The following is a 56,024-nucleotide window of genomic DNA, read 5'->3' as shown; positions in this document are numbered from 1 at the left end:
TGTGGCCGTCCGAACGGAACTTCAGCGTCCCTGACGACTTGCCATCCCGCGCCGGGCGTGTGGTTAATGGTCGTCACTGAGATGTGAGGTATCGCTGACCTCTGGGGGACAGAAGCAGATGCAGAACGGCCAGTCACCACCCGAGCGCCCGGACCAGGGTCCGTCCACGGCACCGGTTCCGCCCACGGCCGCACCCGCCTCGCCGCCACCGGCGGCCACGCCCGCGGCACCGCCCGCCGCCGCACCGCACGCCGCTCCGCCCATGCCGGACGTCCCGGCGCCGCCGACGCATCCGACGCCGTCCAGAGTCGACCTCCGGGTCAGCAAACGGATCCTGTGGATCGGGGCGGCGGTGTACCCGCTGCACAACATCGCCCGCGTCTACACCTTCGTCATGCGCCCCAAGCGCAAGGAGGCGGTGCTGCGGTTCCTGCGGTACACCGCCGGGACGCTGATCGTCGGGTTCATCGTGATGCTGCCGGGGCTGCTGGCCGCCATCAACACGGGAGGGGGCCCCAACGGCAATTCCGGAGCCGCCGGCTATGTCGTGTTCGTCTGGATCGTCGCCGCCCTCGCCGAGGTCTACTTCCTGATCGAGATGATCGGGGTGCTGACCTCCGCGCCGCTGCACGTCATGGCGGTCGAGACCTCGGGCGCGTCGACCGCGCTGGTCACCAGCCAGGACCCGCAGTACCTGGACCAGGTCGTCGGCCAGATCTCGTACGCCATCGACCACCCGGACGCGGAGTTCAGGGTCACGGTGGAGAGCCTCACCATCTCGCCGAAGAACTACTACTTCGGCGACAACGTCAACATGTACGGCGGCAGCGGAAACGTGGGGATCGGCGCATGAGCGGCAGCAACTACTACTACGGCGACAACGTGAACATGTACGGCGGCCAGGGGAACCAGGGCATCGTCAAGAACCAGGCGGGCGCCGGAGCCGGGCAGCAGGACCCCGCGCTGGTCGCCGCCCTCGCCGAACTGCACCGGCTCGTCGCGGAGTTGCGCGCGCAGGTGCCGACGCCCAGCGCCCAGCTCCTGGACGAGTCCCTGCCCGCCCTCAGCCCCGACGCCGCGGTGCCGGCGCAGGAGCGGCACCGGGCGCTGATGGCGATCGCCGGGATCGCCGCGACCGTGGGGGCCGTCGGGCAGCCGGTGGCGGAGGCGGTACGGGCGGTGGTGGGCATGATCACCGGCTAGCTACGACGGCAGCGGCCTCCTGTGTCCCTTCATGTTCGGGCCCAGCTCTGGGAGGAGGTCCCGGACTGGCAGGTCGCCTCGGCCACGCCGCCTCCGAAGGCGAGGTCGAGGCAGCCGCCGTCGTAGACCGTGCGCAGGGAGTCGCCGGAGCCGGTCGTCCAGCGGAGGTTGCTGCCGCCCTGCGAGCAGTCGCCGACGAAGACGGCCTGGCCGTTGCCGTTGGCGCTCAGGCAGGCGCCGCTCGAGGCGTTGACGACCTTGACGGTGCCGCCGGCGGCGCTGCGGAAGGTCCAGTGGGCCGACGCCTCCGAGCAGGCGCCGAGGCCCGTGGAGCCGTAGACCTGGATCAGGCACTTGCCGTTCTCGCCGTTCCTCAGCCGGAAGGTACCGGAACCGGCGCCCCCTCCGGTCGAGCCACCGGTACTGGTGGAGCCGGACCCTCCGGAGGCGCCCCCGGTGGAACCGGAACCCCCGGTGGTGCCGGCTCCACCGCCCGAGCTGCTCCCACCACTGCCGGTACCGTTGGCGGTATCGGTACCGGTTCCGCCGCCGGAGCCGTCCTGCCGACCGCCCTCCGTGCCCCCCTTCCCGCGCTGCCGCTTCTCACCCGCCGGTGAGGCGGAGCCCTTGCCCGGCGTCGGCGTCCCGGACGGGCTCCCGGAGGAGGCGCCGGGCGCCGGGTCGGCCGACGCGGAGACGGAAGTGCTGGGTGTGCCGACAGCGCCGTCCCGGTGGGTGTCGGTGGCATACGGAGCCAGCTGGAAGGCGAGGGTCGCGACCCCGGCCCCGACCACGATCGGCACGACGGCCACGAGCACGCGCCGCCGCCGCCACTCCCGCTGCGACCGACGTCCGGCGGCCCCCGCGGGCCGCACAACGACCTCAGCCTCCGGCCCACCGCCCTGGGCTGCGGGCCTGCCGGTCTCGGCCCCCGGCCCGGCGCCCTCGGGCTTCGGCCCGTCCACTCCCCGGTCAGCGTCCGCGTCCCCGTCCGCGTCCCCATCCCCGTTCACCTCCGGCACGCGCGCCGCGAACTCGGCGCGGGTGGAGAGGAGTTCGGTGAGGTCGGTGGGCCACAGGGGGGTGCCGGACGGCAGGTGGGCCGCGGTCAGCGCGAGCAGCTCGTCGGCGGTGGGGCGGCCCTCGGGATCCTTGTCGAGGCAGGAGGCGATGACGGACGCCAACTGCGCGTCCACGGCGCGCAGTTCATCCAGGTCCGGCTGCTCGTGCACGATCCGGTACAGCACCGCGTGCCCGGACTCGTCGCCGAACGGCGGCCGCCCGCACCCCGCGTACGCCACCACGGACCCGAGGGCGAAGACGTCCACCGCACCGGTCAGCCGCCGTGCGCCGGAGGCCTGTTCGGGAGACATGTAGGCCGGGGTGCCGACCACCATGCCGGTCCGGGTCAGCTGGCTCTGCTCGGCGGCCCGGGCGACGCCGAAGTCGATGAGGGTGACCCCGTCGAGGGTCAGCATGACGTTGGACGGCTTGATGTCCCGGTGCACCATGTCCAGCCCGTGCACCGCGGCCAGCCCCGCCGCCGCCTCCCTCAGCAGCAGCCACACCGAGTCGGCCGGCAGTGGCCCGCCGTGCGCCTCGACGGCCTCGCGCAGGGTCAGCCCGGGGACGTACGCGGTGGCGAACCACGGTGGCCGCGCGTCCCGGTCCCCGGCGAGCAGCGGCGCGGTGGCCCCGGCCGGCAGCCGGCGGAGGTTGTCCAGCTCGTGCCCGAAGCGGCGGACGAAGTCCTTGTCCTCGCCGGCGACCGACGGCAGGACCTGCTTGACGGCGGCGTAGCGTCCCTCGTACACACCGAGGTAGACCCGCCCCATGCCGCCGGCCCCGAGCCGGCCGACGAGCGGAATCGGCCCGATCCTCCGCGGATCACCGGCCTGAAGCGGCTCGACTCCGCAGTGTTCCCCGTTCAACTCTCTCCCCCCTGTTTCAGCGTGCGTAGGACCCGAGGCCCACCAGGCAGTACACATACTCGTTCACGGTCGCCCCGTTGATCGTGTAGCGCGAGGAGAAGGCGTACTGGGTACGGGAGTTGTCGTTGCAGCGGCTCATGTCCGAGGTCAGCGGAATCGTCTCGATCACCTTGTAGTGCGCGTCGGACGCGGAGCAGGAGACCTCCTCCACACCGCTGACGGACTGCGCGGTGGTGGAGTCCGGCAGGGTGCCGTTGAGGCAGGTGCCCGATGTGTAGGGGCTCGGGTCCGGGCTCGGGGAGTCGTTGTACGGGTCGCCGGTGCCGTACGGATCGCTGCTGTACGGCTCGCCGGTGTCCGGAGTACTGCTGTACGGATCGCCGGTGTACGGCTCGTCGGTCGCGGTCGGGTACGACGGAGCGGACGGCGAGTACGACGACCCCGCCGCGTCGTCGGACGAACCGCTGCTGCCGCCGCCGTGGTTGGTCAGCACCAGGAGTAACACGACGGCCGCGATGACACCGAGGACGCCCAGGCAGGCGAGGCCCTGCTTCTTCTCCGCCTTCTTCTCCGCCGAGGCCGAGGCCGTGACGCGGATCCGCAGGCGCACCTCCTGCCCGTCGGCGGTGTGCAGCCGTACGACGTCCCCGTCGCGGACCGGCGGTATGCGGACGGGCGGTACGCGCACGCCCGCGCCCGGCGGCAGTCTGAGGACCGTGCCGGAGGCGGCCTGCTGGGGGGTGAGGGAGACGGGGATCTCGGGGATGTCCTGGTTCTCGGGTGACGACACCAGCCGCTCCTGGATGTGAGGATGAGGCAACCAGTGTGGGCCAACAGCCCCCAGAACTAAAATATCTTTCTAGAAAAGTACTTCAGAATGAGCCCCAAGCAGCAGCGTGGCGAGGCCACCGTCGAACAGCTCCTGGACGCCGCACTGCGGGTCTACGCCGAGTCGGGTGAGCAGGGAGTGACGGTCGCGGCGGTCACCAGGGCGAGCGGGGTCAGCCTCGGCAGCCTCTACCACCACTTCGGCAGTATCGACGGCCTGATGAACGCCCTGCTCACGCGATGGCTCGGCCGGCTGCTCGGCGAGCTGCTCGCGGCGCTGGAGCACACCCGTACCGCCCACACCGGTATCCGTGCCCTGGTCCGGGCCTACCTGAACTTCGTCCAGGAGCACCGGGACGCCGCGCTGCTCCTGCACTCCTCCTACGCCGACCGGCAGGGCATGGCCGACGGCAAGCGCCTCCGGGACACCCAGGAGGCCCGCCTGTCCCCGCTGGCTCAGTGGGCGGCGCGGTATGTGGCCGCCGGTGACCTCGCCCCCCTTCCGGCGCCCCTGCTGGAGTCGCTGATCCTGGGGCCGGTCACCGCGGTCGCCCGCCGCTGGCTGTCCGGCGTGGACGACGTGGACCTCGACCAGGCGGCGGTGCTCCTGCCGGAGCGGATCTGGCGGGCGGTGGCGGCGCAGGGGTGAGCGCCGCCCCCTCGGGGCGCCGTTGCCCCGTGCCCCCCCGCACAGCACAGTGGAGCCATGGACCGAATTCCCACCATCGACCTGCGGCCCTGGCTCGCCGGTGGCGAGGAGGCCCGCGCCGCCCTCGCCCGTACCGTCGACCAGGCGCTGCAGACCGCCGGGTTCCTGCTGGTCACCGGGCACGGGGTGGGCCCGGGGCTGCGGGCGGGGATCCGGCGGGCGGCGCGGGAGTTCTTCCTGCTGCCCGCCGAGGTCAAGCGGCGGTACGAGGCGAAGGTCGGCGGCCGGGGCTGGCTCGGGCCCGGCGCCGAGGCCAACGGGTATGCGGAGGGCACCGAGACACCGCCGGACCTGAAGGAGTCGCTGACTTTCGCGACGGACGAGCCGTTCGAGGACCCGGTCGTCAACGCCGAGTGGTACGCGCCCAACGTCTGGCCGGCCGAGGTGCCGCAGCTCCGGACGCTGTGCAGGACGTACCTCGCACGCATGGCCGTACTGGAGAAGGAGCTGCTGTCGCTGCTCGGCTACGCGCTGGGGCTCGAACGCGACTTCTTCTCCCGGCACATGGAGCACCCGACGTACGGCTTCAACATCAACTGGTATCCGGGGACGGACGTCGTCGGCGCGCCGCTGCCCGGGCAGTTCCGGATCGGGCCGCACACCGACTTCGGCACCGTGACCGTCCTCGACCGGCAGGCCGGGAAGGGCGGGCTGCAGGTGCACACCGACGCCGGCGGCTGGCAGGACGCGCCGTACGACCCGGCCGCGTTCACCATCAACATCGGTGATCTGCTGGCCCGTTGGACCGGTGACCGGTGGCGGTCCGGACGGCACCGGGTGCTGCCGCCGCCCGTCGACGCGCCCGCCGAGGAGCTGATGTCGCTCGTGTACTTCGGCGAGTGCACCCCGGGCACCCGCGTGGAGTCCGTGCCGGCGCCGGTGGGCCGGGTGGCGTACCCGCCGGTCGACTCGCATGTGTACCTGCGCGAGAAGCTGGACTCGATCACCGTCGGCTGAACCGGACCGCCCCCGTCAATCCCGTGTTCGAGCCGCCACCCGTTCCGCTGAAACGAACCCGACGGGCATGTCCCGTCCGCGTCCCATGGCATTGGCCCTTGAAGGGGGCCCGCGACCAGGGCCCCCTTTCTGCGATGGGAGACGCGTGCGAATCACTGACATCCAGCGCTGCGAGGTCCGGCCGGGACGGCTCGTCGAGTGGACGCTGAGCCCGGCGACGGTGGCGGCGGCGACGGCGCTCCCGGAGGACTCCCGGCCCCCGGCCTACATCCAGGAGTCGCACATCAGGACCGCCCGGTGCGTGCGGGAGGACGGGCTGTTCGTGCCGACCTGGCTCGGCACCGCCTTCGACCTGCCGGGCCCGGTCGACCTCGATGCGCTCCAGGAGGCGCTGCGGGCCTGGACGGTACGGCACGAGACGCTGCGCAGCGGCTTCCGCTGGGTGGGCCCCGCGGGAGACGAACTGCGCCGGTTCACCCTGGATGCCGCCGACGTGTCCCTGCAGCGGGCGGAGGCCGGCGACTTCCCCGACGCGGAGGAGCTGGTCCGGCACCTCCAGGACCGTTTCGACACCGTCGCGGACGCGCTGCGCTGGCCCAACCTGATCTACACGGCGGTCGTACGGGACGACGGCGCCAGCGTGTACATGGCCTTCGACCACAGCAACGTCGACGCCTACTCCCTGACCCGGATCGCCGCCGAGGTGCACGAGCTGTACACGGCGGGCCTGGCCGACGCCGGCCCCGACTCCCTTGACCCGGCGGCCAGTTACGTCGACTTCTGCGAGCTGGAACGGGCCGACGCGGACGGCATCGACGCCCGGCACGCGATCGTCGGCCGCTGGCGCGAGTTCATCCGGCGCTGCGACGGCGTGCTGCCCGGCTTCCCGGTCGACCTCGGCCTGGAGCCGGGCGGCCCGCTGCCGCGGCAGCAGTTGCTGTGCGAGCCGCTGGCGGACGCGGCCGAGGCGGCGGCGTTCGAGGCGTACTGCAGGCCGTACGGCGGCAGCCTGGTCGGTCTGCTGGCCGCGACCGGGCTGATCCTGCACGAGCTGGGCGGGCAGCCGGTGTACCGGACGGTGGTGCCGTTCCACACCCGGGTGAAGTCGCGCTGGAGCGACTCGGTGGGCTGGTACGTGGGCGGCGCCCCGATCGAGGTCCCGGTGGACCGTACGACGGGCTTCCCGGGCACCCTGCGGGCGGTGCGCGCGGAGCTGCAGGCCAACCGCTCGCTGGCCCGGATGCCGCTGGCCCGGGTGCTGAGCCTGCTCGGCGCGGACTTCCGGCCGACCTCGCCGGACCTGTACTCGATCGTCTCCTACGTCGACACCCGGACCGTCGTCGGCGCCGAGCGCTGGACGGAGCAGCGGGCGCACGCGCTGCTGCGGGTGTCGTACGGCGACCAGGTGTGCGTGTGGGTGAACCGGCTGCACGAGGGGCTGTGGCTGGCGAGCCGGTATCCGGACACGGACGTGGCGGCGAAGAACCTGCGGCTCTACGTCGAGCGGCTGCGCGACCACATCGCCTCGGTGGCCCACGGCAGCCTGCCCGCGGTGTCCTGAGCGCCTGCCGCCCGGGCCCTAGGGGGCCCTAGGTGAACTGCCCGGGAAGGGGCTCCGCGGCCTCGGCAGGCTCCGAGGGTTCGGCGGGCTCCGCGGCCTCGGCAGGCTCCGAGGGTTCGGCGGGCTCCGCGGCCTCGGCAGGCTCCGCGGGTTCGGCGGGCTCCGCGGCCTCGGCGGGATCGACAGGCTCCGAGGGCTCGGAGGGTCCCGGGGACTCCAGTGCCTCGATCAGGCGTTCGAATCTGTTGCGCCAGTCGGACTCCGACGCCGCCTCGCCCCGGAACTCGTGGGTGAAGCGCAGCACGCTCCCGCTCTCCCCGCCGCGTTCCAGATGGAACCGGATCCGGCCGCCGTCCCCGACGGTGTACTCCGCGACCCGGTCCACGTCCCAGGCGGTGACCCGGCCGGAGCCCAGGTCACGCAGGGCGACCGCGCCGTCGAGGCGGGGCTGCAGAACGTCGACGGCGGTGCACCACGCCCCGAGTCCCTCGGGGGTGGCCACCGCCGGCCAGACGTCTTCCATGGGCCTCGGGAGCCGCACCAGGAAGTGGAGTATGTGCGTGTTCCCGTGGGTCTGACTGGTGCCCTGTGCGATGGAACCGCTCATGACACCAGTGTGGGCGCCCCTCGGCTCACACGCCCGCGTAGGAGTGCTTGCCGCTGACGAAGATGTTGACGCCGTAGTAGTTGAACAGCCAGCAGCCGAAGGCGATCATCGCCAGGTAGGCGGCCTTGCGGCCCTTCCAGCCGGCCGTCGCGCGCGCGTGCAGGTAGCAGGCGTAGGCGACCCAGGTGATGAAGGACCAGGTCTCCTTCGGGTCCCAGTTCCAGTAGCGGCCCCAGGCGTCGCCGGCCCAGATGGCGCCCGCGATGATCGTGAACGTCCACAGCGGGAACACCGCCGCGTTGACCCGGTAGGCGAACTTGTCCAGCGAGGCCGAGGCGGGCAGCCGCTCCAGGACCGAGGTGGCGAAGGCGCCGGGCTTGCCGCCGGTCTGCAGCTTGTTCTCGTAGGAGTCCTTGAACAGGTACAGGATCGTGGCGACCGCGCCGACGTAGAACACCGCGCCGCAGAAGATCGCGGTGGAGACGTGGATGTACAGCCAGTACGAGTGCAGCGCGGGCACGAGCTGGTCGCTCGCCGTGTACAGGACGGTGACCGCGAGGCCCAGGTCCAGCAGGACCGTGGTGATCAGGAACAGGCCGAGCCAGCGCACGTTCTTCTTCAGCGCCAGCAGCGTGAGGTACACGCCGACCGCCACCGTGGAGAAGGTGATGTTGAACTCGTACATGTTGCCCCACGGCGCCCGCTGCACGGAGGCCGCGCGGGCGACGACACCGGCCAGCTCCACCAGGAAGGCGAGCACGGTGAGCGAGATCGCGATCCGGCCGTAGAGGTCGCCCTGCGCGTCCCCGCCGTGCGCGCCGGGCCCGTCCGGCACGTCGCGGGCGCCGGAGGCCGAGCGGACGACGACCTTGGGCCGCTCCAGCACGGCGGTGCCCCCGGCCTGCTTCACGGTGACGGCGGGAGCGGCCTTCGCGGAGGTGTCCGCCGTCAGCGCTGCCGCTGTACGGGCCACCTTGCTGCGGCTGCCGAGGAGCCATTCGAAGATGTACGCGAAGAAGGCCAGGGTGTAGACGGCCATCGACGAGTAGATCAGCGTGTTGCTGATGCTCGCGAGGTGTTCGTTGGTCGTGGCGGCCAGATCGGTTGCGGCGGCGAGAGTCACTGCTCAGCCCCTTCGGCAGGTACGACTGGGATGTCGGGGGATTCTGAAGGGTCGTCGTCGGGGTCGGGTGCCCCCGGCGCCTGGTCGTAGAGGATTCCGGCGAGGTCGCCCAGTTCCTCGGGCACCTTGGCGGACTCGCTGCGGCCGAGCCCGGCCATCTCGACGACCGTCACGCCGTCGGCTCCGCGCACCGCGCGTACCCAGACCCGGCGGCGCTGGATGAACAGGGAGGCGGCCAGGCCGAAGATCGCGGCGAGGGCACCGCCGAGCGCCCAGCCGCTGCCGGGCTCCTGGACGATCTCGAAGCCGGCCCACTGCTTGATGTCCTTGTCGAAGGTGACGGACCCGGCGCCGTTCGGCAGCGTGAGCGTGTCGCCCGGCTGCAGGAGCTTCTTCAGCAACTGGCCCTTGCTGTCCTTGAACGCCTTCATGTGCGTCTTGTCCAGCTGGTACACGCTCTGCGGAATGCCCGAGTCGACGCCGAGGTCGCCGTGGTAGGCGTTCAGCGCGAGCAGCGGGTTCACCAGCGCGGGGAACTGGGAGAGCATCGTGCCGCTCTTGGGGTCGAAGGTCGGCACGAAGAAGGCCTGGAAGCCGAGCTGTTCGTTCTGGCCCTGGGCGTTCCGGTAGCCGTCCATCACCTTGATCACGCCGTTGGAGGTGACGTTTCCGTCGAGCGGCAGCAGCGGTACGGCGTCGTGGTAGACGACGTTGCCCTTGCCGTCGCGGACCGTGATGACCGGCGCGTAGCCGTGGCTGACGAGGTAGACCTTGGCGTCGCCGATGTGCAACGGCTGGTTGACCTTGATGGTGGTCGACTTCTGCGTGCCGAACGCACCCTCGGTGTAGTCGATCTTCGCTTCGTAGGTGCGCGGCGTGCCCCTGTTGGGGCCGGTGACCTCGTAGGTGCCGGTGAACTTCTTCAGGTCGAAGCTGAACGGCACCAGGTCGTCGTTCTGGAACAGGCTGCCGGACTTGAAGTCGTCGTACTGCGACAGCGCGTTGGAGAAGCCGTCGCCCTCGACCACCAGCTTGGTGCCGTCCGACTTGTACAGCTGGCCGGAGGCGAAGGCGATCAGCAGCACGATCAGGGCGATGTGGAAGACCAGGTTGCCCAGTTCGCGCAGATAGCCCTTCTCGGCGGCGACGGCGTCACCGGCGACATGGGCGCGGAAGCGGCGCTTCTTCAGCAGGGCGAGCGCGGCCTCGCGGACCTGCTCGGGCTCGGCGGTCGTACGCCACGTCGTGTACGCGGGCAGCCGGGTCAGCCGCTTGGGGGCGCCCGGCGGGCGGCCGCGCAGCTGGCCGACGAACTGCCAGGTGCGCGGGACGATGCAGCCGATGAGGGAGACGAACAGCAGGATGTAGATCGCGGAGAACCACACCGAGCTGTAGACGTGGAACAGGCCGAGCTTGTCGTAGATCGGCGCGAGCGTCTTGTGGGCCTTGCGGAAGTCGTCGACCTTGTTGAGGTCGGCGCCGGTCTGCGGGATGAGCGAGCCGGGGATCGCGCCGAGCGAGAGCAGCAGGAGCAGCAGCAGCGCGACCCGCATCGAGGTCAGCTGCCGCCAGAACCAGCGGGCCCAGCCGATGACGCCGAGGCCGGGCGGGGCGGAGAACTCCTCCGCCGGGGCGGTGGACAGCTGGGAGCCGGCCGCGCCGAGGTCCTCCTGGTCCCCGCCCGTCTGGTCCCGGCTCTTGTCGGTTTCGGTTGTGCTCATCGATCAGATCCCCACAGTGAAGCCGTCGGACCAGGTCTGCATCTGCTGCACCAGACTGTCCCAGGCGCCGGTCAGCAGCAGCACACCGGTCACGATCATCATCGTGCCGCCGACGCGCATCACCCAGACATAGTGGCGTTTGACCCAGCCGAACGCGCCGAGGGCCTTGCGGAAGGCGACCGCGGTGAGCACGAAGGGGACGCCGAGGCCGAGGCAGTAGGCCACGGTCAGTATCGCGCCCCGGCCGGCGCTCGCCTGCTGGGAGGACAGGGCGATGACGGAGGCGAGGGTCGGACCGATGCAGGGGGTCCAGCCGACTCCGAACAGGGCGCCGAGGAGGGGCGCGCCGACCAGGCCCGCGCTCGGCCGCTTGTGGAAGCGGAACTCACGCTGGGTCAGCCAGGGCATCAGCCCCATGAAGAAGACGCCCAGCAGGATCATGAGGACGCCGAGCACCTTGGACAGGGTGTCCTTGTACTCCTGGAGTGTGGAGCCGAAGAAGCCGAACAGCGCACCGCCGGAGACGAACACGGCGGTGAAGCCGAGGACGAACAGGAAGGCGCCGGTGGCCATCCGCCCGCGCCTGGCCTCGGCCAGATCGGTGCCGGCGACCCCGGTGACATAGGAGAGGTAGCCGGGGACCAGCGGCAGCACGCAGGGCGAGAAGAAGGAGACGAGCCCGCCGAGCAGCGCGACCGGCAGCGCGATCAGCAGGGCGCCGCTGCGCACCGTCTCGTTCTGGCCCGTCAGGGCCAGTGTCACGACCGCGCTCACGTCACTTCTCCGCCATGACCGGCTTGAGCATCTTCAGCAGGGTCGTGTCGTCGAGCGCCTCCAGGGCCCGTGCGGCGACCTTGCCGTGCTTGTCGATGACGAGCGTGGAGGGGATCAGCTGCGGGTTGAGGGTGCCCTTCTCGAAGCGGAGCATCAGCCTGCCGGTCGGGTCGTACAGGCTGGGGTAGGAGATCCCGTGCTCCTTCTCGAAGTTCACCGCGGGCGTGGTGCTGGTGTCGCGGGTGTTGATCCCGACGAACTGCACGCCCTTGCCCTCGTACTGCCTCGAGACCTTGGCGAAGTACTGCGCCTCTTCCCGGCACGGGCTGCACCACGAGCCCCAGACGTTGATGACGACGACCTGGCCCTTGTAGTCGGCGACGTCCAGGGTTTTGCCGTCGATGGTCCTGCCGGACAGGTCCGGGGCCGCGGCGCGCTTGCCCGACGGCACGGTGTCGATGCCGTTGTTGCCGGTGACGAAGTTGGTGTTGCCACCGCCGCCGGAGGTGCCGCCCTTGCCGCACGCGGACAGGGTCAGGGCCAGGGCGGCGGCCACGGCGCTGAGCAGGACGGCGCGGCTACGGGTACTCATGTGAAAAGTTTCGCATGTCCCCTCCGGCGCTCTGTGGCACCCCCCTGCCGGGCGGAAAACCGCATTTCAGGGCGTATTTACACGGGACATTTCCGACAGGGGGCAGGCGCGCCGCTAGGCGAGGAAGGTCTTCCAGCCGCCGGCCGGCGCCTGCCCCGGCGCGAGTGTGCGCAGCTTGGCGAGAACCTCGGGCTTCTGCACGTCGATCCAGTCGCAGAACTGCCGGAAGGAGACCAGCCGGACGTCGGCACCCTTCTCCTTCGCCTGCGCGATGTGCTTGAAGGCCTGCTCGACGGCGTCCATGTAGATGCCGCCGTTCCAGTGCTCGAAGTGGTTGCCGATGAAGAACGGCGCCCGGTTCGAGAAGTATGCCCGCCTGAAGCCGGCGATGTACGCCCCGGCCGCCTGCTCGCGCCAGGCCGGGTAGTTGTAGGCCGGCGCCTTGGTCGAGTTCTGCGACTGGTTGAACATCATGTTGTAGTCCATCGAGAGGACCTGGAACTTCCGGCCGGGGAAGGGGATCTCCTGCAGTGGGAAGTCCCACAGGCCGTGCTTCTTCACCGGCCACATCTGCAGACCGCCGGGCGAGGAGGCGTCGTAACGCCAGCCCAGTTCGCGGGCGGTGGGCAGCAGGTTCTCCTGGTTGAGCAGACAGGGCGTACGGCCGCCGACGAGTTCCTTGTCGTAGTCGAACGGCAGGGCCGGCATGTCGGTGAGGCCGGTGTTGGTCTTCCAGTTCTTGACGAAGGACTTGGCCTGCTTGATCTCGCTGTGCCACTGCTCGGGCGTCCACCACTTGACCGAGGTGTGGGCGTCACCACAGAAGTGGCCGTTGAAGTGGGTGCCGATCTCGTGGCCTTCGAGCCAGGCCCGGCGGACGTTGGTGAGCGTCGCCTTGATGTGCTCGTCGTTGAGGTAGCCGATGTCGGAGGCGCCGATCTTGTTGTTCGGCGGCACGTACAGGCGCTTCTTCGACTCGGGCAGCAGGTACAGGCCCGACAGGAAGAAGGTCATGCTCGCGCCGTGTTCCTTGGCGAGGTCCAGGAAGCGCGGGAACAGCCCGTTGCCGACCTCGCCGGCGCCGTCCCAGGAGAAGACCACGAACTGCGGCGGGGTCTGGCCGGGCTGCAGCGGTTCCGGCGCGTCCGGCTGGTGCGGCTGCTTGCCGGTGAAGGACGTGGAGCCGTCGCCGATGAGCCGGCCCTGCGGCGCGCCGCTCGCGTCGCCGCCCTTGCCGCCGCCGGAACCGTCCGAGGCCCCGGCGCCGTCCGATGACGTGTGGCTCCCGCATCCGGCGAGGGTGGCGGCGGCCGCGGCACCCGCGCCGAGGCCGAGTATGCCCCGACGGGAGAAGGTCCGGGAGACGGTGCGCATGGAGTTTCCCCGATCATCGCGCCTGTTGGTGGTCACCCACTGAGAGGCCACGACGATCGGGGGGGTTCCGATAATTCTTATGTTTTTCGCAATAGTTGCGGCAAAGGCACCCTAAGTAACGTCAAACGGACCGTCAGAGAAAGGCAATCAGGCGTCCTCAGGCCCCGAAGGCCTTCCCCTGGGCGGCGCCCTTGCCCTTCTGCGGCTTGGCACCGGCCCGCAGATGGGCCGGGACGAGATCGATGGCGGGCTCGCTGTAACCGACCGACACGATCTTGTCGCCGAGATAGGTGAACGTCGTCAGGGAGGCCAGCGTGCACTGCCGCTTGCGCGGATCGTGCCACAACCGGCGCCGCTCGACATAGGACCGCACGATCCAGATCGGCAGCTGATGGCTGACCAGCACCGCCTCGTGCCCGCGCGCCTGGTCCTTGGCCGCGTTCAGCGCGCCCATCATCCGCACGACCTGGTCGACGTACGGCTCCCCCCAGGACGGGCGGAACGGATTGACCAGGTGCTTCCAGTTCCCGGGCCGCGCCAGCGCGCCGTCGCCGACGCCGAAGGTCTTGCCCTGGAAGACGTTGTCGGCCTCGATCAGCCGCTCGTCGGTGTCCAGGTCGAGACCGTGCGCCTTGGCGATCGGGCCGGCCGTCTCCTGCGCCCGCTCCAGCGGCGAGGCGCAGACGTACGTCACGTCACGCGGGGCGAGGTGCTCGGCGACCCGGTCGGCCATCCGCCGGCCCAGCTCGGACAGGTGGTAGCCGGGCAGCCGCCCGTAGAGGATCCCGGTCGGGTTGTCGACCTCACCGTGCCGCATGAGATGGACGACGGTGACGTCCTTGTCCCTGCTGCCGGCGCTGCTGCTGATGCTGTTGCTCACGCGGTGGCCTCCGCAGCCGCCCGGGCCGCCGCCGGAAGGGCGTCGGCGATCTTCTGGAGGGCCCGCTCGTCATGGGCCGTGGACACGAACCAGGACTCGAAGGACGACGGCGGCAGGTAGACGCCGTTCGCCAGCAGCGAGTGGAAGAACGCGGTGAAGCGGAACGCCTCCTGCCGCTTGGCGTCCTCGTAGGTGCGCACCTGCCGGTCGGTGAAGAACACCGAGAACATGTTGGAGGCGGTCTGCACCCGGTGCGCGACACCCTCCTTGCTCAGCGCCTCACTGACCAGGCCCTGGATCTGCGCGGACACTGCGTTGACCGTGTCGTACGCGGCATCGTCCAGCAGCCGCAGCTGGGCGAGCCCGGCGGCGGTGGCGACGGGGTTACCGGAGAGGGTGCCGGCCTGGTACACGGGGCCCGCGGGCGCGAGGTGGGCCATGACGTCGGCCCGCCCGCCGAAGGCGGCGGCGGGGAACCCGCCCCCCATGACCTTCCCGAAGGTCATGAGATCGGGCCTGACCCCGTCCACGCCGTACCACCCGGCGCGGCTGGTGCGGAACCCGGTCATCACCTCGTCGGAGATGTAGAGGGCGCCGTTCTTGTGGCAGGCGTCCCGCAGCCCCTGGTTGAACCCGGGGTCCGGCGGCACGACGCCCATGTTGCCGGGCGAGGCCTCGGTGATCACACAGGCGATCTCGCCGGGGTACCGGTGGAAGGCCTCCTGCACGGCTTCGAGATCGTTGTACGGCAGCACGATCGTGTCGCCGGCCTGCGCACCGGTGACACCGGGGGTGTCGGGCAGCGCGAACGTGGCGACGCCGCTGCCGGCCGCGGCGAGCAGCGCATCCACGTGCCCGTGATAGCACCCGGCGAACTTGATCACCTTCGACCGCCCGGTGAACCCACGGGCGAGCCGGATGGCGGACATGGTCGCCTCGGTCCCGCTGCTGACGAGCCGGACCTGCTCCACGGGCTCGACCCGGGCGACGATCTCCTCGGCGAGCGCGACCTCGCCCTCACCGGGCGTGCCGAAGGACGTACCGCGGGCGACGGCCTCCTGGACGGCGGCGATGACCTCGGGGTGCGCGTGCCCGAGGATCATGGGCCCCCAGGAGCAGACGAGGTCGACGTACTCCCGCCCATCGGCGTCCGTCAGATAGGGGCCGCGGCCGGACACCATGAAACGGGGCGTGCCGCCGACGGCACGGAAGGCGCGCACCGGGGAGTTCACACCGCCGGGCGTGACGGCGGAGGCGCGGTCGAAGAGCGCCTGGGAGACGGGCGCGTCGTAGGGATAGGGCGTTTCGCTCAGGGCACTCATGGTGTGCGACTTCTCCGGCTTCTCGGACTCCGGGCTGCTTGGGTGACCCCCTCAGGGTAGGCCGCGGGCCGGGCGCGGGGCGGCCGACCTCCCATCCGCAGCACCGCGCGCGTCCCATCTGCGAGACTGAGACCTGATACACACAGCTCTTACGCACGTAATGATCAGAGGCCGGAAAAGAACCCGTGGACTGTTGTTCCACCGCACGTTTCGGCGGGCGGCCGTGGGGGAGGTCACTGACACGATGATCGGGTTGCGCGGCGGGGGCCACGCGTCCTAGAAAAGCAGTCGGGTGGAGATATGCATCGCGGTGGCGGACTGGGCGAGGGGACTGATGACCTGGGTCCTCGACGTGCCCGGCGGGGAAGGCACCGGCGCGAGGCGGAGGAATCGACCGAGGCACGGCAGAGCGACGCACGTCAGACACAGGGTGTACCGGGTGAGCCCGAGCGGTACGACCGGCGGACCGACCGGCAGCTGGAGAGCCAGCTGGACCGGCCGGGCGACCGTCGGCTCGACCACCGGGCCGACCGCCTGAGGGCGGGGAGCAGAAATGGTGGTCGGGTGGGGGTGACATACAAATACTTCGGCGCGCCGGACGGCGCGACCGCGGCCCGCGTCCCCATCTCGATGCGCCCCGAGGAACTCGGCGGCGACGAGCTGGGCATGAACGGCATGTTCACCAAGATCAAGCCGGAGACCATGGCCGCCATGGTGCTGACCGGCATCGAGGGCGTCCCCCTGCACAAGGTCCCGCCCCTGGAACTGGTCGTCCTCCACCCCGACTACGCCGTCGTCAAGCTCCCCATGACCGTCGTCGACCCCCTGCGCGGCATCGGCGAGGAAGCGGTCGGCGCGGCGGCCTTCATCTGGTCCACGGTCCCCGACCGGGGCGGCCCGCGGGACGCGTTCAACGTGTACCAGTTGCTGCACGAGTGGCAGGACTTCAGCCATCGACTGCATGAGGCGGGGCATCAGCCGTACTGCCTGGTGTGGCCCTGATCGGCTCTGAGCTGGGGTTTCTTGCGGGTTGGGCGGGGTCTTCGGACCTCGCCCTTTTGGGTGCCGGGGAGGGCCGTCAGGCGGCCAGGGCACATTGAGGGCACATTGGTTTTGCTGGGGGTGCTGATGTGCCCTGGGCTGCGGGTGGGTCGCCGTCGTTTTCCGCCTCGGCTTCCGTTTCCGTGAAGGCGTCGTCGATCGCCTTGCGGGTGCGGGTCTCGCTGGACGGCAGCAAGTGCGTGTACGTCCGGAGCGTGAAGCCCGGGTCCGAGTGGCCGAGGTACTCGGAGAGCGCCTTTATGCTCTCACCCGCGTCCAGGAGCACGGAGGCGTAGGCGTGCCGGAGGGCGTGCATCCCGTCTTCGGGGGCCGCCTGGAGGTACCTCGCACCGCGCTCGCGGGGAGGGATCACGCCAGCGGCAGCCAGAGCGCGCTTCCAGTCGCCCATGTTGAAGACGCTGCGGTTGTAGGCCCGCCCCTTCTGGTCGACGAAGAGGAGACGGAAGGTCTTCGGCTCGCCGTCCGGCTTGGCCCACGGCAGGGTGACCTCGACCGGCGGGAACTCCTTCGTGTGGGCCTTGAGGGCGGCAGCAAGCTGGGCCGGTAGAGGCACAGATCGGATCTTGTTCCCCTTGGGCAGGGCGAAGACGGGCTTCGTGCCGACGAGCCGTACCTGGCGGTTGACGTGGATCCAGCCGGTCTTGAAGTCGATGTCCTCGACGGCAAAGCCGAAGACCTCGCCCTGACGCAGGCCGCAGCCAAAGGCGAGCTTGCCGCCGGCCTGGAAGCGCTTGGGCAGGCCGGCGAGGACTGCCCGGACGCGCTCCAGCGGCCAAGGGATGATCTTCTTCTTGGTCGCGGTCGGCAGCTTGACCGACTTCGCCTTGCAGGGGTTCTTCGGCAGGAGCCCATCCTCCACGGCCGCGCCGAGGATGCTGGAGAGGATGTCGAAGATGCCCTCGATCGTCGACACCTCCAGGCGGGCGTCCTGGAGGGTGCGGATCCAGCCCTGGATGACCGAGGGCTGGTTGAGGGAACGAAGCTCGCGTCGCCCGAGGTGCTCGACGATGTGGTTGCGGACCGTTGCCTCGTAGCGGAGGGCTGTCGTCGGACCGACGGAGTTCGCGTCCAACCACTTCTGTGCGTAGGCGCCGAGCGTCTGCTTCGTCTCGGCTGGCACGACGTAGGAACCGCGCCGGATCTCGACGTCGACCTCGGCGGCCCGGTTGTCCGCCTCAGCCTTGGTGTCGAAGTTCTCCTTGCGCTGGCGGCCGTCCAGATCGCGGTAGCGGACCTGCCACCGCTTGCCGACGCCATGATCGGCGGTGGGGACCATCTGCCGCGTACGGCTCTTGTGTTCACCGCACTCGGCCTCGGTGGGCTTGGGGTGGGACTTGTGCCAGCGGTCGTACACGTCAGCCAAGAAGGACCCCCTGAATGCGCTCCCAGGTCCGGAGCGGAGAGGTCTCCAGAGGCAGCAGGACTGCGTGCGAGACGCCGAGGGCGGCGGCGATCGCGACGAGGTCGTCGACGTCACAGCGGCGGTGGGCGCGCTCGGTGCGGCTGAGGGCTGTGTTACACATCGGGCGGCCCAGCGCGGTGCATCGGGCAGCCAGCTGGTGCTGGGTCAGGCCGCGCGCGATGCGTATTCGCTCTATGGCGCGGGCGGCGTGGAGGCCGGCGGGGCCTATTTCAACGGGTCGAGTTGCCATGACAGGTAGCTGTAACTTGCAGCCGACCTTTATGGCAAGAGTTGGCTCTAAAACTCTACAGAAGTCGTTGCAGGGTGACCGTGGGGCGGCGTGGCGTTTATCTCGCCCATTCACGAGGCACGGACGAGTAATTCCGGGAGTCGCCGTGCTAACTTGCCGTCACGCGTGAACTTTGGGCGTTTTGAGCCGGTAACCGATGATGTGCTCACCGCTTGCTTCAGCTCACCTGATCACCTGCCCAGACAGGCTCCGGCCTGCACCAACCGACGAGACGGGCCCGGTCGGTGCCCCCCGGGCGATCAGGGATGAGGAGGTAGTCGCCAACTTTTTGGTCAACGGCCGATCCACCTCTACGGTTATTACCCCTCCCAGCCACGCCGAGGGAATTAGTGGAGAGTTTTAGAACCAACGCTGGACTTCTTCGCTGGCGGTGTGGCTGTGTTGTCCAGGCACGCTGTCCAAGACCGAAAAAAAGCCCTGTGCCGAATACCTCTCTCCGCAGCGCGAACGCCCCTTCCTCCGCCGACGCTGCCCGGCGCGGCCCGTTGGCCACCCCGGCGGAAGTCGCTGCCTATCTCGGGGTGCCGGTGAAAACGCTCTACCAGTGGAAGTACCGGGGCCTCGGCCCCAACGTGCACAAGGTCGGCCGCCACCTCCGCTACCGCTGGTCCGAGGTGGACGCCTGGGTGAACGCCCAGTCCGCGTACGACCTCACGGCCTGAAGCCGCCCTGCCGGGACAGCGAAGCGGCTCTCCGCGAGCCACCGCCGAGAGCCACGGAGTCCCCGCCCCCATCGCCCTTGAACGATCGAATCGGTGGGCCGGGCCTTGCCCGTCCGGCCCACCGGGAAGGAACGCCTATGGACGAATCTACGTCCCCCGACTCCTCCGCCGCATCCTCGATACCCACCTGGCCGCCCGTCGCCGCCCTGGGCCAGGACGCCACCGCGAAAGCCTCGACCTCGGAGGACGACGAGCCAGGGCAGCCCGGAGAAGGCGCACAGCTACTGGACGAGCTGCAGGAAGCCATCGCGCGGTACGTGATCCTGCCCAGCAGTGAGGCGCTGACCGCCGTCACGCTGTGGGTGGCGGCCACGCACATCCAGCCCGCCCTCCAGCACGCACCTCGCCTCGCCGTGGTCGGGCCTGCGAAGCGGTGCGGTAAGTCCCGCCTGCTGGACGTGCTCACCGAGACTGTGCGCGAGCCGCTGATCACGGTCAACACCAGCCCGGCGGTGGTCTTCCGCGCCATCGGTGCGGACCCGCCCACCCTGCTGGTGGACGAGGCCGACACCATCTTCGGCAGCATCAAGGCCGCCGAAAAGAACGAGGAGCTGCGTGGCCTCCTCAACGCCGGCCACCAGCGCAACCGGCCCGCCCTGCGGATCTCCGGGCCGGAGCACAAGCCGCAGGCGTTCCCCACCTTCGCCATGGCCGCGCTCGCCGGCATCGGGGACCTGCCGGACACGGTCATGGACCGGGCCGTGGTGATCCGAATGCAGCGGCGCAAACCAGGTGAGCGGGTGGAACAGTTCCGCTCCCGCCGCGACATACCCGCCCTGCACGCCCTACGTGACCGGCTGACTGCCTGGCTGCGCCCGCTGATGGACACCGCAGCCGACCTGGTGCCGCCGATGCCGGTGCAGGACCGTGCGGCCGACACCTGGGAACCGCTGGTGGTCGTCGCCGAACTGGCAGGCGACTCCTGGCCGGAGCGAGCACGCGAAGCGTGCGTGGCCATGTGTGCCGCCGAGGTCGGCCAGGACGACGAGTCCAACGTGAAGACACGCCTGCTGAAGGACATCCGCCGCGTCTTCGCGTGCTACGGCGATCCTGACACCGTGCGCACGCGGGACCTGCTGGAAGAGCTACTCAAGGACCAGGAGGCGCCGTGGGCGGAGTACCGCAACACCGGTCTGACCCCGCGCTACCTGGGGATCCTGCTGAAGGACTTCGGTATCCAGGCAGCCGTCCTCCGCTTCGAAGGCGGACGGCAGGCCCGGGGATTCACCCACGCACAGTTCACCGATGCCTGGGCCCGCTACTGCCCCGAGGAGCGGCCACCCGACGGCGGTGAGACCACACGTCACGGGTCGGCCGTACACCCGTAAACACCCGTCGCACACGTCGCACCGCAGGTCATCCCCGTGACGGGTCCGGCAACTGTGACGGGTCCTCCCGTATCACGCCAGGCTCCCGTACCTGCCCTGACCAGGCATGCGACGGGTGCGACGAGTCCGCCGCCCTCCCCACTGGCAACCCCGCACCGCGCCTAGGCACCCGTCTCCCCCTGGAGTACCACGCTTGCCCTCACGCACCGCCCAAGCCCCCGTGCCGCCAGTGACCGTAGCGATCCGCCTCGGGGTCGCCCTGGTCGGCACGATTGGCTTCGCCCTCTCCTACGACGCCCTGCGGCAGATGGCCGTCGCCATCCACATCCGCGGAGTCCTCACCTACGCCTTCCCCCTCGTGATCGACGGGTTCATCGCCATCGGCGTCGCCGCCCTGCTCATCCTCCGTACCGCGCCCTGGCGTTCTCGCCTGTACGTCTGGGCACTGGTCGGTCTCGCCACCGTCACGAGCATCTGGGCGAACGCTCTGCACGCCGTCCGCCTCAACCAGCAGGCACACACCGCCGGGCTCCATCTGGACGATGTCACCGTCGGCGCCCTGTCCGCGATAGCTCCGCTCGCCCTGGCCGGCGCGGTCCACCTCGACCTCGTCATCCGCCGCCACCCCACGAGTCTGCGCGAAGAGGCCGCCGCCACACCGGGCCACAACTCCTCTGGCCACAGCCACAACGGCACGCACAGCGCCATGCGGCCTGCCCGTTCGCAAGACGATGACTTCCTGCCGAAGGAGGCACAGAGCTCGCGTGACGTGGCCGAGCGCCCAGACCTGGCGGAGGCAGCCGCCAACGTGCCGCGGGCCCCGAAGCCGCTCTCCAAAGACGAGGGCCACGAACGGGATGTCACCTTCGACGAACTCCTCGCCATCGCCCGCACCGCACCGCTGGGACGCGGGGACCGTGCCTCACGCCGCAACATCGAGGCGGCCATCCGAGCCGCTGAGTACCGCATCGGCAAGGACCGTCTCACTCAGCTCAAGGACCGAGTACAGGCCGAACTCGACCGGGCTGCCCGCCAGCGACAGGCCGAGCCCGACACGGCCCCCGTCGGCACGCGCTGAGGGCCGCCGCCCCACCCCGATCGACCCCCTCCGCTCGTTCCCGCACAGCCCGGAGCGGGGACGAGCGGCCCACTAGGCGACACGGCCTCGCTCCCCAACACCGCACGGAGAACCCCTCAATGCACGACCAGCACCCCGAACTCGCCACCGACCGGACGCAGATGATGACCATCGCCACCAGCGCAGCAAGGTATGGCGTTGGACCGTCCAAGGGCCGGTCCAACGCAGGCACCTCCGCCCCGGGGGTGGCGGAGGACCTCGGGCACCAGGGGGTGCCCGAGGAGGTAACGCCCGGCGACGCAGCCGAACAGTCGCCCGCCGCCCCCGCCGACGAAGTCACCCTGCGTCGCATCGCTCGCCGCCGTACCCGCGAGAGCGTCCAGCGCAAGCAACGTGTCGATGTCCGCTACAGCAGCGATGAGAAGGCCCGGATCCTTACCCGTGCCCGCAAGATGGGCATCGCCGGCGCCCACCTCGTCGGCGCCGTGATCACGGCCTACCTCGACGGTGATCTCGCCGTGGGCCTGGCCGGGCAGCGCACCCAGCTCGATGACTGCCTCGACAAGCTCGACGCCCTACGGGCCGAAGTCGCGCGCATCGGCAACAACGTCAACCAGATCGCGCACCGCCTCAACGCCGGAGGCGATCCACACCCTGTGGACGCCACCGTCCTCGCCCAGACCGAACGCACCCTGGTCGCCGTCCGCGGCGCCATCAGCGACATCGCGCAGACCATGAACCACGCCGTCTCCGTGAAGGCGGCCTGGTGATCGCCAAGATCGGCAGCGGCAAGAGCACCGCCGGCCTGATCCGGTATCTGTTCGACACGAAGAAGGCCAAGGACCACACCGACCCGCACCTGGTCGCTTCCTGGGACGGCTTCGCTCCCGATCCCGGCCGCGCCGACGGCTTCGACGCCACAAAGAAGCGGCTCGTGGCCGACCTCGACCTGCGGGTTAAGCAAGCCCGCCGACTGGGCCGGGCGCCCGAGCGGCACGTGTGGCACTGCTCGGTACGTGCCGCCCCCGGCGACCGGCACCTCACCGACGCCGAGTGGGCGGACATCGCGCGCCGCGTTGTGGCGGCCACTGGCATCGCGCCACAAGGCGATCCGGACGGGTGCCGGTGGGTCGCCGTCCGCCACGCCGACGACCACATCCACATCGCCGCCACCAAGGTCCGTGGCGACCTGCGCACCGCCCGCCACTGGAACGACTACCTGACCGCCGACAAGGAACTCGCCGCCATCGAGAAGGAATACGGCCTCAAGCAGGTCGTGCGCGGCGACCGCACCGCCGCCAAGCGCCCCACCCGCGCCGAGACGGAGAAGGCCCGCCGCGTCGGCAAGACCCAGACCTCCCGCGAACGCCTGCGCACCACCGTCCGCCAGCTAGTGTCCATCGCCACCAGCCCGGAGGAGTTCCTCCTTCTGCTCGACGGCGTCGAGGGCGTCCTTGTGGACGTGCAGCACTTTCCCTCCGGTGACGCGCGCGGGTACAAGGTCGCCGTGGAAGGCGACACCAACGCCGCCGGCGAGCCGATCTGGTTCTCCGGCGCCAAACTCGCCCCCGACCTGTCCTTCCCCAAGATCCGCGAACTCCTCACCGCCATCGATGCCCCGCCCGCAGCGGAGCCGGGCAGCCGACGCAGGCCCAACCCGTGGCACCAGGCCACGGCAGCAGCCGAGCGCATCCTCCACCACCTCGACCACGGCGACGACGAAGCCGCCCAGGCCCACATCGCTGCGCTCGGCGAAGCCATCGACGTCCTGCCGCTGCTCGCCCCCAGCCACCTGCGGCCACATCTGCAGCAGGCCGCCGTCGCCTTCGAGCGCGCCACCCGCTCCCGCATCCGCGCCCAGCAGGACCAGGCCCGCGCCCTGCGGGGTGCCGTCCGAGCCCTGCGCACCGCGCCGGTCACCAGCGACGGCTCCGGGCTGGCGATGTTCCTCGACATCGCCGTCCTCATCGTCATCGCCACAGCTCGCTGGCACCAAGCCCGCCGGCACAACCAGCAGGTCGCCGCCGCCCACCAGACCCTGGCCCATCTCCAGACCGCCTACCGACAGGCTGCTGCCGGGCCGCTGGCCGCCCTGGCTCAGCGCCAACCACCGGCACGCGCCATGGAACGGCACGCCCAGTGGATCCTCGTGATCCTGCCAGACCACGCCCAACAGGTCCTCGACGACCCTGCCTGGCCCGCCCTGGCCGCAGTCCTCACCGAAGCCGAGAACGCCGGCCACGACCCCGAGCAACTCCTCCAGCACGCCGCACGTCAGCGCACCCTCGACGACGCCCGCTCCACCGCCAGGACCCTCACCTGGCGCGTCCAACGCCTCGCCGCCCGGCAGGCTCCCAGCGTCCGAGCACGGGCTGCCCAAGCCCGCACCAGGGTTGCAGCCCGACCGGCACAGCCTGGCCAGACTCCATCGAGCCCGTCACAGCCTGGCCTGGCGGCACCTGCTCGACACCGGTGATGCCGTCAGCGGGCGCGGAGGTACCTGTCGCGTCCACCCTTCAGGTTTCCCACACCGAGGGAACAGCGTCACCGCACCGTGTTGACCAGAGGCTCCAGCAAGTCCAGTGCTTCCTCCCAGCGGAAGCGGTCCGCCGCGCCGCCGGCCCTCGGCCGGTGCGGTTCGCAGGAACCGATCAGGACACCCATCCCCCGTAGCCGGTCCAGGCTCTGCTGGTAGGCGGGGTGGGCGGCCTGGGCGGAGTTCAGGTAGGGCAGTGCCACGGTCGGGATGGCCATGCCGTACGCCTCGCACAGGATGCCCAGGGCGAGGGTGTCGGAGATCCCGGCGGCCCACTTGTTGATCGTGTTGAAGGTGGCGGGAGCCACGGCGATCGCGTCCGCCGGGGGCAGTGGGCGCGGGTCTCCCGGTGAACGCCAGGCGGAGCGGATCGGGTAGCCGGTCTGTGCCTCGATCGCCGTAGCGTCGATGAAGCCAAATCCCTGCGGTGTGGCGATGACGCCGACATCCCAGTTCGCCTCCTGGGCGGCCGTGATCAGCTTGCCGACGTCACGGGCCACGCCTGCCGCGCACACGACGACGTACAGGAAGGGCTTCTTGTCCGGGGCAGTCGGTTCGGTCACGCGGGGACTCCCAGTTGGCGGCTGAAGTGGTGCAGTTCCGGCAGGGTACGTCGGCGGTCGCGGGCGGCCATATCGGCGACCAGGTTGCGGACGTCGGGGCGGCGGATGTCCTGGGCGGCGCAGGTCTCGGCGATCCTCAGGGCTTGGTAGCCGTCGGCCAGGCGTCCCTGCTGGCTGTAGGCGCGAGCCGCTTCGACCCATAGTGCGGCCCGGCGTTCGGGGACCGGGATGTGCCGGCGCATGAGGGGCCTGGCCGCCTGAAGGGCGAGGCCGGCGTCGCCGAAGGCCACCAGGGCGCTCAGCTCGTGCAGGGCGACGTTGGTCGGGCTGAAGGTGGCCCAGGCGTCGGGCCGGTCGAGAGTGACGTACCGCGAGACTTCTTTCGCCTCGGTGAGGAATTCCTTCGTGGCCGCGCGATCACCACGACTGCTGGCCGCGGTCACACCGCGCAGGAGCAGCAGTCCCACGGCGGCGAGGTACTTCGGTGAACGCCGGTCGTAGGAGCCGGTGAGCTGGTCGGCGGTGTGCCGGACCAAGGTGACGGCCTCCGTGGCGTGCTTCTCACGGACCAGCACGTGGGCCTGGACACGGACGCTGGAGGCGAGGACGACTGGGTCGCCTGAGCGTTCGGCTTCTGCCATCGCCCGGCCGACGGCGAGCCATGCGTTGCCCTGGTCGTGCTGCTTGAGCAGCAGGCTCGTCGTCGTCTGGTACGCCGTGGCCAGGAGCCGGGACACCGTGTCCCCGTCCGTCGCATCACCGACCGCCAGTCGCAGGTCGGCAATCAGGCTCGGGAGGGTGCGCTCCAACTCCGTGTATTGGCAGGTGTGGAAGAGCCTCAGTGCTGATCCGACGCGTTCGTACAGGACGGCCGTGCCCTGGGGGCCACCGGTGCCCGCGGGGCCGGGACCGGGCAGGAGGGCCTGGACGAGGGCGGTGTGCAAGGCCGAAGAGCCGGCCGGGGCCGCGAGCGCTGCGATACTCGCGGCGAGGAAGGTGCGGCGGTGCATGTCGTCAGCTTCTCGATCGGCGGCGGAGACGTCCTGAGACGGGGCGAGGCCCAACTCATGAGGCGGGATGTTCAGTTCCTGCGCGATGGCGCGTAATACGCGGATGTCCTCCGTGCCGCGACCGCTCTCCAGACGGCTCACCTTGGACTGGTGATACCCAAGCGCTGCGGCCACGCCGTGCTGTGAACGCCGCTGTAACACCCGTGCCCGACGGATCCGGTCTCCGATCCGTCTCGCTTCCCCATGCGCGTCGGCCATCTGCCACGGCTCCTTCCGCCGTCGCTGATCCTGCCTGCTCAATCGAGCATAGATCAGCCGTAGTTGGCCGTGATGCAGCCCCTGCATAAGTCATGCATCGCCCGCGTCAGGGCTCACCACTCGCGGCGACGGACTGGTTGCTTGGTGTGGCCCCACCTACACCGGGAGGCCGCTCATGGAAGCGCACCAGCTCGCTCTTTCCCTACCCGCGATGCCCGCCGCAGCAAGCCAGGCCCGGCACCAGGCCGTGGACGCGATAGCGGGCTGGGGCTCGGGACTGGGCGCCGAGGTGGTGCACACAGCCGAACTGCTGGTCAGCGAGCTCGTCACCAACGCGGTCCAGTACGCCGGCACCGGATCCGTCTCGCTCGCGGTCTGTCTCGACGAGGCCGTCCTGCGGATCGAGGTCTGCGACACGAGCCCGGTCCTACCCCAGCCAGCTCTGCCCGACGCGGACAGCGAGGGCGGCCGGGGTCTGTTCCTCGTCGCCGCTCTCGCCGACCGGTACCACGCCGAACCGACGAAGAACGGCAAGCGCTGCTGGGCCGAAATCGACCTGACCAGCAAACCCAGCCAGGAAGTCGCCTGTTTCCCGCCCCTCCAGAGGAGTTGATGATGACGACCACCCACGCCCCCGGCGTGGCCGCCGAGGTGATCGCCGTACGCCCCGGGCCGCCGCTCGCCGGCACCGTGAGCGTCGACGGCTCCAAGAACGCCGCTCTGCCGCTCCTGGCCGCCGCGGCGGCCCTCGGTCGCCCGGGCCGATTGAGCAACGTCCCGGACAGCACGGACGTCCAGATCATGCTCACTCTGCTGCACCAGGCGGGTTGGCATGTCACGCAGCCCGTCGGCGAACCAACCACTTACGTGATCCTGCCGACGGAGGCATCTCAACGACTGCCCGATCTGGCGCAGGCAGCCCACATCCGCGCCTCGTACTACCTCGTCCCCGCCCTGCTCGCGCGTTACGGCCAGGCGCGGCTGCCTTGGCCGGGTGGCTGCCGGATCGGTGCGCGCGGGATGGAGCTGCACTTCAAGGTGTACGAGGCGTTCGGCGACCGGAGCCGGCAGGACAGCTCCGGGTACGGCATCGAAGCCCTCAGCTCTCACACGGGCACCGTCTCCATCGCACTGCCCTTCCGCTCTCGCGGTGCGACCGTGGCCGCGACACTGCGCGCCCTCACAACCGGCCGGCCCTTACGGCTGGGCCAACCCAACCTCTCGCCCGAAGTCCTGAGCGTGCTCGACGCCCTGAGTTCGGTGGGCTGGGAGACGCGCGCCAACGAGCATGTACTGACTCTCTCGCCGCCCTCCTCGCCGCCGACTGCCCCCGCTGCCTGGACCGTGCCCGGAGACAAGATCGAGGCAGCCACGCTGGCCTGCGCGATCGCCGCGACGCGCGGTACTGCCCGTATCGACGGCGTGCAGGGCAAGGACGTAGGCCCGTTCGTGGCTGCCCTTCATCAGCTCGGCATCCCCGCAGACGCGGAGCCGGGTGGCCTTACTGTCCGCGCGTATGAGACACCCCCCACTGGTCGTCCCCTGCGGGCCATCGCCTCTCTGAGCCCTGCGGGCCTCGACGCCGACTTCGAACCACCGCTCATGGCACTCGCCCTCGGACTGCCCGGCACGCATCTGTTCGCCGACGCCATCAATCCCGGCCGCCACGGCAACCTGCTGCCGCAGCTGACCCGCCTAGGCGCCCGGATCGAGGAGATCTCCCCCACCGAATGCCGCCTGACCGGGCCCCAGCAGCTGACGGGCGCGGGCGTCGAAGCCACCGACATCCGCACCGGGTCCGCCCTCATGGTCGTCGGCCTCACGGCCCGAGGCGTCACCACCATCGGCGGCCTCGACCAGCTGCGCCGCGGCCACGCCGACCTGTCCGGCAAGCTGCGCACCCTGGGCGCCGACATCTGCGAGGTCACCCCATGACCACCGACGGCCGGAACCTCCGCCGGGTCATTGCCACGACCGACGTCCACTCCGCCTTCGACAACGCCGCGCCCTTCCTGACACACCTCCACGCGCTGCGCCCGACCTCGCTCATCGTGGACTGCGGCGACTTCTTCGAAGGCAGTGGGTACTACCGCCTCGGTCGCGGCACGATCGAGCGCGAGATCCTGCTCGGGCTGTACGACGTGCTGGCCCCTGGCAACCACGGCTGGCCCCACCACTTCGAACCCGACCTCCACCTGCACACTGTCTGTGCCAACGCCGTCGATGCCAACACCGGCGACGCACTCTTCCGCCGCTTGTACATCGCGGACATCACTGGACGTCGCATCGGCGTAACCGCTGTGATCGGCCGACAAGCCTTCCACTCGATCCCGGTCGCCCAGCGAGCCGGCCACTGCGTCACTGATCCCGTCCAGGCCCTACGCGAGCTGATGCTCGCTCACCACCACGAGGTGGACAGCTGGGTCCTGCTCAGCCACTCCGGCTTCGACGAGGACCGGAAACTCGCGGCAGCCTGTCCGTTCCTCGATGTGGTCTTCGCCGGGCACTGCCACAGCGATCAGTACGGGCCGGTCCGGGTCGACGACACCCTGGTCGTCAAGGGTCGGGAACTCGCCGGCGGCTATGCCATCGCCACGCCCGTGGGCACGGGATGGGGTGCGGGCACCACGTCCTTCCCGGATCGGGCCCCGAGCGTCGTTCCCACGGAGCTTGCGGGCCTGCACTCACGCATCGAGGACGTCAAGCAGCAGCTGGCCGGCGTCCTCGGCCCGATCAGACCGGCCTACCGCCACCAGTCCCTCGACCGGCGCAGCCTGCTCGTGGACCTCACCGCCCGCCTGCGTACGGCACTCGGGGCAGACACGGTCATCCTCAACGAGACGGCACTACGCGCCGTACCACTCGGCGACACCCTCACCCAGGGCCACCTGCTCTCCATCGAACCGTTCGCCAACCAGCTGGTGCACGCCCACGTACCTGAGCAGGCACGCAGCGACCTCCCCGGCTGGCTGTCACATCTGACCACCCAGACCGGCCCGCTCGTCACCGCCCCCGATCCCTTGCCGGATGCCGTCACCACCGTGCTGACCACCGACTACCTCGCCGACAACTACCTCGGCGAGCGCACGCACGAGGCCGGCCTGCGTCTGGACCAGGCTGTCCAGCACGTCCTCACCGCCCCCGACACCGCGGAAGGAGGCAGTTAATGATCCTCACTGGCCCGGAGATCACCGCAGCCGCTCACGACGGCCGCCTCCGCATCACCCCCTTCGCCGCCGACCAGGTCAACCCCAACAGCTACAACGTGCGTCTGGGCCCCACCTTGATCACGTACACGAGCACGGTCCTGGACGCCCACCGGCCCAACCCCACCCGCGAAACCACCATCGGCCCGGACGGGCACGTCCTCCAGCCAGGCGAGCTCTACCTCGGCCACACCCTCGAAGAGGTCGGCTCCGACACCTTCGTCCCGCTGCTGTTCGGCCGCTCCTCCGTCGGCCGCCTCGGCCTGTTCGTCGAGATCACCGCCCCCATCGGCGACATCGGCTTCCACGGCCAGTGGACACTCATGCTCACCCCGATCCGACCGCTGCGCGTGTACGCCAGCATGAAAATCGGGCAGATCATGTTCTTCCTCTCCACCGGCGCCATCGACCTCTACCGCGGCAAGTACCAGGCCGCCACAGGCCCGCAGCCCTCCGTCTACTGGCGAGACCTCACCCGACTCCGGGCGGTGGCCTCGTGATCCTCACCGGCCCCGCCATCGCCGCCGCCGTCCAGGCCGGCGAGATCACCATCGACCCGTACGAGCCCAGCCGCGTCTCCCCCAACGCCTACGACTGGCGCCTCGGCAACACCATCCGCGTCTGCGACGGCGACCTCGACGCCGCAATGCCCACCACCTTCACCGAGCAGTCCATCCCCGACGCCGGCCTGGTGCTGCGCCCTGGCCTGCTCTACCTCGGCATCACCCTGGAACGGACCGGTTCGGAGACGTACGCGCAGCTGCTGAACGGCGACCGCACCATCGGCTCCCTGGGCATCTGGGTCCACGTGTCGGCTCCGCTCGGACACCAGGGCCATGCGATCCGCTGGACGCTGGAGATCCGCGCCACCCAACCGGTGCGCGTGTATCCGGGCATGACCTTCGGCAAGCTCGTCTTCCTCACCACCTTCGGCGCCCCGGCCAGCTACCAGCAGCAGCCGGCCAAGTACGCGTCCACGGAAGGCATCGACATCTCGCGCCTCTACGAGGAGATCGACGGAGGAATGCGGTGAACGCCAGCTCGGCCACCGGCCCGATGGCCGCCACCTTCCTGGATCTCCCCGCCGGAAGCCCCGGCGGCAGCGTCGAACTCTTCCTCGACCTCTACACCGGCGAGCAACCCCTCATCCCGGCCCACGCCTTCATGCTCGCACCACCTGGTCACGCTCCCCGTCCACCCGCCGGCCTCAACCTGCTCCCCGCAGCAGGCAAATGCCTGGAAGGAGCAGCCTTCAGCCGCTACGTCACCACCCTGCGCAGAGCGCTTACAGCCACGCTCGATCCCACACAGATCGACGTCCTCCACTTGCAGCACCTCGCATTCGGCGCCACTCCTGCCCTCATCCGGGCTCTGCCCTCGCATCCCCGGATCGCCCTCGTCCACGGCACGGACCTGCTCTTCGCCGAGACCCACCGAGACCAGCTCCAGGTGCTACGCGAAACAGCCAGGGCCGCCGACGCCATCGTGGTCCCGACCACCGCAATGGCCGACCGCCTCCTCAAGCTCGCCCCGCAGATCGAACGCCGCAAGATCACCCACATCCCCTGGGGCATCCCCGACCACCTGCTTACCGCCCCGCCCGCCCGGCCGGCACGCACCTCCGCCAGCCACCTGCGGCTCCTGTACGCAGGACGCCTGACCAACGAAAAGGGTGCCGAGGCCCTGATCAAGAGCCTGGCTCCCGTGCCCGGTATCGAGCTGAGCGTCGCAGCGCCCAAAGCCCAGTTCCACGTACTGGCCCCACTGCTGCAGCGAGCCGGCGTACGGGTCCGCTACCTCGGCTGGCTCCGCCGCCCACAGCTATGGAAAGCCTTCACCGAACACGACGTATTAGTCGTGCCGTCCACCACCCTGGAAGCCATGGGACTCGTCGCATTGGAAGCCCAAGCGTGCGGGCTCCCCGTCCTCTACCAGCCCGTCCCCGGCCTCAATCAAGCCCTCGCCGCTTCCGGCATGGCCACCGACTTCACCCACTCCGCCGCACTCGCGCGCGACCTCGACCGGCTGAGAAGGACACCCGGGCTGATGACTGCCCTCCGGCAGGCGGGCTATGCCAACGCGGCACGCTATCCCCTCTCGGCGACCGCACGATCCCTGACCGACCTCGGCCGACAGCTCACCTGAACCGACCGCCAGACGACCCGACACGTCACTACCCGAACCGCTCCACGAACGTCACTACGCTGACCGGCGGGACACCCCGGCGAAGAGGGAGACCATGACGTACGACCGCGACCGCATCGAAGCCCTCCTCGACGAGGGAGTCCGCGACAAGGTGTACCCGGGCGCCGTGTGGGCCCTCGGCGACGCCACCGGCACCCTCGCCCGGGGCACCACCGGGGTCCTCGACCCCGACGAGCCGGGGGTGCCGATGCGCACCGACACCGTCTTCGACGCCGCCAGCCTCACCAAGATCCTGGCCGTCTGGTCCTCCATCGGAGCCCTGTGGGAGGACGGCACCCTCGACCTCGACCAGCCGCTCGGCAGCTTCTGGCAGGAGGTCACCGGGCACCCGCTCGGATCCGTCACCGCCCGGCAGCTGCTGACGCACACCGCCGGCGTCCCGCTGCGGGCGCAGCTGAAGAACCTCTACGGCACCGACCCCTACGAGATTCGCCGAGGCGTCCTCCAAGAACAACTTCATCGGACACCCGGAGAAGCCGTCGAGTACACCGACCGGGCCGCCCTCATCCTGGGCTATCTCGCCGAACACCTCTCCGGCCAGCCCTTGGACCAACTGGCCACCACCCGCACCTGGCTCCCACTGAGCATGACCTCCACCCGCTTCGGCCCCTTGCCCGCCAGCCTCGCGACGCGCTGCGCGCCCACCGAACTAGACCAGGACACCGACACCCACCTCAAGGGAGTCGCCCACGACTTCTCGGCCCGCCTCTTGTGCGGCGTCTGCGGCATCGCCGGCGCCTTCACCGTCCTCGACGACCTCGCCGTCTTCCTCCAGTACATGCTCGCCCCCGCAGCGTCACAGCTCCGGGCTGGTTTCGGCATCGAGTGGATCAACGGGTCCCTGGCCATCGAGACGGGGCAGCTCCAGCCCGCTCGCGGCCTGTTCTGGCACCCCGCTCCCGGCACCACCATCGAGGAGGACGTCTGGGTCCACTACGGCTTCACCGGCACGGGCATGTGGATCTCACCCACCAAGGACCGCTGGGCGGTGCTCCTGACCAACAAGCTCTACTACACCCGCGACCGCGCACCGCTGACCGATGTCCGCAACAACTTCCGAGAGCTCGCCTTCAAGTAGAGGAGCCGATCGAGAGGTACGGCCGAGATGCCCACCGATCCGGTCGGGGAAGGGACCCCCGTGGCTCAGCCGACAGCCGATGACCAGCCAAAAGCGCTCATGCCCACCCTGGACTCCATGACCCTGCTGGTCGCCGCCGTCATCGTCCATGACAAGGCCACCAGCCGCGTGGTCCTCCTCCAGCGCAGCGACCAGGCCAAATTCGGCAGGGGCAAGTGGGATCTCCCGGTCGGCAAGAGCGAGCCCGGCGAGCCGATCACCGCGACGGCCGTCCGCGAGCTGTACGAGGAGACCGGTATGACCGTCAAGCCGGAAGCGCTCAAGGTCGCCCACGTCATCCACGGCGCCTGGGGCGTGGAAGCCCCCAACGGCTTCCTCACGGTCGTCTTCGTCGCCCATGAATGGTCCGGCGAGCCGGAGAACCGCGAACCGCGCAAGCACGCCCAAGTCCGCTGGGTCGACACCGGTGCCATCCCCGAAGAGTTCGTGGAGACCACCGCCAGCGCCCTTCATCGCTACCTGGCCGGCGGGCCTCAGGTGTCGCTGGACGGTTGGAACTGACCGAGCGCCTCTTCTGGGATAGCGTCTCGCCCCCACGGTGAGATGAGTGACCGCGTTCAGCGTTCGCCGACCTCGCCGCTTTCCTCCGCTACATGCTCGCCCCTGCCACGTCCCCCTTCGCGGGACGGTTTCGGTAACAGGTGGGTCATCTGCTCCATGAGCGCTGGCTTTCACGTAGGGACCGATCCTCCTGGCGTGCGACGTTTCGCTCGAATGGGTTCGGAGACCCGGTGAGTGGAGGTCGTGTCGCGTGTGGGTTCGGAAGTGAGCTGGCATTCAATTCGTCCGCCCGCTCTGCCGCCCGGCTTCGATCGCGGGCGGCAGTGTTGTGCTGTGTCCAGGGGAACTGCGCGGCGGCCAGTGTTGTGTCCAGAGCGGCGCGCATCCGGGCACCTGTCGCGACAGGGCAGGGGCGAGGTGGTGCCCCCTTACCCTGCCGGCCCTCGGCTGTGAGGTGCACACGTACCAGCAGCCGCAGCATCACCACCGTTCTGACGTGGGAGAACGGCCTTTCAAGTGACGCGGCCCCTACCGTGCCGCGCCCTTCGACCCAGCCGCTTCCGGTTGCGGCAGACGTACGGTTGAAGTACCGAGGGCATCACGCACTCCGGGCCACCACGCCGGGTCGTCCTCGGCGAGAGACGAGTGAATCCGGGCCGCCCCAGCGGTCGGCGCGGAGACGGGTCGGGGCCATGTACGCCGCGGTCGAAGCAACTCAGCGCAAGCTCATCACGGCAAGGATCGCGCTGAGCGCCCGTGCAGGTCCGCAACCTCGCCGAGGGGAGACGTGATGACCTTTTCCCGGCTGGACATCCATCGGCGGAACCGAGGAGAGCGGACGCTCGTCACGCTTGCCGGAGACATCGGGCCGGCCACGACGCCGCTGCTGCGGGCCGCAGTGGAGCAGTGTCTGCTGGACGGTGTCACCGTGATCGACATCGACCTGACCACAGTCGGCTCCTGCGACGCCAGGGGCTTGGACGTCCTCCTGTCGGCAGCACAGCGCGCCGGCCGGGTCCACGCTCGCCTGCGGCTGCACCATCCGTGCGCTCAGATTACCCGGGTCCTCGATGCCACGGGATCGACTTCGCTGCTCCCTACGGCCCCCGCGAGTCCCGTGCCGCCCGCCGCATCCGACGGCTTCATGAGTGCGGCGACGGGGGCGCCCGAGGACTCCGCTCGCCGACCGGACCAGCCGGTCCTCAAGGACGGGATCCGCCTTCGTCGGCTGACCCGCTGGCAGGCAGAAGACATGGGCGCGGACATCGCGGACCTGGCTGCGGAGTCCGTCGCAGGCACCACGGGCGAGCGGTACCACAACCGCGGGGACTTCCTGCACCGCTTGTCGATCACCGCCCGCCGCCCCGGCTTCGCCCTGCTGGTCGCCGAGACGACGGTGCTGGTCGGTTGCGCCTTCGGTTTTCCGATGGGCTCTGAAGGCTCCGGCAGCCGGGGGTCCGACGGAACGCTCCAGGAGATCATCCAGCGGCTCACCTCCCGCGCACGGTTCGTCGTCCTCACCCAGGTCGTGGCCCACCCGCACGTTCAGCACCGCGACATCGCCCGCCGGCTGCAACAGCGTCTGCTCACAGAGCTGCACTCCTCCCTCGGGATCACCCTGCTGCATCCTGCCGACCGGGCAGGACAAGCCGCCTTCTCGTCCTGGGGCTGGCAGAACATGGGTGAGGTCGTCGGGCTGCCCGGCTCCGTCGCCCCATGCGTGTTGACTCTGTCCCTCGAAGGGCAGCTCTCGGCACGCCGATGACGTGGCAGAGGAGCGATGAGCCGGCGGTCGTACCGGCCGGGGCGCGGTCACGTGACCCGTCTTCCGCCGTATGGAGGTGCCTCCACGGGATGGCTGCCTGCTTCTCGGCGCGATGGCTGCGCACCACGCCGCCCGCCACGGCTGGGAGTAGCGTGGGAGGTACCGAGAACTTCCGGGCGTACGACCACGGCGGCGCCGTTCCCGGCGAGTGACTGACACGGGCAGCCGGAAAGCAGCGCCCGGAACGGGATCGCACGATGAACGCCATCACAAAGCCCGCCGAAGGTACCGCGCCAGGTTACGGACACTCCTACCGGATGCCCATGCCCCGGCTGCGCCTCACGCCGGACGTCAGCCATGGCCCGCTGGACGGCGCATGGTGGCCGCGCTGCGACGCACTCGAACTCGAATTGCCCGCGCTGGTCGGTTCCCTGGATCCGAGCAGCGGCACCGTCACCCGCGTGACCGTGGGGACCGCCGCCTGGCCCGACGCCCCGCAGGAGGTGATGGCGCCCGGCCACGTGATCGAGGTGGTCCTGACCGATTCCGCCGCCGAGGCGCACGCCATCACCGTGGACTGCGGCACCGTGGGACGCTGGGAACTGCTGGTGATCCCCCCGGACGAGCCGGCCGGAGTAGCCACCCGGCTGCTGACCGCCGCCGCCGACCCCGGGAACCCACTGTCGGCTCCGCGCCTGCTGGCACTCGCCGAGAGCAGCCTCGACGGACAGGACGCATGGGAGTCGGAAGGAGGAGCCGGACCCAGGTGAGCAGCCCGGCCGGCTCCGCCCGACCAGCGGGCCGGGCATTCACGACCGCAGATGGAGCCATGGCACCGACAGATCCGTTGTCGTCCCGGCCCGCACCCGCCCGAAGCGTGACCGCGGAAGGTGAGGGGATGGCGGCAGGATGGCGCCCGGACCGGTCCGAGAGCCTCGGGGAAGCGCTCCTCGGGAAGATCCTCGACAGCGCGCACGAACTCCCGCCCCATCTCATCGGGCCCTTGGTCGCCGACGTCGTGGAGCGGCTCGGTGGCCGCCGTCCGCAGGTGCTGTTGCAGGACTACGGCCAGTTGGTGCTCGTACCGCTGCCCGGTGAGGGACTCACCGGCGGGGAACCTCACGTGATCGACGACTCCGAGGCGGGCCGCTGCTTTCTCGATGCCGTCCCTGTAGAGGTGCCCCATGAGGACGGCGTCCGGGTCCATCTGCCCCTGCTGGACGGCGGTGACCAGGTGGGGGTCATGGCGGTGACGCTGGACAGCGTCGATGACGACGATCGCCGCCTGCTGCTCAGGATCTCCGGGTTGGTGGCCGACCTTCTGGTGACCAAGCACGGCTACTCCGACCTGTTCTTCGACGTCCGACGCGGTGAGGCGATGAGCGTCGCAGCGGAGATCCAGTGGTCACTGCTGCCACCGCTCGCGATGATCATGCCCCGGGTCGCCGTGGCCGGGATCCTGGAACCCGCCTACGACGTGGGCGGCGACAGCTTCGACTACGCGCTCAACCACGACGTCCTCCACGTGGCCATGATCGACGCGATGGGCCACGGACTGGACGCGGCCACGATGGCCACCGTGGCCATCGGCGCCTACCGCCACGCCCGCCGCGCCGGCATCGGACTGTCGGAGATCTACGCGTTCATGGACCGCGCCGTGGCCAGGCAGTTCGGTCCCGAGCACTTCGTCACCGCGCAGATGATGCAGCTGGACACGACGACGGGACGGGTGCAGTGGGTCAACGCCGGGCACCCGCCGCCGATCCTCGTCCGCGACCACCGCGTCGCACAGCGTCTGGTCGCCCCGACGACCCTCCCCGTCGGCCTCGGTGGTCCGGAGCCCCGGATCAGCGGGCTGGGGCTGGTGCCCGGGGACCGAGTCCTCTGCTTCACCGACGGAGTGGTCGAGGAGCACAAGAGCGGCGGGGAGGAGTTCGGGGAGGACCAGCTGATCGACTGCGTGAACCATCTGGAGAGGACCGGCCGCGGCATCCGGGCGGTGACGCGCTCCCTGTCCCACACGCTCAAACAGGCGCGGGGCGGACAGACCAGCGATGACGCAACGCTGCTCATGGTGGAGTGGCGCGGCTGAACCCCCCGACACCGTTTTGCTGGTCGCGCCCGGCGGCGGGCCCGTCAGCCCGGCGAACCGTGCCCGCTCCCGGTGTCGATGAGAATCTGTTCCGCCTGGCTGTTGTTGTCTGCCCGGACCGCCTGGGCCATCGCGGCGCGGGCGGCGTCCGGTGCCGCGTCCGGCGGAACCACGAGCAGAGAGAAGATGTCCCTGTCGCCCCGGGTGATCAGGACCGTGTCGTCACCGACCGGGAAGGCATCAATGTGCACCACCCGGTCGTCCACGGCGATACGCGTCGGGAGACCTTCCCAGGCCGCGGTGTCCAGTCCCACACGGGTCACGGGGCCGAGGTGGGCAATGAGGGCGCTCAGCAGCGCGGGCAGCTCAGCACCGATGTCGCGCGAGCGCGGCCACCACGCGCCGTCGAGGACGCCTTCGCGTGATTCGGTCGTTTCCAGCCGGAGAAGCGCACACCCTGGCCGCACCGCCTCGTGGACGCCGCTGGGCAGACGCCGGGGAACAGGTGGTGTATCCGAGCTGGTCATGATGACCACCCGTCTGAGGGCTGGTGCGACGACGGGACTCCGCCTCGCACCTGCCACGTTACTCCTGGTGTCACGCGCGACGGGCATCTCCGAAGCTCCCCCTCGTCCGGCCCCGGAGGGAACGGATGCAGCACACAGGACGTCCGTCGCATGTCGAGAGCTCCCTAGGCGCGAAAACTGGGCATGAACGCCTCCCCAGCCAGGTCCCCGGAGGGCACATCCAGGGCACATGAGTCCGGGAAACGGCGTTGACCCGTGAGAACTACCGAGGAGTGTTTCCGCAGGTCAACGCACGCTTCACAGAGAAACCCCAGGCCAGCGCCCCGCCCCTCCCAATCGCTGCACGAGTGGCAGGACTTCAGCCATCGGTTGCATGAGGCGGGGCATCAGCCTTATTGCCTTGTGTGGCCCTGAGCTGGGGTTTTCGTGGGTTCGAGGCCGACATGATCAGCGCTTGATCGCGTCGGCGACGAGTGCCTGCAACTGCCTGACCGAGGAGGGCCGCGCCACCATCCAGCGCGACCTGGCCGCCGTACTGCTGCGCTGGGAGGGCGCCCCCGACACCGCCTTCTTCCGTGCCCAGGCGTGGAGTTACCTCGTCGAACTGCCCGAGGGCGCCCAGACCACGGCCGAGGACGACGCGCCACGATTCCTGGTGGAGGTCACGGTCCCGCAGGGCGCCCTGTCCGAGCGTCGCAAGGCGGGCCTGGTCGAGGAGGCGACGAAGACCGTCCTGGCCGCCGCCGGCCTCGGCCCGGACGACGCCCTGCGGGTGTGGGTGCTGGTGCACGAGCAGCCCGACGGCACCTGGGGCGCGGGCGGTTCCGTCGTCCGCTACGCCGACCTCGTGGCCCTGGCGAAGGAGCAGCGCACCGATGCGTGAACTGACCTACGCCGCCAAGCGCACCGTCGAATGGCGAGAAGCACCCGATCCCGAGATCCAGTCGAGCGCTGAGGCGATCGTCGCCCCGGTCGCCGCCACCCCGTGCGACGTCGACTCCGCCATCCTCGCAGGTCAAGGCTTCATCGAGCCGCCCTTCGCCCTGGGCCACGAGTGCGTCGCCCGGGTCGTCGAGACCGACGACGCCGTCACCGCCGTCACCCCCGGCGACCTCGTCGTCGTCCCCTGGTCCGTCAACTGCGGCACCTGCGACCGCTGTCGCGCCGGACTCACCGCACACTGCACCACCGTGCCCTACATGGCCATGACGGTGGCATGAGCGCGACGCTCCTGGACGAACTCATGGGCCGCGCCTGCGCGGCAGCCGGGATGCCCGGCCTGACCGTCTGTGCGCGGTCGGACCCGTCTACGATCAGCCGCCATGGACTGGCTGGAGCGGATGGCGAAGCTGAGGCAGTGGACCAGGAGCGGAACACGCGCCCCGCACAAGCCGCTGCTGCTCCTGTACGCCCTCGGCCGGTTCCAGCAGGACGCCGACGGCGGTCTGCGCTACACCGCGGTGGAGCAGGACCTGCAGCGCCTGCTGACCGAGTACGGACCGCCCCACAAGACGACGCCCGCCTACCCCTTCCACCACCTGGTCAGCGACGGCGTATGGGAAGTGCGCACCGATCGGGGACCGGGAAGCCCCGGGAGCGGGGTGCGGGACCTCCGCGAGACGGGCGCCACCGGGCGGCTCGCGCCGGACCTGAGAGCGGCGCTGCGCCGCGAGCCGGATCTGCTCGGCAGGATCGCGCGACTGCTGCTCGACCTGCACTTCCCGCCCTCCCTGCACGGGGAACTGTGCGAAGCCGCCGGCCTGGAACTGGAGCCGTCCGGGGTCGAGCAGCTCTCGGCGGCACGCAGGCAGCGGGATCCACGGATGCGGGAGCAGGTCCTGACCGCCTACGAGTACCGGTGCGCTTTCTGCGGATACGACGGCAGGATCGGCGCGGTGCCGGTCGGGCTGGAGGCCGCCCATGTGCGCTGGTGGGCGTTCGGCGGCCCCGACGAGATCGAGAACGGGCTCTGCCTGTGCTCGCTGCACCACAAGCTCTTCGACAAGGGCGTCCTCGGCGTGGGGGACGATCACCGCATCCTGGTCTCACAGCGCTTCGTCGGCCACAGCCCCGCCGCCCGCGAGCACGTCATAGCCCTCGCGGGCCGCCCGCTCGTCGGTCCACAGCCCGGCGCGCGCCCCGTTGCCGCAGCTCACCGTGACTGGCACGCCCGACAGGTCTTCCACGGCGAACCACGCCCTGCCACGGCCGCCTGACCGCGGCGGCTACCAGACCCTCGACCTCCACTTCACCGCCGACCAGCCGGGACTGTCCCTGTTCCACTGCCACCAGCAGCTCCACATGGACTACGGGTTCATGATCCTGCTGCGCTGCTCCTGATCCCGCCGGGCCCGGTGCCTCCCTCCCGTTGGGAACCGGCCCCGGTCGGTCTATCGTCGGAATTCTCAGGCCAGAAGGAGGAGGACGGCCGGTGATGCCGCAGGACGAGGCCGTGGTGGGCCGCACGGGCAAGGTGCTCATCGGGACGCGGGGATCCGCGGGCCCCGGTGAGGTCCTGGTGCGGGTCAGGGGCGGTTCCGAGACCTTCCTGGCGTGGTCCGAGGATCCCCTGCCCGCGGGCGCCACGGTCCTCGTGATCGAATCACGGGGATGCCGCGAGGTCGGCGTCATCGAGTGGGTGGATCCATTGGACACGCTCGGCGGAGACACCGCCGACGCAGGCTGAGGAGTACAAGCATGTTCGGATACCGCGTTCCCGCTCCCGACGAGGCGATGTTGATCTCGGGAGGCCGGCGGGGACTGGGGGGCGCGCCGTTCCGAGTGGTGACGGGCCACGGAAAGTTCGTACTGCCCGTCTTTCGCAAGGTCCGCTTCCTCACCCTGTCCATGTGTGAGGCGGAGGTCACCGAGACCTGTGTGACCAAGCAGGGCATCTCGCTGCACGTCCGCGCGGTCATCGCCTTCAAGGTCGGCAACGACCACGAGAGCATCATCAACGCCGGTCAGCGCTTCCTCTCCGACCAGGAGCAGATGTCGGTGCTCACCGGCCGGATCTTCGCCGGCCACCTGCGGGCGATCATCGGCTCGATGACGGTCGAGGAGATCGTCACCGAGCGGCAGAAGCTCGCCGCCGAGGTGCTGGACACCTCCAAGACGGAGATGGCGAAGATCGGCCTGATCGTCGACTCGCTGCAGATCCAGTCGATCGACGACGGCGACACCGGCTACATCGACGCGATGTCCGCCCCGCACAAGGCGGCGATCCAGCGGCAGGCCCAGATCGCCCAGGCCCAGGCCACCCAGGCCGCGGTCGAGGCGGAGCAGGAGGCGGCCCGCAAGCAGGCCGAGTACGCCCGGCAGACCGCCATCGTCAAGGCCGAGTACTCGGCCGAGGTGGACCGCGCCCAGGCGCAGGCCGCGCAGGCCGGACCGCTCGCCCAGGCCCACGCGCAGCAGGAGGTGCTCGAGGCCCAGACGGAGCTGGCGCAGCGCCAGGCCGAGCTGCGGCAGAAGCAGCTGGTGGCCGAGGTCGTCAAGCCCGCCGAGGCCGAGGCCGAGCGGGTGCGGATCCTCGCCGCCGCCGAGGCCCAGCGCATGAAGATCCAGGCGGAGGCCGCGGCCTCCTACGACCGGGTCGCACTCGACCGGATGCTCATCGACCAGCTCCCGCAGATCGTGAAGGAGGCCGCCGGCGGCCTGTCCGGCGCCAACGTCAACGTCCTGAACGGCGCGGACGGCCTCGGCGAGATCGCCGCGGGCCTGGTGTCCCAGGGTCTGACGATCCTCGACTCGGTCCGGCAGGGCCTGGGCCAGGACAAGGACGGCCAGGGCCCGAGGGGTGACGTCAACGGCCTGCTCCAGCTGCGCTCCGGCAAGGAGCGGAAGTCGGACGACGGTCCCGTGGACATGGACTAGCCAGTCGGCGGCGGCGTGGGCCCGGCAGGCGCGCAGCTGGGCGATGCCGGTCACCGGGGCCGCGCAGCGCGTCCGTACGGTCAGTACGACGGCGTCGGCGCCGGTCAGCGCCTCCTGTACGGCGCGCCGGTCGGCCGCGTCCACCGCGACCGGCGTCACCTCGGGGTCGTCGCTCTCCGGCGGCTTCCGTCGCCCGCACCGCGCTGCGCTGGTCGGAGACGGTCGGCTTCCGGTTCAGTCCAGCTGGAGCAGGTCGGCCAGCCCCGCCTCCTCGAACGCCGCCAGCACGTCGTCACGGGTCTCGGTGAAGTGGGCCCAGCTGTCGCAGTGGGCCGGGACCACCCGGCGGGCGCCGAGGAGCCCGGCGGCGGTCACGGCGCCGGCGGCGTCCAGGACGAGCAGGGCGCCGTCGAGGATGCCCGGGATGCGCGGCGCCCCGGCGAACAGCACCGCGGTGTCCACCGGGCCGAAGCGGTCGGCGATCTCCTTCACCAGTTCCAGGGAGGCGTTGTCCCCGCTGACGTAGACGGTGGGCAGGTCGGCCGAGGTGAGGACGAAGCCGATGACCTCACCGATGACCGCGTCGGCGCCGTCGGGGCCGTGCAGGGCGGGTACGCCGGTGACGGTGAGCGTGCCGCCGTCGGGCCGGGGCAGCTCGACGGACTGCCAGGGAGCGAGGCCCTCGGCGGTGCCGCCGAGGCGGACGGCGCCGCCGCTCGTGGTGAGGGTGCGCGGTACGGAGGCGAGCAGGGCCCGGCCGGAGTGGTCGAGGTTGTCGGGGTGCTCGTCGTGGGAGAGCAGGACGACGTCGACCGGGCCGAGGTCGGTCTGCGGCAGGCGGGGCGGGGCGGTCTTGCTCAGGAACCGGCCGCTGCCGCGCGGGTAGTCGCCCGGGGTGTCGAAGGTGGGGTCGGTGAGGAGGCGGAGACCGCCGTACTCGATGAGAACGGTCGGGCCACCGAGTACGCGCACGGGAACCGGCTCGGCCGTAGCAGTCATGGCGAAGTCCTCACGGTTGGATCCGTTGCTTTCCATGAGAAGAAGCTAGCTCCATCTCACGGATGCGCGCAAGCCTTACCATGAGGGATGTGAAGGGAAGCCTGACCGACGACATGGGGCTGCCGCCCGCACCGGGCGCCGAGCAGCACCCCGCGCTCGACCTCGCCAACAGCGCACCCGCCCTGCCCGGCGGCCGGTTCACCGACCTGCTCGGCACTCCGCAGGCCGCGAACCACTGGCTCACCGCGCACGGGCTCGCCCCGGCCGACGCCGGACTGCGGGAGACCTGCGCGGCCCAGTTGCGCTCCCTGCGCGAGCACCTCCGGTCGCTGATCGCCGCCCGGGTCGAGGGCCAGACCCCTCCGGCCGGCGCCCTGAACGCCGTCAACGACGCGCTCACCCGCGCCCCCGCGGCGGCACTGCTGCACTGGTCCCCGGAGCGCGGCCCGTACCGAGCGACGACCCACCCCACCACGCAGATCCTCGAACACGCCCTGGCCGCCCTCGCCGCCGACGCCGCCGACCTGCTCACCGGCCCCGACGCCGACCGCCTCACCGCCTGCGGCTCGCCCCCCTGCAACCGCTACCTGCTCCGCCACGGCCGCCGGCACTGGTGCTCCACCCGCTGCGGCGACCGCGCCCGCGCCGCCCGCGCCTACGCCCGTCGCACGGGACGCACCGAGGAGGACTGAGCGCACCCGGACCACGACTCGCGGACCCACGCCGCCGTCATCACCCCCGGCCGACCCTACGTATTGTAGGTTCCCAACCGGCGGCGATCGCAGGGCTGTTCATTCGTCTGTTCATCGGGGGATCCATGCAGGACACGGAAACAGAGGCAGCCGTGCAGGTCGGGGTGCGCAGTCTCGCGCCGACGCTGATCCTGCTGGCCGTCAGCCTTCTCGTCGCCGCCGTCGGCGTGTACGAGCTGTGCGGGTTCGGGCTGCACAGCCTCGACCGGCGGCCGCATCTGTTCAGCGACGGACTCGCGACCGGCGGGGTGATCGTCGCCGCGGTCGCGGCCGGCGCGGCGGTGGGCAACCTGGGCTGGCATCTGGTGGCGGCCCGGCGTGCCAGGGGAAGGGCCGGGTAAGAGGCATGGCACGGGAAGGGCCGGGTAAGAGCGGTTGTCGGTACGCTCCTGTCCCGGAAGACCATCCAACCGGACTACCCTACAAGCTGTAGGGTCAAAGGTGGCCCCGACCGGGGTCGACCGTCCCCCACTCTTCAAGGTGACCAGTCACCATGCCCGCTCAGCAGCAGACCCTGCTCTCCTCACAGGTCCCCGCACAGCGCGGCACGCGCCGTGTGCCGCAGCTGCCCGTGCCCGGGCCCCGCCTGCGCGCGCGGGCCGCCTCGGCCACCGTGTGGTACCTGCGGCTCATCGCCGTCTTCAACGTCATCGCGGTCATGTCGCTGCCGTTCCGCAAAGAGGTGCAGGAACACAACGACGGCAAGCTCTTCACCGCCCGCCACGTGCACGCGCACACCCACCACGCCGGCCAGTTCTTCACCCCGTACCTGGCCACCGCCGGCCTGGCCTCGGCCGCGGCGGCGATCTTCCTGGCGCTGGTGATGCGGCGCGGGAAGCGTGCCGCGTGGGTGGTCAACCTGCTGTGCGCGGGCCCCCTGTTCGTGCTCTACGTCCTCGCGCTCACCCAGCACCCGTTCCGCGACCACGCCTTCAACTGGGTCTCCACCGCCCTCACCGGCCTCTTCGTGGCCGCGCTGCTGATCGGCCGCCGCGAGTTCAACGCCATCGGCGACCCCTCCAACCCCAAGCTCGCGCTGGCCGTCGGCGCCGGCGGCCTCCTGGTCACCGGCGGACTCGGCACCCTCCTCGTACACGCCACCAACAAGCTGACCGGCGCCACCTGGTACGACGAGCTCGCCTACAGCCTGCTGCGCGGCATCAGCGTCGGCCCGCTCGCCGACCGGGTCGACTCCGTGCACGCGCCCCGCTGGGCCGACATCATCCTCAACATCCTGCTCGCCGCGGCCTTCCTCCTGGTCCTGTACGCCTGCTTCCGCTCCCCGCGCGGCCGCCGGCGGCTCACCGAGGAGGACGAGACCCGTCTGCGGGCCCTGCTGGACAAGCACGGCGCGCGCGACTCCCTCGGCTACTTCGCGCTGCGCCGCGACAAGGCCGCCATCTTCTCCCCCACCGGCAAGGCCGCCGTCACCTACCGCGTCGTCGGCGCCGTCTCGCTCGCCTCCGGCGACCCGATCGGCGACCCCGAGGCCTGGCCCGGCGCCATCGACGCCTGGCTCGCCGAGGCCCGCCGGCACGCCTGGACCCCGGCCGTCATGGGCGCGAGCGAGGAGGCCGGCACCATCTACGCCCGGCACGGCCTGGACGCCCTCGAACTCGGCGACGAGGCCATCGTCGACATCGCCGACTTCACCCTCGAGGGCCGCGCCATGCGCGTGGTCCGCCAGGCCCACAACCGGGTCAAGCGGGCCGGCTACACCGTCCGCATCCGCCGCCACGAGGACATCCCCGCCGACGAGATGGCCCTGCTGATGAAGCGCGCCGACGACTGGCGCGACGGCGCCACCGAACGCGGCTTCTCCATGGCCCTCGGCCGCCTCGGCGACCCGGCGGACGGCCGCTGCGTGATGCTGGAGTGCCGCGACGGCAACGACGAACCGCGCGCCCTGCTCAGCTTCGTGCCCTGGGGCGAGCACGGCCTCTCGCTGGACCTGATGCGCCGCGACCGCGACTGCGAGAACGGCCTGATGGAGTACATGGTCGTGGAACTCCTGCTGCGCGGGAAGGAGTTGGGGATCAAGCGGGTGTCGCTGAACTTCGCGATGTTCCGCTCGGTCTTCGAACGCGGCGCCCGCCTGGGCGCAGGCCCCGTCCTGCGCCTGTGGCGCTCCACCCTCACCTTCTTCTCACGCTGGTGGCAGATCGAGTCCCTCTACCGCGCCAACGCCAAGTACCGCCCGGTGTGGGAACCGCGCTTCCTGCTCTTCGCCAAGAGCAGCGACATCCCCCGGATCGGCCTGGCGAGCGCCCGGGCGGAGGGGTTCCTCGAAATCCCGGGAATCGGCGGCCGCAAGTCGTAGGGGCGTCACGGTGTTGCGGACCGCCGGGCTCACTTCACCCCGGCGGTCCACAACCGTACGACCAGCGGTCCGCAACCCTACGACCAGCGGTGCGTAACCCCACGACCAAGGGCGCGCGGCCGAGTCGATGTACGTCGGCCCCCCGGCCCCCTCGGCGCGAGCCACCACCACGGACCCGCACCCGGCGACGCCGAAGCACCCTTGGCGACCCTTGGGCGCTCAGCCGCCCACGGTGAAACCGATCACCGCTCCGCCGCCCTCCCGCCGGAAGGCGAACGGCGCTCCGCCGTGCGCCATGGCGACCTCGCGGACGATGGACAACCCCAGCCCCGAGCCCGGCAGGGACCTCGCGTCGGCGGCCCGGTAGAAGCGGTCGAAGATCCGGATCAGATCGCCCTCGGCGATGCCAGGCCCCCGGTCCAGCACCTCCACCCGCACGGGCCCCGACCGCGCCGGCCCGGTGATCTGGACCTCGATGGGCCCCTTCCTCTCCCGGTCGAACTTGGCCGCGTTCTCCACCAGGTTCGACATGGCCCGCTGCAGCATCCCCGGCCGCCCGTCGGTCGTCGTGTCACCGCTGGTGCGCAGGACGATCTCCCGCCCGGTACGGCGCTTGGCCAGCCCCACGACGTCCTCGGCGATGTCGGCGAGGTCCACCCGCTGCGGCGGCTCGGTGTCGGACTGCCCCGCGGCGAGATCGACCAGCTCGTTGACCAGGTCGGTCAGCTCCCGCGCCTCCTGGCTGAGATCGGCGACCAGTTCCTCCCGCATGGCAGGCGACAGCTCGTCGATCCGGCGCAGCAGGGAGATGTTCGTACGCAGCGACGTCAGCGGAGTGCGCAGTTCGTGCCCCGCGTCCTGCACCAGGCGCCGCTGGTCCTCCTCGGACTGGGCCAGGCGGCCCAGCATGCGGTCGAAGGCGCGGCCCAGCCGGCCCACCTCGTCCAGCCCGGCCACCGGCACCTCGATGCCCAGCTGCCGGGTGCGGGCCACGTCCTCCGCGGCGGAGGTGAGGATCACCAGGCGCCGGGTGATCCGGCGGGCCAGCCACCAGCCGAACAGGCCGGCCGCCACCACGACCGCCACCATCAGGACCAGCGTCCGCCGCTGCAGCGTCCGCAGCAGGTCCTCGGTGTCACTGAACTCCTGCGCGACCTGGACCGCGCCCCGCCCGTCGCCGAGCGAGACGGTGGCGATGCGGTACACGTCCGAGTCCACCGGCACGTCCTTGTGCTGGACCACCTTCCCCGCCGTCGTCGCGAGCGCCATGGCCTTGTCACGGGAGGTGACGGGCAGGCTCGGGTTGCCGTGGTCCACGATCTGCCCCTGCGCGCCCAGCACCTGCACATCGGTGCGGGCCGGCCGCACCAGGTCGTGCCCGGGACGGGAGGAGGAGAAGTCCTCGGGGAGCATCTCGTGCCCCCGCACCTCGCCCTGCACGTCCTGCACGACCTGCGTGAACACCGACTGCTGGTCGACCCGGACGAGCCGCGCGGCACTGCTGTAGGACAGGATGCCGACGAGGACCGTGACGGCGGCGGTGACGGCCGCGAAGGACACGGCGAAGGTGGTGCGCAGCGAGACCAGCTTGGGCCGGCCGGGCGCCAGCAGCCGCCGCAGGCGGCCCACCTAGTCCTCCCGAAGCACGTAACCCACGCCCCGCACGGTGTGGATCAGCTGCGGCGCACCCGGTTCGTCGAGCTTGCGGCGCAGGTAGCCGACGTACACGGCGAGGTTCTTCGAGCCGGGCCCGAAGTCGTAGCCCCAGATCCGGTCGTAGATCGTGGAGTGGTCGAGCACGATGCCCGCGTTGCGCACGAGCAGCTCCAGCAGCTCGAACTCCGTGCGGGTCAGCTCCAGCTCACGCTTGCCGCGCCAGGCCCGGCGGGCCTGCAGGTCCATGCGGATGCCGGCGGCCTCGACCTGCCGGTCGGAGAGCTGGGGCTCCCGGCCACCGCTCTCACCGCCGCCGCCGTTGCCGCCGGCGGGCACCGGGCTGGTACGGCGGAGCAGGGCGCGCAGCCGGGCGAAGACCTCCTCGACGTCGAACGGCTTGACCACGTAGTCGTCCGCGCCGGCGTCCAGTCCCGCGATGCGGTCGGCGGTCTCCACGAGCGCGGTGAGCATCAGGATCGGGGTGCGGTCACCCTCGGCCCGCAGCACCCGGCAGACCTGGAGGCCGTCGATCCCCGGCATCATCACGTCGAGCAGGAGGACGTCCGGCGGGGTCTTGTGGGCCTGCGCCAGCGCCTCTACGCCGTCGGCCACCGCCGTCACCTCGTACCCCTCCAGCGTCAGGGCACGCTCCAGGGCATGACGGATGGCACGGTCGTCTTCAGCGAGCAGCACAGTCTGGGGCACGCACCCAGTTTGCCAAGGCCCCGGGCGGTTCGGTCGGGGCGGGCGGACCTACGATCACCCTTTTTACCCCCCTCTCACCGTCACAGGGGCAACCCGGCCCGCCGCCCTACCGTCTTCTCACCCCATCCAGGTCCAAGCCGTAAACCCGCCGGCCCCAGGCCGGAGCGGTCAGGCCGTCGCCCGCCCGCCGAACGGCGCCACCAGCACCAGCCGCCCGCGCACCCCGCCCTCCGCCGGCCGCGCGTGCGCCTTCGCCGCCTCCTCCAGCGCGGACGTCCGAGCCACCCTCAGGGTCAGCACCCCCTCGTCCACCAGCCTGACCAGCTCCGCGAGCTGCGCGCCGTCCGCCCGCCCCCACCCGTTCTGCGTCCGCACCCCGCGCTCCGCCTCCGGCAGCCGACGAGCCGCGCACCGGCTCCCGCACCCCATGCCAAGCTGCTGCCCATGTCGATCCTCCGCTCCGCCGCCCTGTTCGTCGTCGCCGCCGTCTTCGAGATCGGCGGTGCCTGGCTGATCTGGCAGGGCATGCGCGAGCACCGGGGCTGGCTGTGGATGGCCGGCGGGGTCCTCGCCCTCGGCGCGTACGGCTTCGTCGCCACCTTCCAGCCCGACGCCCACTTCGGCCGCATCCTGGCCGCGTACGGCGGCATCTTCGTCGCCGGCTCCCTTCTGTGGGGCGCGGTCGCCGACGGCTACCGCCCCGACCGCTGGGACGTGACCGGGGCGCTGATCTGCCTCGCCGGCATGGCCGTGATCATGTGGGCCCCCCGCAACGGCGCCTGAGCCTCACCTACGCTGGACGGGACCTCGAAAAGCCGCCAGACTCCAGGAGCTGCCCATGGCCCCCGCCTCCCGCATCGCCGTCGTCACCGGTGCGAGCAGCGGCATCGGCGCCGCCACGGCCCGGCAGCTCGCAGAGGCCGGCTACCGCGTCGTCCTCACCGCCCGCCGCAAGGACCGGATCGAGGCGCTGGCGGAGGAACTGACCAAGGCGGGCCACTCGGCGGTCGCCTACCAGCTCGACGTCACCGACCGCACCGCCGTCGACGAGTTCGCGACGGCCTTCCAGACCATCGGCGTCCTGGTCAACAACGCGGGCGGCGCCCTCGGCGCGGACCCGGTGGCCACCGGCGACCCGGCCGACTGGCGCACGATGTACGAGACCAACGTCATCGGCACCCTCAACCTCACCCAGGCCCTGCTGCCCAAGCTGGTCGCCAGCGGCGACGGCGTGATCGTCGTCGTCTCCTCCACCGCCGGCCACGGCACCTACGAGGGCGGCGGGGGCTACGTCGCCGCCAAGCACGGAGCCCACGTCCTCGCCGAGACCCTCCGCCTGGAGATCGTCGGCCAGCCGGTCCGCGTCATCGAGATCGCCCCCGGCATGGTGAAGACGGAGGAGTTCGCCCTGACCCGCTTCGCCGGCGACGAGACGAAGGCGGCCAAGGTCTACGAGGGCGTCGCCGAGCCCCTCACGGCCGACGACGTCGCCGAGACGATCACCTGGGCGGTCACCCGCCCCAGCCACGTCAACGTCGACCTCCTCGTCCTCCGCCCCCGCGCCCAGGCGTCCAACACCAAGGTCCACCGGGAGCTGTGATGTCCGAAGAAACCCCCGAAACCCCCGACGACGCCGCCTCCCTGGAAAAGGCCCGCCTGGCCCAGGAAACCCACGACGAACGCAGGGTCTGGTGGTTCCTGGGCTACTTCCTCTTCGGCATCCACGTCGTGGCCTTCGTCATGATCTACGCCGTCCGCCACGGCCACTGACCTGCCACTCCGCCCCCGTTCACTCACACGGGGGAACCTCACCGATCACCCGATCGCCGTACGAACTGGCGATCTAGGCTCGCGCCACACGATCACTTCGACGGCCCTCGGCAGGGAAGCAGCCCCGCCGAGGGCCTCACCAGCATGGAAGTGGAGGCTTCCTGTGGCTGAATGCGAGCCTACCGGGGCCAAGAAGTCACCCCCTGTGCAACGCACCAAACGAAGGGGGCAGATCTCCGACCTCGATCTCCTGGTCGACAACCTCCGTGGTGTACCCGCCGGAACCCCAACCCTCCCCCAGGCGCTGGTTCTCCGCCAGGACGGCTGGCGGCTTGTCGTCGCCTACTGCCGCATCTCCAGCGACCGACACCGCAAGGACGGCCACGGCGTCAGAGACCAGGCACAGCACTGCGCGCGCATTGCGGCGCGGCATCGGATGATCATCGTTCACCGCTACGTGGACAACGACAAGTCGGCTTCCAAGGCGGGCGTCAAGCGGCACGACTTCGACGCCATGCTCGACGCACTCGGGGCCGGAGTCAGCGCGACGGGATATCCGGTCGACGGTGTCGTGTGCGTCTCCGATGACCGGCTGTACCGGGACGTCCACACCTACCGGCGTTTCATCGAATGCTTCACCGCACGCCCCTTGCGGGCATACGCCGACGGCTTCGGCCTGCACGATCTCTACGACCAGGACTCCGCTCAGCGGGGCCTGCTGGGAGCCGCGGCCGCCCGCGCGGAAAGCACCAAGCAGCAGCATCGGGCAAGGCTTAACCACCGGGCCCGCGCCGAGCGAGGCGAGCCGGTCGTATCCCGTCGCCCATTCGGCTGGAACGCCGACAGGGTGACGCTGCACCCTGGTGAATCAAAGGTCGTGCGACATGGAGTGCAAAGCCTGTTGGCGGGCAAGACACTGACAGCAGTCACCCAGGACTTCGTCGCATCCGGCTACCCGAGTTCCCTGGGAAACCCATGGCAGCGCCAGACGGTCAAGCAACTCCTCCGGAATCCTAGACTTTGCGGGTACCGCAAGCTCAATGGAGTTCTGGTCTGCACTGCCGATGGTGAACCCGTTGTCGGCCGATGGGAGCCCATCGTGTCGCCCGAGGAATGGCTCGCGGTGACGAAAATGCTGGACGGTCAGCGGCATCCCGGAGGTTGGCATCGGCTCGGAGCTGCCCCACAAGGAAACGTCCAGTACCTGCTTACCGGACTGGTGCGGTGCGGGAGGCCCCTCGCGCTTGACGGACAACGGTGTGGCGCAGCCATGCACGGGCACCAGACCAACGCGTCGTACGCATACCGCTGCCGATCCGCGCTGGATGGAGGCTGCGGGCGACTGAGTCGCCAAGGCAAGGCTGTTGACGATCTCATCACCGAATACGCACTGACCAAGCTGGAGGAAAAAGGCGCACGCAGTGCGCCGATCACCGTTCCCTGGCCCGGTGCCCATGACCTCGCGGTCGCCATGCAACGCAAGGCATTCCTCCAGGAACGGTGGTACGCCGGGGAAATCAGCGACCCCGTGTACTTCTGCCGCCTGACACAAGAAGAGGCAGAAGTCAAACAGCTCGTGACTGAGCAGCGAGCCTGGTCGGTCAGGCACCGCTCCGATGAGGGTGAGAGCGCCGACGTGCGCGCACACTGGGCCGGCTTGAGCATGGACGCGAAGCACCAGATCCTCCGTGGCCTGCTCGATTCGGTGATCATCCTTCCCGGGGTCAAGGGATCCCACCACTTCGACCCCACTCTGGTCGTCCCCGTATGGCGGGCCACGCACTCACCGACGCCTCTGTCCACCCAGTCGGCTCTGTAGCTCATCCCGCCGACACCGAGGGCCCGGTCTTCCCGGACCGGGCCCTGGTTCAGCCGTAGGTCAGCCCTTGACGCAGACGACCTGCTTCAGCTTCGCGACGACCTCCACCAAGTCTCGCTGCTGGTCGATGACCTGGTCGATCGACTTATAGGCGCCCGGGATCTCGTCCACGACACCGGAGTCCTTACGGCACTCCACGCCCCGGGTCTGCTCCTCCAGGTCCTTCGTGGAGAAGCGCTTCTTCGCCGCGTTACGGCTCATCCGCCGACCGGCGCCGTGCGAGGCCGAGTTGAAGGACTTCTCGTTTCCGAGACCCCTCACGATGTACGACCCCGTACCCATGGAGCCCGGGATGATCCCGTACTCGCCGGAGCCGGCGCGGATCGCGCCCTTGCGGGTCACGAGCAGGTCCATGCCCTCGTACCGCTCGCGGCTCACGTAGTTGTGGTGGCAGCTCACCTCGGGCTCGAACGTCACCTTGGCCTTCTTGAACTCCTTGCGGATCACGTCCTTGAGGAGCGCCATCATGATCGACCGGTTGTACTTCGCGTACTCCTGAGCCCAGAAGAGGTCGTTCTCGTAGGCTGCCATATGGGGGGTATCCGCGACGAAGACCGCCAAGTCACGGTCGACCAACCCCTGGTTGTGCGGAAGCTTCTGGGCCACGCCGATGTGGTGCTCGGCGAGTTCCTTGCCGATGTTCCGGGAGCCGGAGTGGAGCATCAGCCACACTCCATCCTGCATATCTATGCAGACCTCTGCAAAATGATTCCCGGATCCGAGCGTACCCATCTGCAAAGCCGCCCGCTCCCGACGGAACTTCACCGCCTCCGCGACCCCGTCGAACCGCCCCCAGAACTCATCCCACCCAGCCGTAGCCAGCCCATGGAAGTCCCCCGGCTCCACGGGATCCTCATGCATCCCCCGCCCCACCGGAATCGCCTGCTCGATCTTCGACCGCAGCCGTGACAGGTCACCCGGCAGGTCGTTGGCCGTCAGGGACGTCTTCACCGCCGACATCCCGCACCCGATGTCCACCCCCACCGCCGCCGGACACACCGCGCCCTGCATGGCGATGACGGACCCGACCGTCGCGCCCTTGCCGTAGTGCACGTCCGGCATCACGGCGAGGCCCTTGATCCAGGGCAGGGTCGCCACGTTCTGGAGCTGGCGCAGGGCCACGTCCTCGACCGTCGCGGGGTCGGTCCACATCCGGATCGGGACCTTCGCGCCCGGCATCTCCACGTACGACATACGTTCCTCTTTCCCCCGAAAACGACAACAAAGGCTTACGCAAGGCTTATAAGCAGCGAAGCGGAAATTCAGCGCCGACGCCGGCGAAAAGGGACAAGGGACCGGCGGCCACGGCGGCGCGTGCGATACACATTGTCTCCAGGGGGCGCCCCGCTGCGGCAAGCGAATAACCAGCGGGGACACTGGATCACCGAGCGAGCGCACATCCGAGAGGAGCCCGACCGTGCAGCGGAAGGCGTACGTAACCGGCACCGCCGCCCTCCTCGCGGCGCTGCTGGCCGGCTGCACGAGCGGCTCGGAAAGCGACAGTTCGGCGGACAACGCCAACCCCGGCGACGCCGGCACCGCCACGGTCGCCGCCCAGCCCGGCAAGTACCGCACGCTGCCCGAGCCCTGCGGTGCGGTCGGTCACGACACCCTCGACTCGATGCTGCCCGGCATCAAGCAGATCGCCGATCCCGCCCAGCGGGACAAGGCGTACCAGGGTGAGGCCGAGCTCACGTATGACACCGATCGCAAGGTCGGTTGCCACTGGAAGGTGGAGTCCGCCGACGCGACCGACCGTCTCTCGGTCGACTTCGAGCGTGTGGTGTCGTACGACAACACGGTCAGCGACGACGACCAGGCGACGAAGCTGTTCGAGGGCAAGGAGGTGGCGGCCGACCTCCCGGAGCCGAGCGGTTCCTCGACGGCGAGCGGGACGGCTAGCGGGGCACCCACGCCCACTTCCCCGTCTTCCTCGTCTTCGTCGTCGCCCTCGGCCTCCTCCTCCGCCTCCCCCTCTTCGTCCTCCTCCTCGTCCGCGTCCAGCGGCAGTCCCTCGGCCTCCGCCGGTGATGCCTCGCCCTCCGGCTCCGCCGCCGATCTGCAGCCGCGGGTGCTGTCCGATCTCGGTGACGAGGCGTATATCGACGACCAGCTCGGTTCGTCCGGTTCGACGGCCGAACAGCGGACGGTGACTGTGGTGTTCCGCACGTCCAACGTCGTCGTCACCATCGAGTACGAGGAGCAGCCGACGGCTGTCGGAACGGTCCCGGACAGCAAGGAAATGCAGGACAGGGCCCGTAATCTGGCCTCTCATCTGGATGACACGCTGGGCGGTTGACGGCGGCGGGAGCCGTTCGTCCCGCCGTGCGCAAAGCACCGAACGGAAACCGCACAGCTCCTTCACCGCGTACCGTGGGCCCCCGCAGGAACCCGCACGACCACCGAGCGTCATGAGTGAAGGAACCATGCAGCGAGCAGCCCAGCGAGACGACCGTGCCCAGCGAGGAATGCGTGGCAAGCGCCTGAGCCGTGTACTTGTCTGCGCGGCAGCCGTGCCGGCGGTGCTGATCACCGCCGCCTGTTCTTCGAACTCGGGTGATGCCAAGGGCAAGGGCTCCGGCAGCAGTGCGCAGCAGTCCGCGGGCGGCGGCGCGCAGTCGTCGGCGGCGTCCCCGTCCGTGCAGGCGGCGGCGTACAAGAGGCTGCCGGACGCGTGCGCGGTGTTGTCGAAGAAGACGCTCACGGATCTGGTGCCGCAGGGCACGTCGGGCAAGAAGGGCGGTTCGGACGATCCGTCGTCGCGTGCCTCCTGTTCGTGGAGCAGCCTGGACAACAACGGTGTGAAGGGCTCGCAGTTCCGGTGGCTGAATGTGTCGCTGCTGCGTTTTGACTCGGACAGCACGCGCGGTGCCGGTGACGCGCAGGCGCACACCTACTTCGCCCAGCAGGTCAAGGACGCCGCGTCGGTGGCGGGTGCGAAGAACACCAAGGAGATCCCGCTGTCGGGTACGGGCGCGGAGGCTACGGCCGTGCGCTACGACCTGCAGAAGAAGGAGGGTCTCTTCAAGCAGCAGACGGTGGTCGCGCGGGTCGAGAACGTGGTCGTCACGCTCGACTACAACGGGGCCGGTCTGGCGGGTGAGAAGACTCCGGACGCGGACGAGCTGACGAAGGCAGCGGAGGGCGCGGTGAAGGAGGTCGTCGGGGCGGTGTCGTCCGCCAATGACGGCTCGGCGTCGGCGGGTTCGGCGTCGGCGGCGCCGTCGAAGTCGGCTTCGCCTTCGACGTCCCCCTCGGGTTCTCCGTCCAAGTCGGCTTCTTCCAGTGCTTCTCCGTCCAAGTCGGCCGCGCAGAAGGGCTGAGCGAGGGGTCTGAGGGGTTTTCGAAGCCCGACCGATACCACGTTCGCCGTTCGCGTGTGCCACCCTGTTGCGCGCAACAACAGGCAAGGGGAGGGGAGTACGCGTGGCCGCGCCACTGCAGCTGACTCGGATGCACCGCGTTCTCATCGGCGTGGTCGTGACCGGCGCCTTGATCATCGCTGGTATCGGCTTCGCCGGCTCTTACGCGGCCGTGCGAGAGCTGGCCATCAAGAAGGGCTTCGGGAACTTCTCCTATGTCTTCCCGGTGGGCATCGACGCGGGTATCTGTGTGCTTCTGGCCCTGGACCTGCTGCTGACCTGGATCCGTATCCCGTTCCCGCTGCTGCGTCAGACGGCGTGGTTGCTGACGGCGGCGACGATCGCGTTCAACGGTGCCGCCGCCTGGCCGGATCCGCTGGGCGTGGGTATGCACGCGGTCATCCCGGTGCTGTTCGTGGTCGCGGTGGAGGCGGCCCGGCATGCGATCGGGCGGATCGCCGACATCACGGCGGACAAGCACATGGAGGGTGTCCGCCTGACGCGCTGGCTGCTCTCGCCGGTGCCCACGTTTCTTCTGTGGCGTCGTATGAAGCTGTGGGAGCTGCGCTCGTACGACCAGGTGATCAAGTTGGAGCAGGAACGTCTCGTCTATCAGGCCCGTCTGCGTTCCCGCTTCGGCCGTGCCTGGCGGCGGAAGGCTCCGGTGGAGTCCTTGATGCCTCTGCGGCTGGCGAGGTACGGGGTGCCGCTGGCGGAGACGGCTGCGGCGGGGCTGGCGGCGGCGGGCATAGAGCCGGCGCTGATACCGGCCGGGGCTGCGGGCGGTCGTGCCGCTGGGGTGGCGCCGGTCCCGCAGAAGGCGGCGCCTGCGGGCGGGCAGCGCCTGGAGCTGCCCGGTCAGAACGCCGGGCCCGGTCAGGACGCCGGGCAGGCGGACAGCGCCCCGGTGGACGAGGAGAGCCCTTGGTTCCAGGCGCAGCGCCAGGTCGACTACCACGGCGGCTACGACCCCACCTACGACCCGATGATGCAGGAGCCTCAGTACGCGCCGGACGAGCAGTACGAGGAGTGGTACGAGGAGCAGCAGCCGGAGGACTTCCAGCAGCCCTCGCCGGAGGAGACGGGGAGTTTCCCGATCCCGGTGGGCCCGAACCGTACGCGCGAGCTGGGCGAGGGCGGTGGGTCGCCGGAGCCGGACGAGGAGGCGTACTACCAGGTCTTCCGTCAGTCGATCGACGGCAGCTATCCCACGCCGCGGGTTCTTGGTGACAACATCCAGGCGACGTTCGGGACGACGCTGAGCCCCAGCGCCCTGAAGACCCTCGCGGAGCGGTTCCAGCAGCGTCATTCCGCGGAACTCGAAGAGGGTCCACCAGGCGTTGACGGCGGCCCAGCGCAGGACCTCGGGGTCGTCCCGGCCGTCCGGGCCGAGGCTGCGGTCGATGACGGGCTGGTCCTG

Annotated in this window: 56 protein-coding genes and 2 pseudogenes; 38 read left to right on the top strand and 20 right to left on the bottom strand. The window is 70.1% G+C overall.

Annotated features, from left to right (window positions below):
* Positions 1-118: 118 nt before the first annotated feature.
* Entirely contained in the window at positions 119-853 is a 735-nt protein-coding gene (locus tag ACWC2T_RS17770; RefSeq protein WP_450671261.1) for a DUF6232 family protein, read from the top strand.
* Positions 850-1,203, top strand: a complete 354-nt coding sequence (locus ACWC2T_RS17765) for a hypothetical protein (protein WP_450671260.1) — start codon at positions 850-852, stop codon at positions 1,201-1,203. The genes ACWC2T_RS17770 and ACWC2T_RS17765 overlap by 4 nt, the downstream gene beginning before the upstream one ends.
* Before the next feature lie 29 nt (positions 1,204-1,232).
* Here ACWC2T_RS17765 and ACWC2T_RS17760 read toward each other — a convergent pair whose 3' ends face one another.
* Entirely contained in the window at positions 1,233-3,191 is a 1,959-nt protein-coding gene (locus ACWC2T_RS17760) for a serine/threonine-protein kinase (protein ID WP_450671259.1), read from the bottom strand.
* The gene (locus ACWC2T_RS17755) at positions 3,151-3,924 is read right to left on the bottom strand and encodes an LppU/SCO3897 family protein (protein WP_450671258.1); all 774 of its coding nucleotides are present in this window, start codon (positions 3,922-3,924) and stop codon (positions 3,151-3,153) included. The genes ACWC2T_RS17760 and ACWC2T_RS17755 overlap by 41 nt, the downstream gene beginning before the upstream one ends.
* An 87-nt stretch (positions 3,925-4,011) precedes the next feature.
* Between ACWC2T_RS17755 and ACWC2T_RS17750 the strand changes: the two genes are divergently transcribed.
* The 3 genes from ACWC2T_RS17750 (at position 4,012) to ACWC2T_RS17740 (ending at position 7,189) form a co-directional block, all read left to right on the top strand.
* Complete coding sequence (locus tag ACWC2T_RS17750; protein WP_450671257.1) at positions 4,012-4,611, top strand: TetR/AcrR family transcriptional regulator; 600 nt, start codon at positions 4,012-4,014, stop codon at positions 4,609-4,611.
* A gap of 57 nt (positions 4,612-4,668) precedes the next feature.
* Entirely contained in the window at positions 4,669-5,628 is a 960-nt protein-coding gene (locus tag ACWC2T_RS17745; RefSeq protein WP_450671256.1) for an isopenicillin N synthase family dioxygenase, read from the top strand.
* 145 nt (positions 5,629-5,773) lie between these two features.
* Positions 5,774-7,189, top strand: a complete 1,416-nt coding sequence (locus tag ACWC2T_RS17740; protein WP_450671255.1) for a condensation domain-containing protein — start codon at positions 5,774-5,776, stop codon at positions 7,187-7,189.
* Between the two features lie 28 nt (positions 7,190-7,217).
* Here ACWC2T_RS17740 and ACWC2T_RS17735 read toward each other — a convergent pair whose 3' ends face one another.
* From ACWC2T_RS17735 to hemL, 8 genes are all read right to left on the bottom strand, one after another.
* A complete protein-coding gene (locus ACWC2T_RS17735; protein ID WP_450671254.1) occupies positions 7,218-7,796 on the bottom strand; it encodes a hypothetical protein in 579 nt (192 codons plus the stop codon).
* Positions 7,797-7,821: 25 nt separating this feature from the next.
* Positions 7,822-8,919, bottom strand: a complete 1,098-nt coding sequence (gene ccsB / locus ACWC2T_RS17730) for a c-type cytochrome biogenesis protein CcsB (RefSeq protein WP_450671253.1) — start codon at positions 8,917-8,919, stop codon at positions 7,822-7,824.
* Positions 8,916-10,640 (bottom strand): cytochrome c biogenesis protein ResB, encoded by a 1,725-nt coding sequence (gene resB, locus ACWC2T_RS17725; protein WP_450671252.1) that lies wholly within the window; start codon positions 10,638-10,640, stop codon positions 8,916-8,918. The genes ccsB and resB overlap by 4 nt, the downstream gene beginning before the upstream one ends.
* Positions 10,641-10,643: 3 nt before the next feature.
* Positions 10,644-11,414 carry a cytochrome c biogenesis CcdA family protein gene (locus ACWC2T_RS17720; RefSeq protein ID WP_450671251.1) on the bottom strand — a complete coding sequence of 257 codons (771 nt, stop codon included), beginning with the start codon at positions 11,412-11,414 and terminating at the stop codon, positions 10,644-10,646.
* Between the two features lies 1 nt (position 11,415).
* Complete coding sequence (locus ACWC2T_RS17715) at positions 11,416-12,006, bottom strand: TlpA family protein disulfide reductase (protein ID WP_450671250.1); 591 nt, start codon at positions 12,004-12,006, stop codon at positions 11,416-11,418.
* A gap of 114 nt (positions 12,007-12,120) precedes the next feature.
* On the bottom strand, positions 12,121-13,380 hold the full coding sequence (locus tag ACWC2T_RS17710) for a hypothetical protein (protein WP_450671249.1): 1,260 nt from the start codon (positions 13,378-13,380) through the stop codon (positions 12,121-12,123).
* A gap of 157 nt (positions 13,381-13,537) precedes the next feature.
* Positions 13,538-14,197, bottom strand: a complete 660-nt coding sequence (locus ACWC2T_RS17705) for a histidine phosphatase family protein (RefSeq protein ID WP_450671353.1) — start codon at positions 14,195-14,197, stop codon at positions 13,538-13,540.
* Positions 14,198-14,256: 59 nt separating this feature from the next.
* Positions 14,257-15,573 carry a glutamate-1-semialdehyde 2,1-aminomutase gene (hemL, locus tag ACWC2T_RS17700; protein ID WP_450671352.1) on the bottom strand — a complete coding sequence of 439 codons (1,317 nt, stop codon included), beginning with the start codon at positions 15,571-15,573 and terminating at the stop codon, positions 14,257-14,259.
* 573 nt (positions 15,574-16,146) lie between these two features.
* Here hemL and ACWC2T_RS17695 point away from each other — a divergent pair.
* Entirely contained in the window at positions 16,147-16,584 is a 438-nt protein-coding gene (locus ACWC2T_RS17695) for a hypothetical protein (RefSeq protein ID WP_003974483.1), read from the top strand.
* Between the two features lie 76 nt (positions 16,585-16,660).
* On the opposite strand, the gene ACWC2T_RS17690 is transcribed toward ACWC2T_RS17695, so the two are convergent.
* Positions 16,661-17,998, bottom strand: a complete 1,338-nt coding sequence (locus ACWC2T_RS17690) for a tyrosine-type recombinase/integrase (protein ID WP_058081476.1) — start codon at positions 17,996-17,998, stop codon at positions 16,661-16,663.
* Between the two features lies 1 nt (position 17,999).
* Positions 18,000-18,296 carry a helix-turn-helix domain-containing protein gene (locus ACWC2T_RS17685; RefSeq protein ID WP_390682967.1) on the bottom strand — a complete coding sequence of 99 codons (297 nt, stop codon included), beginning with the start codon at positions 18,294-18,296 and terminating at the stop codon, positions 18,000-18,002.
* Between the two features lie 479 nt (positions 18,297-18,775).
* Between ACWC2T_RS17685 and ACWC2T_RS17680 the strand changes: the two genes are divergently transcribed.
* The 5 genes from ACWC2T_RS17680 to ACWC2T_RS17660 all read left to right on the top strand — a co-directional run bounded on the left by ACWC2T_RS17680 (position 18,776) and on the right by ACWC2T_RS17660 (position 23,960).
* Entirely contained in the window at positions 18,776-19,018 is a 243-nt protein-coding gene (locus ACWC2T_RS17680; RefSeq protein WP_094056861.1) for a helix-turn-helix transcriptional regulator, read from the top strand.
* A gap of 137 nt (positions 19,019-19,155) precedes the next feature.
* On the top strand, positions 19,156-20,406 hold the full coding sequence (locus ACWC2T_RS17675; protein ID WP_450671248.1) for a DUF3631 domain-containing protein: 1,251 nt from the start codon (positions 19,156-19,158) through the stop codon (positions 20,404-20,406).
* A gap of 220 nt (positions 20,407-20,626) precedes the next feature.
* Positions 20,627-21,484 (top strand): DUF2637 domain-containing protein, encoded by an 858-nt coding sequence (locus ACWC2T_RS17670; protein ID WP_058083974.1) that lies wholly within the window; start codon positions 20,627-20,629, stop codon positions 21,482-21,484.
* A 119-nt stretch (positions 21,485-21,603) separates the two neighbouring features.
* Complete coding sequence (locus ACWC2T_RS17665) at positions 21,604-22,254, top strand: MobC family plasmid mobilization relaxosome protein (RefSeq protein WP_369365165.1); 651 nt, start codon at positions 21,604-21,606, stop codon at positions 22,252-22,254.
* Positions 22,251-23,960: a relaxase/mobilization nuclease domain-containing protein gene (locus ACWC2T_RS17660; RefSeq protein ID WP_450671247.1), complete on the top strand. Its 1,710-nt coding sequence runs from the start codon at positions 22,251-22,253 to the stop codon at positions 23,958-23,960. Before ACWC2T_RS17665 ends, ACWC2T_RS17660 begins: the two co-directional genes overlap by 4 nt.
* Positions 23,961-24,028: 68 nt before the next feature.
* Here the strand turns inward: ACWC2T_RS17660 and ACWC2T_RS17655 are convergent, their stop codons facing one another.
* Together ACWC2T_RS17655 and ACWC2T_RS17650 are read right to left on the bottom strand one after the other, a co-directional pair.
* The gene (locus ACWC2T_RS17655) at positions 24,029-24,583 is read right to left on the bottom strand and encodes a flavoprotein (protein ID WP_355941094.1); all 555 of its coding nucleotides are present in this window, start codon (positions 24,581-24,583) and stop codon (positions 24,029-24,031) included.
* Positions 24,580-25,851 (bottom strand): helix-turn-helix domain-containing protein, encoded by a 1,272-nt coding sequence (locus ACWC2T_RS17650; protein WP_450671246.1) that lies wholly within the window; start codon positions 25,849-25,851, stop codon positions 24,580-24,582. Before ACWC2T_RS17650 ends, ACWC2T_RS17655 begins: the two co-directional genes overlap by 4 nt.
* Before the next feature lie 175 nt (positions 25,852-26,026).
* On the opposite strand from ACWC2T_RS17650, the gene ACWC2T_RS17645 reads away from it, so the two are divergent.
* The 11 genes from ACWC2T_RS17645 to ACWC2T_RS17595 all read left to right on the top strand — a co-directional run bounded on the left by ACWC2T_RS17645 (position 26,027) and on the right by ACWC2T_RS17595 (position 36,758).
* A complete protein-coding gene (locus tag ACWC2T_RS17645; protein WP_369365170.1) occupies positions 26,027-26,464 on the top strand; it encodes an ATP-binding protein in 438 nt (145 codons plus the stop codon).
* Between the two features lie 2 nt (positions 26,465-26,466).
* Positions 26,467-27,786 (top strand): UDP-N-acetylglucosamine 1-carboxyvinyltransferase, encoded by a 1,320-nt coding sequence (locus ACWC2T_RS17640; RefSeq protein WP_369365171.1) that lies wholly within the window; start codon positions 26,467-26,469, stop codon positions 27,784-27,786.
* Positions 27,783-29,018: a bifunctional UDP-sugar hydrolase/5'-nucleotidase gene (locus ACWC2T_RS17635; protein ID WP_381553422.1), complete on the top strand. Its 1,236-nt coding sequence runs from the start codon at positions 27,783-27,785 to the stop codon at positions 29,016-29,018. The genes ACWC2T_RS17640 and ACWC2T_RS17635 overlap by 4 nt, the downstream gene beginning before the upstream one ends.
* Positions 29,018-29,557, top strand: coding sequence for a dCTP deaminase (dcd, locus tag ACWC2T_RS17630; RefSeq protein WP_369365174.1), 540 nt, complete (start codon positions 29,018-29,020; stop codon positions 29,555-29,557). Before ACWC2T_RS17635 ends, dcd begins: the two co-directional genes overlap by 1 nt.
* Complete coding sequence (locus ACWC2T_RS17625; protein WP_369365176.1) at positions 29,554-30,090, top strand: dCTP deaminase; 537 nt, start codon at positions 29,554-29,556, stop codon at positions 30,088-30,090. Before dcd ends, ACWC2T_RS17625 begins: the two co-directional genes overlap by 4 nt.
* 23 nt (positions 30,091-30,113) lie before the next feature.
* The gene (locus ACWC2T_RS17620; protein ID WP_369368930.1) at positions 30,114-31,202 is read left to right on the top strand and encodes a glycosyltransferase family 4 protein; all 1,089 of its coding nucleotides are present in this window, start codon (positions 30,114-30,116) and stop codon (positions 31,200-31,202) included.
* 94 nt (positions 31,203-31,296) lie between these two features.
* Complete coding sequence (locus ACWC2T_RS17615; protein ID WP_450671245.1) at positions 31,297-32,340, top strand: serine hydrolase domain-containing protein; 1,044 nt, start codon at positions 31,297-31,299, stop codon at positions 32,338-32,340.
* A 27-nt stretch (positions 32,341-32,367) separates the two neighbouring features.
* Positions 32,368-32,901, top strand: a complete 534-nt coding sequence (locus tag ACWC2T_RS17610; protein WP_369365180.1) for an NUDIX domain-containing protein — start codon at positions 32,368-32,370, stop codon at positions 32,899-32,901.
* Between the two features lie 790 nt (positions 32,902-33,691).
* Complete coding sequence (locus ACWC2T_RS17605) at positions 33,692-34,666, top strand: STAS domain-containing protein (RefSeq protein WP_450671244.1); 975 nt, start codon at positions 33,692-33,694, stop codon at positions 34,664-34,666.
* 257 nt (positions 34,667-34,923) lie between these two features.
* Positions 34,924-35,436 carry a DUF5994 family protein gene (locus tag ACWC2T_RS17600; RefSeq protein WP_237280912.1) on the top strand — a complete coding sequence of 171 codons (513 nt, stop codon included), beginning with the start codon at positions 34,924-34,926 and terminating at the stop codon, positions 35,434-35,436.
* A gap of 128 nt (positions 35,437-35,564) precedes the next feature.
* A complete protein-coding gene (locus tag ACWC2T_RS17595; protein ID WP_450671243.1) occupies positions 35,565-36,758 on the top strand; it encodes a PP2C family protein-serine/threonine phosphatase in 1,194 nt (397 codons plus the stop codon).
* A gap of 44 nt (positions 36,759-36,802) precedes the next feature.
* Here the strand turns inward: ACWC2T_RS17595 and ACWC2T_RS17590 are convergent, their stop codons facing one another.
* Positions 36,803-37,285, bottom strand: a complete 483-nt coding sequence (locus ACWC2T_RS17590) for a DUF5994 family protein (RefSeq protein WP_058083969.1) — start codon at positions 37,283-37,285, stop codon at positions 36,803-36,805.
* Between the two features lie 454 nt (positions 37,286-37,739).
* Between ACWC2T_RS17590 and ACWC2T_RS17585 the strand changes: the two genes are divergently transcribed.
* The 6 genes and pseudogenes from ACWC2T_RS17585 (at position 37,740) to ACWC2T_RS17560 (ending at position 41,161) form a co-directional block, all read left to right on the top strand.
* Positions 37,740-38,168 (top strand): tautomerase family protein, encoded by a 429-nt coding sequence (locus ACWC2T_RS17585; RefSeq protein WP_450671242.1) that lies wholly within the window; start codon positions 37,740-37,742, stop codon positions 38,166-38,168.
* Positions 38,161-38,493: pseudogene (locus ACWC2T_RS17580) on the top strand (alcohol dehydrogenase catalytic domain-containing protein); the annotation flags it as partial. The gene ACWC2T_RS17585 and the pseudogene ACWC2T_RS17580, both read left to right, overlap by 8 nt.
* Before the next feature lie 114 nt (positions 38,494-38,607).
* Positions 38,608-39,501 carry a phosphorothioated DNA-binding restriction endonuclease gene (locus tag ACWC2T_RS17575; RefSeq protein WP_450671241.1) on the top strand — a complete coding sequence of 298 codons (894 nt, stop codon included), beginning with the start codon at positions 38,608-38,610 and terminating at the stop codon, positions 39,499-39,501.
* Complete coding sequence (locus tag ACWC2T_RS17570) at positions 39,443-39,625, top strand: multicopper oxidase domain-containing protein (protein WP_450671240.1); 183 nt, start codon at positions 39,443-39,445, stop codon at positions 39,623-39,625. Before ACWC2T_RS17575 ends, ACWC2T_RS17570 begins: the two co-directional genes overlap by 59 nt.
* Positions 39,626-39,719: 94 nt before the next feature.
* Positions 39,720-39,971: a hypothetical protein gene (locus ACWC2T_RS17565; RefSeq protein ID WP_450671239.1), complete on the top strand. Its 252-nt coding sequence runs from the start codon at positions 39,720-39,722 to the stop codon at positions 39,969-39,971.
* A gap of 11 nt (positions 39,972-39,982) precedes the next feature.
* Complete coding sequence (locus ACWC2T_RS17560) at positions 39,983-41,161, top strand: SPFH domain-containing protein (RefSeq protein ID WP_450671238.1); 1,179 nt, start codon at positions 39,983-39,985, stop codon at positions 41,159-41,161.
* A 234-nt stretch (positions 41,162-41,395) separates the two neighbouring features.
* Here ACWC2T_RS17560 and ACWC2T_RS17555 read toward each other — a convergent pair whose 3' ends face one another.
* Positions 41,396-42,160: an MBL fold metallo-hydrolase gene (locus tag ACWC2T_RS17555; protein WP_450671351.1), complete on the bottom strand. Its 765-nt coding sequence runs from the start codon at positions 42,158-42,160 to the stop codon at positions 41,396-41,398.
* Positions 42,161-42,240: 80 nt separating this feature from the next.
* On the opposite strand from ACWC2T_RS17555, the gene ACWC2T_RS17550 reads away from it, so the two are divergent.
* From ACWC2T_RS17550 to ACWC2T_RS17540, 3 genes are all read left to right on the top strand, one after another.
* Entirely contained in the window at positions 42,241-42,852 is a 612-nt protein-coding gene (locus ACWC2T_RS17550; protein ID WP_450671237.1) for a CGNR zinc finger domain-containing protein, read from the top strand.
* A 125-nt stretch (positions 42,853-42,977) separates the two neighbouring features.
* Positions 42,978-43,253, top strand: a complete 276-nt coding sequence (locus tag ACWC2T_RS17545) for a hypothetical protein (protein WP_450671236.1) — start codon at positions 42,978-42,980, stop codon at positions 43,251-43,253.
* A gap of 152 nt (positions 43,254-43,405) precedes the next feature.
* Positions 43,406-45,232 (top strand): phosphatidylglycerol lysyltransferase domain-containing protein, encoded by a 1,827-nt coding sequence (locus tag ACWC2T_RS17540; protein WP_450671235.1) that lies wholly within the window; start codon positions 43,406-43,408, stop codon positions 45,230-45,232.
* 219 nt (positions 45,233-45,451) lie between these two features.
* Here ACWC2T_RS17540 and ACWC2T_RS17535 read toward each other — a convergent pair whose 3' ends face one another.
* The 3 genes and pseudogenes from ACWC2T_RS17535 to ACWC2T_RS17525 all read right to left on the bottom strand — a co-directional run.
* Positions 45,452-46,861, bottom strand: coding sequence for a HAMP domain-containing sensor histidine kinase (locus ACWC2T_RS17535; RefSeq protein ID WP_450671234.1), 1,410 nt, complete (start codon positions 46,859-46,861; stop codon positions 45,452-45,454).
* Positions 46,862-47,593 (bottom strand): response regulator transcription factor, encoded by a 732-nt coding sequence (locus ACWC2T_RS17530; RefSeq protein ID WP_351211387.1) that lies wholly within the window; start codon positions 47,591-47,593, stop codon positions 46,862-46,864.
* A gap of 168 nt (positions 47,594-47,761) precedes the next feature.
* Positions 47,762-47,986, bottom strand: a pseudogene (locus tag ACWC2T_RS17525) (zinc-binding dehydrogenase); the annotation flags it as partial.
* Positions 47,987-48,037: 51 nt separating this feature from the next.
* Here ACWC2T_RS17525 and ACWC2T_RS17520 point away from each other — a divergent pair.
* The 4 genes from ACWC2T_RS17520 to ACWC2T_RS17505 all read left to right on the top strand — a co-directional run bounded on the left by ACWC2T_RS17520 (position 48,038) and on the right by ACWC2T_RS17505 (position 51,182).
* Complete coding sequence (locus tag ACWC2T_RS17520) at positions 48,038-48,376, top strand: YnfA family protein (RefSeq protein WP_450671233.1); 339 nt, start codon at positions 48,038-48,040, stop codon at positions 48,374-48,376.
* Between the two features lie 55 nt (positions 48,377-48,431).
* Positions 48,432-49,193 (top strand): SDR family NAD(P)-dependent oxidoreductase, encoded by a 762-nt coding sequence (locus tag ACWC2T_RS17515; protein ID WP_450671232.1) that lies wholly within the window; start codon positions 48,432-48,434, stop codon positions 49,191-49,193.
* Positions 49,193-49,363 carry a hypothetical protein gene (locus ACWC2T_RS17510; protein ID WP_450671231.1) on the top strand — a complete coding sequence of 57 codons (171 nt, stop codon included), beginning with the start codon at positions 49,193-49,195 and terminating at the stop codon, positions 49,361-49,363. The genes ACWC2T_RS17515 and ACWC2T_RS17510 overlap by 1 nt, the downstream gene beginning before the upstream one ends.
* 205 nt (positions 49,364-49,568) lie before the next feature.
* A complete protein-coding gene (locus ACWC2T_RS17505; protein ID WP_450671230.1) occupies positions 49,569-51,182 on the top strand; it encodes a recombinase family protein in 1,614 nt (537 codons plus the stop codon).
* 60 nt (positions 51,183-51,242) lie between these two features.
* Here the strand turns inward: ACWC2T_RS17505 and ACWC2T_RS17500 are convergent, their stop codons facing one another.
* Complete coding sequence (locus ACWC2T_RS17500) at positions 51,243-52,436, bottom strand: RtcB family protein (RefSeq protein WP_450671229.1); 1,194 nt, start codon at positions 52,434-52,436, stop codon at positions 51,243-51,245.
* 223 nt (positions 52,437-52,659) lie between these two features.
* Here ACWC2T_RS17500 and ACWC2T_RS17495 point away from each other — a divergent pair, with 223 nt between their 5' ends.
* The 3 genes from ACWC2T_RS17495 to ACWC2T_RS17485 form a co-directional block, all read left to right on the top strand.
* Positions 52,660-53,541, top strand: a complete 882-nt coding sequence (locus ACWC2T_RS17495) for a DUF3558 domain-containing protein (RefSeq protein ID WP_450671228.1) — start codon at positions 52,660-52,662, stop codon at positions 53,539-53,541.
* Positions 53,542-53,668: 127 nt separating this feature from the next.
* Positions 53,669-54,565, top strand: a complete 897-nt coding sequence (locus ACWC2T_RS17490; RefSeq protein ID WP_450671227.1) for a DUF3558 domain-containing protein — start codon at positions 53,669-53,671, stop codon at positions 54,563-54,565.
* Between the two features lie 103 nt (positions 54,566-54,668).
* A partial coding sequence (locus ACWC2T_RS17485) for a DUF2637 domain-containing protein (RefSeq protein ID WP_450671226.1) occupies positions 54,669-56,024 on the top strand: 1,356 nt, incomplete at its 3' end.

This window comes from Streptomyces sp. NPDC001393 (assembly GCF_053597455.1).
The sequence above is the reverse complement of the archived record's forward strand: the minus strand, read 5'-3'. Positions and strand labels throughout refer to the sequence as shown.

Excerpts from the sequence above, each read along its gene's own strand:
- ACWC2T_RS17770 (WP_450671261.1), top strand. The coding sequence starts at position 119 with ATGCAGAACGGCCAGTCACCACCCGAGCGCCCGGACCAGGGTCCGTCC.
- ACWC2T_RS17765 (WP_450671260.1), top strand. The coding sequence starts at position 850 with ATGAGCGGCAGCAACTACTACTACGGCGACAACGTGAACATGTACGGC.
- ACWC2T_RS17760 (WP_450671259.1), bottom strand. The coding sequence starts at position 3,191 with ATGTGTACTGCCTGGTGGGCCTCGGGTCCTACGCACGCTGAAACAGGG.
- ACWC2T_RS17750 (WP_450671257.1), top strand. The coding sequence starts at position 4,012 with ATGAGCCCCAAGCAGCAGCGTGGCGAGGCCACCGTCGAACAGCTCCTG.
- ACWC2T_RS17745 (WP_450671256.1), top strand. The coding sequence starts at position 4,669 with ATGGACCGAATTCCCACCATCGACCTGCGGCCCTGGCTCGCCGGTGGC.
- ACWC2T_RS17735 (WP_450671254.1), bottom strand. The coding sequence starts at position 7,796 with ATGAGCGGTTCCATCGCACAGGGCACCAGTCAGACCCACGGGAACACG.
- resB (WP_450671252.1), bottom strand. The coding sequence starts at position 10,640 with ATGAGCACAACCGAAACCGACAAGAGCCGGGACCAGACGGGCGGGGAC.
- ACWC2T_RS17715 (WP_450671250.1), bottom strand. The coding sequence starts at position 12,006 with ATGAGTACCCGTAGCCGCGCCGTCCTGCTCAGCGCCGTGGCCGCCGCC.
- ACWC2T_RS17710 (WP_450671249.1), bottom strand. The coding sequence starts at position 13,380 with ATGCGCACCGTCTCCCGGACCTTCTCCCGTCGGGGCATACTCGGCCTC.
- ACWC2T_RS17705 (WP_450671353.1), bottom strand. The coding sequence starts at position 14,197 with ATGCGGCACGGTGAGGTCGACAACCCGACCGGGATCCTCTACGGGCGG.
- ACWC2T_RS17685 (WP_390682967.1), bottom strand. The coding sequence starts at position 18,296 with ATGGCAACTCGACCCGTTGAAATAGGCCCCGCCGGCCTCCACGCCGCC.
- ACWC2T_RS17675 (WP_450671248.1), top strand. The coding sequence starts at position 19,156 with ATGGACGAATCTACGTCCCCCGACTCCTCCGCCGCATCCTCGATACCC.
- ACWC2T_RS17665 (WP_369365165.1), top strand. The coding sequence starts at position 21,604 with ATGCACGACCAGCACCCCGAACTCGCCACCGACCGGACGCAGATGATG.
- ACWC2T_RS17650 (WP_450671246.1), bottom strand. The coding sequence starts at position 25,851 with ATGGCCGACGCGCATGGGGAAGCGAGACGGATCGGAGACCGGATCCGT.
- ACWC2T_RS17645 (WP_369365170.1), top strand. The coding sequence starts at position 26,027 with ATGGAAGCGCACCAGCTCGCTCTTTCCCTACCCGCGATGCCCGCCGCA.
- ACWC2T_RS17640 (WP_369365171.1), top strand. The coding sequence starts at position 26,467 with ATGACGACCACCCACGCCCCCGGCGTGGCCGCCGAGGTGATCGCCGTA.
- ACWC2T_RS17635 (WP_381553422.1), top strand. The coding sequence starts at position 27,783 with ATGACCACCGACGGCCGGAACCTCCGCCGGGTCATTGCCACGACCGAC.
- dcd (WP_369365174.1), top strand. The coding sequence starts at position 29,018 with ATGATCCTCACTGGCCCGGAGATCACCGCAGCCGCTCACGACGGCCGC.
- ACWC2T_RS17620 (WP_369368930.1), top strand. The coding sequence starts at position 30,114 with ATGGCCGCCACCTTCCTGGATCTCCCCGCCGGAAGCCCCGGCGGCAGC.
- ACWC2T_RS17615 (WP_450671245.1), top strand. The coding sequence starts at position 31,297 with ATGACGTACGACCGCGACCGCATCGAAGCCCTCCTCGACGAGGGAGTC.
- ACWC2T_RS17610 (WP_369365180.1), top strand. The coding sequence starts at position 32,368 with ATGCCCACCGATCCGGTCGGGGAAGGGACCCCCGTGGCTCAGCCGACA.
- ACWC2T_RS17605 (WP_450671244.1), top strand. The coding sequence starts at position 33,692 with ATGACCTTTTCCCGGCTGGACATCCATCGGCGGAACCGAGGAGAGCGG.
- ACWC2T_RS17600 (WP_237280912.1), top strand. The coding sequence starts at position 34,924 with ATGAACGCCATCACAAAGCCCGCCGAAGGTACCGCGCCAGGTTACGGA.
- ACWC2T_RS17595 (WP_450671243.1), top strand. The coding sequence starts at position 35,565 with ATGGCGGCAGGATGGCGCCCGGACCGGTCCGAGAGCCTCGGGGAAGCG.
- ACWC2T_RS17590 (WP_058083969.1), bottom strand. The coding sequence starts at position 37,285 with ATGACCAGCTCGGATACACCACCTGTTCCCCGGCGTCTGCCCAGCGGC.
- ACWC2T_RS17575 (WP_450671241.1), top strand. The coding sequence starts at position 38,608 with ATGGACTGGCTGGAGCGGATGGCGAAGCTGAGGCAGTGGACCAGGAGC.
- ACWC2T_RS17565 (WP_450671239.1), top strand. The coding sequence starts at position 39,720 with ATGCCGCAGGACGAGGCCGTGGTGGGCCGCACGGGCAAGGTGCTCATC.
- ACWC2T_RS17560 (WP_450671238.1), top strand. The coding sequence starts at position 39,983 with ATGTTCGGATACCGCGTTCCCGCTCCCGACGAGGCGATGTTGATCTCG.
- ACWC2T_RS17555 (WP_450671351.1), bottom strand. The coding sequence starts at position 42,160 with ATGACTGCTACGGCCGAGCCGGTTCCCGTGCGCGTACTCGGTGGCCCG.
- ACWC2T_RS17550 (WP_450671237.1), top strand. The coding sequence starts at position 42,241 with ATGAGGGATGTGAAGGGAAGCCTGACCGACGACATGGGGCTGCCGCCC.
- ACWC2T_RS17545 (WP_450671236.1), top strand. The coding sequence starts at position 42,978 with ATGCAGGACACGGAAACAGAGGCAGCCGTGCAGGTCGGGGTGCGCAGT.
- ACWC2T_RS17540 (WP_450671235.1), top strand. The coding sequence starts at position 43,406 with ATGCCCGCTCAGCAGCAGACCCTGCTCTCCTCACAGGTCCCCGCACAG.
- ACWC2T_RS17520 (WP_450671233.1), top strand. The coding sequence starts at position 48,038 with ATGTCGATCCTCCGCTCCGCCGCCCTGTTCGTCGTCGCCGCCGTCTTC.
- ACWC2T_RS17515 (WP_450671232.1), top strand. The coding sequence starts at position 48,432 with ATGGCCCCCGCCTCCCGCATCGCCGTCGTCACCGGTGCGAGCAGCGGC.
- ACWC2T_RS17510 (WP_450671231.1), top strand. The coding sequence starts at position 49,193 with ATGTCCGAAGAAACCCCCGAAACCCCCGACGACGCCGCCTCCCTGGAA.
- ACWC2T_RS17500 (WP_450671229.1), bottom strand. The coding sequence starts at position 52,436 with ATGTCGTACGTGGAGATGCCGGGCGCGAAGGTCCCGATCCGGATGTGG.
- ACWC2T_RS17490 (WP_450671227.1), top strand. The coding sequence starts at position 53,669 with ATGCAGCGAGCAGCCCAGCGAGACGACCGTGCCCAGCGAGGAATGCGT.